Origin of the sequence: Burkholderia lata (assembly GCF_902499025.1) — a bacterium.
Taxonomy (GTDB): domain Bacteria; phylum Pseudomonadota; class Gammaproteobacteria; order Burkholderiales; family Burkholderiaceae; genus Burkholderia; species Burkholderia lata_C.
In genome coordinates this window covers 171,040-227,365 of sequence record NZ_CABVPW010000004.1, presented here as the reverse complement: position 1 = coordinate 227,365, position 56,326 = coordinate 171,040, and the positions used below count along the sequence as shown (strand labels likewise).

Sequence of the window (56,326 nt, the reverse complement as noted above, 5' to 3'; positions counted from 1 at the left end):
AGCGCGTCTGGTTGTCCTGCAGGCGGTCGCCGGGGCCTTTCACCTCGATCAGCTCGTAGCGGCGCTCGCCGGGCCAGAAGCGGACGAGATCGGGCAGCCCCGAGCGGTTGCTGCGGATATCCGCGAGCAGGCGCGCGAACCACAGCCGCAAGTGCTCGGGCGGCAGGCACGCGAGTGCCTCGTCGAGCAACGCGTCCGTCAGCACGCCCCAGAACACGAATGGCGACTGCAGCCCCGCCTTCGTCGCGAAATGCGTGAGGATCGTGTCGCGATAGGCGCCCGAATCGAGCTGCGCGAAGCATGCGGCGAACGCATCCGCACGACGCGCGACGAAATCGGGCGCGTGCAGGTCGGCCGGGCCGCGCTGGAACGGGTGGAAGAACGCACCGGGCACCGCGGCGAACACGGGTTCCCAGCACAGCAGCCCGAACAGCGAATTGATCAGCGTGTTCTCGACGTAATGGACCGGCGAATCCGGTTGCGCGAGATGGTCGCGCACCGCGAATTCGACGCTGACGAACGCGTCGGGGCGCGCGATCACGAGCGTTTCGCGCGGCACGTCCGCCGCCGCGGCCGCCCGTTCGACACGCTTCCCGAGCCGGCGCTGCAGGCGCGGCAGCATCCGCTCGACACGCTGGCGCTCTTCGTCGCTCTCGAAGCCGCCGCGTGCATCGAGCGCCAGCGCGAGCGCATCGTCGTCGCGCCCGCAGCGTTCGAGTACGCGGATGCGCCGATGGCGGCTGCCGGGCCATGCGCTGCGCGCATACGCGTCGAGCGCACCGTCCCAATCGGCGCGGCGTTCGCACGTCTGCCCGAGCGCGAACAGCAGCTTCGCGCGACGCGTCGCGAGCCATGGCTGCGCGCAGCCGGCCGCGTCGATGGCGCGCATCAGGTCGTCGAACGGCAGATCGTCGGGCCATGCGTCTAGCGCGTCGCGGCACATCTGCAGCGCGAGATACGCGTCGACGTCGCCGCGCTGCTGGAACGCGCGCGACGACGGCGCGATCGGCACGCTTTCGTACTGGAACACGCCGAGATCGGCGAGCACGAACTCGCTCCAGTCCTGGTGGAGATTGCCGAAGAACATCAGGCGCAGCCGGTCGCACAGCGCGCCGACCGTCACGCGCAGCACGCGGTCGCCGGCCTGCGCGCACCACGCGTCGAGCGGTTGCGCGACGTCGTGCGCGGGCCGCAGCCGTTCGAGCCAGTCGGGCTTGCGCTCGCCCGCATGCGCGGCGAGTGCCGGGAAGATACGCAGCAGATCGGCCTTGGTCGACAGCGCGAACAGTTCGTCGAGCGTCAGCGCGGGCGCCGGATCGATCCAGCCGAGTTCGACGAGCGGCGCGGCCGCGTCGAGCGCGCAGCCGATCTCGTCGTAGACGAGCTTGCTGGCGCGGAAGTCGGACCCGTTGCGCATCAGCATCCGCACAAGCAGCGCGCGTGACGCCTGCGGCAGCGTGGCGAACTGCCGGACGAACGCGTGCTCGTGCGCGTCGAACAGGTCGTCGTAACGCGCGCCGAGCCAGGTCAGCGCGCGTTCGAAATTGGTCAGGTAGTAAAACGCCGGGGGCGTCGGCGAAGCAGGCGTCACGGGGATTGATCACTGTACATTTGTACAGGTCGGAATCATATCAAATGTGACGGCAGATGCCGCACGCCACGTCGCCCTGCTGCTGCCCGCCGCGCTCAGAACTGGTAATTCACCGACATGTCGAACACGCCGTTGGTCGTCTGCTGCGTGATCGGGCTGCGCGCGGCGCGGCCGACGAGCTGCTCGATTGCGCCGTCGACCGTGACAAACCAGTGCTTGTTCAGGAACCAGGCCATCGTCACGCCCGCGCCGACCGACTTGAGCCCGGCGCCCGACGAATAGGCCGGCAGCCCCGAGCGCGCGGCGGCGCCCTGGCTCACGCCGAACCAGCTGTTCATGTAGCGCGAATCGGCGAACGACACGGTCGGCCCCGCGAACCAGAAGAAATGCTCGTTGCTGCCCGGCAGCGGCATGTACGCGGAGAAATCGCCGACCCAGCCGTTCGAGCCGCCGATGCTGCGCCGGATATCCGCGCGCAGCACGAGCGGAAACTCCTTCGAGATCACGTAATCGGCCGCCAGTTTCATCACCGGTGCCGCGTTGATGTTGTCGAGGCCGTTCAGGTGCTGGAGGTCGTCGGCCGAGCGGCGCCCGAGGTCATAGCCGACGGACAGGCTCACGCGCCAGTTCGGCCCGCGCAGCACGTTCGCGCCGAGCCCTTCGCCCGTCGACAGGAAGAACAGGTCGCGATAGCGGATATCGACAGTCGGGCCGCCCATCACGCGATAGCGATCGGAGCCCGCATAGCGCGGCTGCAGCGTCATCGCCGCGCCCATGCTGATATCCCAGGTGGAGACGTTCGGATCGTACAGTTTCTCGAGCGGCACGCCCGCCGAGTATTGCCACTCGCCGAGCGGCGAAGGCGTCTGGGCCGACGCGTCGCGGGCGCCGGCCGCGGCGAGCGCGGCGCAGGCCGATACACCGGAAACGAACCGGCGTGTGCCGGGTGACAGCAAAGGGCGAGCAACGGTCATCAAGGCGGTCCCCGTCGGAAAGCGCATCGCGCCTCTTCGGCTGCAGCGGCTGGCAGCCTGCGGCGCGAACGTAGCATGCGCTGAATTAACGAACATCCTACGCGACCCACGGGCAGACGCAAAGCGCCCGCTGCACGCGGGCACTTTGCCGTAGGCCGGGAACGGCGGTGAAGCGTGGAACGCCGGAGAAATCGCCGCCACAGACGTTCGCGTCGTCACGTATTCTTTTTCTGGATGCATTCACCACGAAGTCGTGTCGTCTACCCGCGACGGTGCCCCCGTCCGGGCATGACGGCACGGCACTTGCACCTGCATCAATGACCAAGGAGGTTCGACCATGACCGCTCACGCCACCGGCCGCGACGACACCGTGTCGACGGCTGTCGGATCGTTCCGGCTCGCCACATCGCGCCCGCCGTCCGACGACCGGACCGAGGAGCGCATCGACGAGGGGCTCGAAGAGTCGTTCCCGGCCAGCGACCCGCCCGCCGTTGGCGGCGCGACCCGTATCGACCCCGCCAAGCCGTCCGGCGAGCACGAACGACGCAAGCCGCACGCCCCGTCGCCGCCCCCCGATCACGACTGACGCCAGCCCCGGCTCGCGAAGTTCGGCGGCGCAGCGGCGCGACGCACGACACGATTGCGCCCGGCCGCCGCCGCCGGGTCGCGCGTCATGCGACCTTGAACCGCCCGACCGTCGTCGCCAGCGCGTTCGCCTGCGACTGCAGCGCGGTTGCGGCGGCGGTCGACTGTTCGACGAGCGCCGCGTTCTGCTGCACCATTTCGTCGAGCTGCGTCACCGCGCGATTCACTTCCTGGATGCCGCGCGTCTGCTCGTTCGCCGCGTGCGTGATCTCGGAGATGATCGTCGTCACGTTCGACACGTTGGAGACGATCTCGCGCATCGTGTCGCCGGCCTGACGCACCTGCCCGGACCCGGCCGACACGCTCGCAACCGTCGATTCGACCAGCACCTTCACTTCGCGCGCGGCCTGCGCGCTGCGTTGCGCGAGGCTGCGCACTTCCTGCGCGACGACCGCGAAGCCGCGGCCCTGCTCGCCCGCGCGCGCCGCTTCGACGGCCGCGTTCAGCGCGAGGATGTTGGTCTGGAACGCGATCCCGTCGATCACGCCGATGATGTCGCCGATCCGGCCCGATGCTTCCTCGATCTTCTCCATCGTCGCGACGACGTCCGACACGACCACGCCGCCATGCGACGCGATCCGCGACGCAGCCGCCGCGCGTTCGTCCGCCTGACCGGCGGCCGCCGCCGACTGGCCGACCGTCGCGGTGATCTCTTCCATCGATGCTGCCGTTTCCTCGAGGCTCGCCGCCGCCGATTCGGTACGCGACGACAGGTCCTGGTTGCCCGCCGCGATCTCGTTCGCGGCCGTGCGCACCGATTCGCTCGCATCGCGGATCTGGCGCATCACGTCGTTCAGCTTGTCGACGAAGCTGTTGAACGAGCGCGCGATGTCGGCCACTTCGTCACGGCCGTCGGCCGGCAGGCGCTGCGTCAGGTCGCCTGCACCCGAGCCGATCGCGGCCATGGCCTGACGCACTTGCGACAGGCGGCGGAACGCGGTCGCGGTGATCGCGCCGATGATCAGCGACGCGACACCGACGATCACGAGCAGCGTGATCAGCGACGCGGTCAGCAGCGAGCGCATCCCGGCCGTCGCCTCGCTCTTGTCGAGCAGCACCAGCGCGTACCAGTCCGTGCCCGGCACCGGGCGCGCGCGCACCAGTTTCGCGTCGCCGCCAACCGTCACCTCGACGGGCGAGGTGGCGGCCGCGATCGTCGCGCCGTTCGTCGCGCCGAGTTCGGGCGACACGTCGGCGACCGGCTTCAGCGTGAGCTTCGGGTCCGGGTGCGCGACCACATGGCCGTTGCTGTCGATCAACATCCCGAAGCTCGCGGGCGTCGGGCGGATCGACTTCACGTTCGCGATCACGGTGTCCATCGAGACGTCCGCGGCGACGACGCCCTTCAGCGCGCCATCGCGCAGGATCGGCACCGCGAACGTGACGACGAGGTTGCCCGTGCCGGCATCGACGTAAGGCGGCGTGACGACCGGCTTGCCAGCCTGCGCGGCCTGCTTGTACCACGGGCGGCCGGTCGGGTCGTAGTCGGGCGGAATGCCGGTCGGGTCGGAGAAGTGGAACACCTTGTCGGCGTAGCCCGCGTAGACGTTCGTGAAGCCGCCGGCCGTGGCCATCTGCTTGAACACCGGCAGCGGATCGGGCGCCAGCGCGGCATCCTGCAGCGACGCGATCATCCGGCTCCGGGTGGCGACCCAGTCGGCGATCCCGACCACGTGGCCGCTGGCGACGGAGGTCAGGTTGCGGTCGATCGCGTCGTCGTTGTACGAGTGCGCGATGAAGTAGTTGATGAGCGTGGTGGCGACGAGTGCGAATACGACGATGGCGACGCACGCGGCGAGGATGCGGGCGCGAATGGACGAGAACATGGCAACGACTCGGTAAGGGAGCGCGAACGCCCGGTGGACGAATTCACCGGGTAAACGGCAATCGCGACGCTTACTTGAGGCCGCTGTGACAATTCAGTGAAACGTATGACAAAACGCAAGGCCGGTTGTCAGGGAATCGTCAGGCTGGCCGTGCGCGTCGCCGGACGCGACAACGGTACCGGCGACCGTCGGCACGGAGATCGAAAGGGACATGGAACAGGCCGGTTCGCTGTCGACTCAAGCATGGATGTCGATCAGGATCCGGCCCTGGCCCGGCGACGGATTGCGTCACGTCCGCGGCATCGGCCGTGGCGCTCGTCCGTTACAGGCGATGACTTGGACGCGAATCGGCTGCCGCGGCCGGCGCATCGGCCCGCGAGTCGTCATCGAGATCGTCCTGCTGGCGCATCCGGTCGCGCAGATGCCGGATCGCGAACACGTGGATGTAATCGTGCACCCGCGCATCGGACGACAATACGCGCACTTCGTCGTCGAGCATCGCACGCAACTGATCCGAACCGATCGCGCGCTGTTTGGCGGCTTCCTTGAGTGAATCGAGCAAATTGTCCTTGGACATCGACGGACTCCTGACGGTCGAGGAACGAAAAGAAGAAGTTACCGGAAGCTTATAGACTGAACGGCAGCGCGGCGTGCGATGCGCCGGCGCGTGTTTGCGCGCGATCAACGACACGTTGCGTGCCGCCGTGCCGATCCGTCCCCGAACCGGCCGCGCAAGATTCGCGGCGCAAACTGCCCGCGAACGAGACTGGAAGCCCTGCCACGCCACCCCGAGGCGCGGCACCGGCTGACACGGGCAAACGATCGAACGCTGCCCGACGCCGATGCAGTGGCCAAGTTAGACCGGCCGAAATCATGCGTCAAGCGACCTCCTCCACGCGCTGCCCATTCGTCGGAACGAACCGGCCGGATCGTCGCCGGGACGGCCGATCGGCCGCCCTCCGTGTCAGCGGATTCCGATACGCGCCGCGCAATACCTGACAGCGACTTCAGCGCGCGCTGCTTGGCAGCGCCCGGGCGCGACACGATACTGGTGACATGGACGTAACGTTCATACGGGTCATCGCTCAGCCGGCCGTCGAGCCGGCATGCTGGGCCTGGCGCAGGAGACCAACCATGGCACATCGCAACTTACCGGGCCGGGACGGCCAGCGGCGCGCGTCGGGCAACACGCGCACCCTGCCCACCCAGGCCGTGCCGGCCGGCAACCGTCCGTCCGACAATATCGACACCTTGCTTGCGCTCGCACGCGAAGCCGGGTTGCTCGTCACGCTCGACGGGCAGATCGGCCGCGAAAAATACCAGAGCGTCGCGGGTTCGGTTCTCGCGCTGCAACGGTTCGCCGCGGCACTCTGCGCGCGGGCTGCACCCGACGCGCCGGCCGTTGCCGAGCCACGTCGCAAGGCGCGCCCCGGCTGGCCGCATGCGAACCGCCTGCGCAACCGCACGTGCAGCGCGTGCGCGCCGCTGCATGTCGGGCGCCAGCGCCCGCGGGTGCGGCGCGGCGCGGGCCGACGGCACGACTTGCGGTCGATGCTGCGCTTCACCTGAGCGTGCAGGCAGCCGTTGTACGGCACGGGGGCCGTGCAACAGCTGCCCATCTCGCAACGTCGGCAACGCCTGCCGCACGCCGTACCGGTACGGCCACGGCGCGCATGCCGCGACCATCACCGATCCGCATCGGCGCCACCGCGCGCCAACACGCATCATGACGCGCCGTTCGACACGGCCGCAATGACGACGATTCCGGCGGGGAAAGCAATCCAGACGGGGCCAACCAAAACACGAACGCGGAAAGCGGACGGGGTGACTTGCACCCCGCCCGTCCTCCAAGGCAACCGTGGCTGCCTACCCTCGTGCCAGAGAGTTCTCGGTCGGATGACGCGCCGTGCATCGCACGCCGCGGCTCCGGAAATCGATGTGACGGCTGTGAATGCACCGTCGATCGCAGCCTTCGATGCTCGCGTGGCTGCGCAACTGCGCGGGACATGCACGACAGACCGGCGCGTTGCCGGATGTTCCTTCAATGTCTCACGCGCGATGTGCGCCGTTTCTGATGCAGGTCAACCCAAGCCTGCTTCGACCGCGACACCGCGCGATTTATTCGGTACCGCGCACGAGCAGCACCGGCACCTGCGCGAGATGCGCGACGCGGCGCGCGACGCTGCCGATCAGCCAGGCAGCGATGCCGCGCCGGCCATGCGTGCCGACCACCAGCAGTTCGGCGCGCCAGTGCACGGCGTCGCGCATCAGCGCATGGGCCACGTCATCGCTGGTCGGGCGGGTTTCGACGACACTGCGCTTGCTCGGATTCCCGGTTGCATGGAACAGCGGGCCGATCTTCGCGAGCGCATCCTCGCCCTCCGCGCGATAGGCATCCTCGAGCGCGCGCACCGGCACGATATCCGTCAGACGAACCGCGCGATCGATCACGTAGGCCGCGTACAGCAACGTCGTCGGCGCCGCGAAGCCGAGCCCGACGCGCACCGCGTGCACTGACGGTTCGCTGCCGTCGACCGCGAACATCAGCCGCTGCAGGTCGCCGTCCGACGGCCGCACGTAGGCGGCCGGCACGATCAGCAGCGCGCAGCGCGCGCGTGTCGTCAGCGTGTCCGACATCGCGCCTTCGACGAGCCGCAGCAGCCCGTGATGCGGATTCGCGCCGACCACCAGCACGTCCGCGCGCCATGCCGACGTATCGCTCACCAGTGCATCGGCCACCGAGCCGCCCGTCACCGACGTATCGATGATGGCCTGCTCGACCTCGATGCCGCTGTCGGCGAACAGCGCCGCGATCCGTTCGTTGATGATTTGCGCTTCGCGCATCAGATCCTCGCGCGCGGACGTCAGCAGCGCGTCGATGCGCGGGATGTCGGGCAATACGAGGCGCGGGTTGTCGATGGCGCAGACGATGCGCAATCGCATGCCGGGACGCAGCAGCGTGCGCGCGTAGCGCGCGGCGGATAGCGATTCGGGCGTCGGATCGACGGCCAGCGCGATCCGCGCAAGCGTCGGGATGGGCTGGGCAGGCTGCATGGCGAAGGCCTCCGTGCGTGCGCGTCGTCGCGGAACGACGACGGGAGCTTCGCGCGGAAGCGGCGCACGGCGGCCGGATGGCCGCCGTGGTCGCAGGGATCGACGGGTTGCCACGCGAAGCGCGGACAATCGATTCGTTCAGCATAGGTCGTCCGGCCCGCGCGTGCATGATCGCGATCAAGGATCGCGCGGGCCCCTGCCCGTGCCGCTTACGACTTCGTCGGCACCGATGCCGCCGGGCGGTTCGCGTAGAACAGCGCATACGTGACGCCGAGCAGCACGATCCATACCGGGCCGATCACGAGCGCGACGCGCGTGTCGGGCGTGAACGCCATCAGCACGACGACCAGCACGAGAAAACCGAGCGCGACGAACGAACCGAGCGGATAGAACGGCACGCGGATCGGCAGGCGCGCGATCTTGTCGGCCGACAGCGTGCGGCGAAAGCGCATCTGCGCGATCAGGATCACGCACCACGTCCAGATCGCACCGAACGTCGACACCGACGTGAGCCACGTGAACACGTGCTGCGGCGCGAGATAGTTGAGCAGCACGCCGATCAGCAGCAGCGCGACCGACACGATCACGCCGTACACCGGCACGCCGTTGCGATTGACCTTGCCGAGCTTGCTCGGTGCCTGGCCCTGCTGCGCGAGGTTGTAGAGCATGCGCGCGGTGCTGAACAGGCCACTGTTGCACGACGACAGCGCCGCGGTCAGCACGACGAAGTTGATGATGCCGGCGGCGGCCGGGATGCCAAGCCGCGAGAACGTCATCACGAACGGGCTGCCCTGCGTGCCGATCTGGTCCCACGGATACAGCGACATGATCACGAACAGCGCGCCGATGTAGAAAATCAGCACGCGCCAGAACACCGAGTTCACGGCCTTCGTCAGCGACTTCTCCGGGTTGCGCGCTTCGCCTGCCGTGAGGCCGAGCATCTCGACGCCGAGATACGCGAACATCACGATCGGCAACGCGGCGATCACGCCGTTGATGCCGTTCGGCATGAAGCCGCCGTGCGCCCACAGGTTCGACAGGCCGATCGCGACACCGCCGTTGCCGATGCCGAACGCGATCATCAACCCGCCGCCGATGATCATCAGCACGATCGTGACGATCTTGATCAACGCGAACCAGAACTCGAATTCACCGTACAGCTTGACCGCGATGAAGTTCACCGAGCCCATCGCCATGAGCGCCGCGAGCGCCCAGATCCAGTTCGGCACGCCGGGGAACCACATGTGCATGTAGACGCCGACCGCCGTGATTTCCGCCATGCAGGTGACGATCCACACGAACCAGTAAGTCCAGCCGGTCAGGTAGCCGGCGAGCGGGCCGAGGTAGTCGCGTGCGTAGCGGCTGAACGCGCCGGCGACGGGATTGGCGATCGCCATCTCGCCGAGCGCGCGCATGATCAGGAAAATCGCGATGCCGCCCAGCAGGTAGGTCAGCAGGATGGCCGGGCCGGCGACGCGGATCGCGGTGGCCGAGCCGAGGAACAGGCCGACGCCGATCGTCGCGCCGAGCGCCATCAGGTTGATGTGCCGCTCTTCCAGCCCGCGGTGCAACTGGTCTTCTGGTTGTTTCAAGTCCGTCTCCTGGCAGCCGCGAACGGGCCGCCGTCATTGTCGATATCAATGCGCGACCGTTCATGCCGATCCCGGCATGCCGAAAACGAAATAATCTCCGCTGTCGTTTTCTAAATTAGAAACGACACGGATACTGCGTCAATCCGATGGGAATCGCCGCGGATTATCCGTATGTTCCGGAACAATCCGGAAAACGGATCGGGCCTTTCACGGAATATGCCCGTGCGGCCCGTGTGACGCGGCTGTGCGCGTAATGGACGGCAACGGGATCAATCGCTTTCGGCGCGAACGAACACGCGTCGAATGTGCACGATCAGGTGCACGCAATATGCAGGCGGGATTATATGGAGGATCAGCGGTTTCGCGCCAGTCGATTTTAGTAAAAATCGCGGGGCGTGAAACCGGTGGTGGAATTCGGATGCGCGCGACGCTTGCGCGCGGATTTATTTCGACAGCGTCGCCCGCACCGTATATTCGCCTTCGATCGCACCGTGCTCCGGGCGCACGAAATAACGCGATGCATCGAGATCGGCAGGCATCGGCTCGACCGGATAGCCGTGCTTCTCCCACGCATCGAGGCCGCCCTTCAGCGCGCGGATGTTGTGGATCATCTTCTTGCGCTGCATCTTCGCGATCAGGCGCTTCGCGGTGGCTTCGTTCGGGCACACGCAATAGACGACGATCGGTCGCTTCAGCATTTCCGGGTCAAGCAGGTCCGGCGAATCGAGATCGACCGGCACCGCGCCGGCGATCCGGTACGGTTCGCGCTCGCGGATCGCTTTCGGCCGCGCGTCGAAGATCAGCGGCGGTTCGTCCGACGTCATCATCTCGACGAGTTGCGGCGGCGAGATGCGCACCTGTGCGAGATAGCGGCGGAACTGCACGCGACGCACCCAGCGGTACAGCAGGAACGTGATGAAGATCGCGAGGAACGCATCGAGGATCGTGCCGCCGCTCGCGCGCACCCACAGCACGAACTGGACGATCTGGTCGTGAATTGCCGCGCCGCCGATCAGCCAGAACGCGGCCCACAGCGATGCGCCGGCCAGATCCCAGAACAGGAACACGCCGACGCCGATCGCGGTCGTGCCGAGCAGCGGCGCCGACACGAGGCCGAGGCCCGGCAGGAACTTGGACAGCACGAGCAGCGGCGCACCGTATCTTTCGAATACGTTACGTGCGAAACGCAGCGTCGTGTCGAGCGACAGCGAGAAGCGCACGAGGCCGTTCAGCAGGCGCCGGCCGCGCGTGCGGCCCATGAAGAACCACAGCGAATCGGCCAGCATCGTCGCGCCGATCGCCGCCGCGAACATGCTGACCCAGGACGCCTGCCCCATTGCCGCCATCGTGCCGCCGAGAATCAGCATCGGCACGGCCGGCACCGGCACGCCGAGCTGCGTGATCAACACGCTCGCGAACACGGCCCATGGGCCGAGCGACGATGGAATAGCGATGGGAAAGTGCCACACGGCGGCGCTCCTGGAAGGCATGCAGCCGCGCGACGGGGGCCGTCGGTACGGCTGGGCAACGGCCGCCGCGGCACGTCCGCAGCCGACTCGATGCATCACGGCATTCTAAACGGGTTTGGCCGCGATCGCGCGGAACGCACGCCGTCGGCACAGGCTTCACGCCAATGATTGCGCCGCCGTGACAGTCATATGTCCGTGCGCTGCGCGAGCGTCGTGACGTGCTCCGCGTAGTCTGGAAACGCGGCGGCCAGCGCGGCCGCGTCGGCCAGCTCGAATTCCGCGAACTCGAACCCCGGCGCCACCGTGCAGCCGACGAGCGCGACATGCTCCGCCAACGCGCAGCGCGCGCCGAACCAGCTCCCTGCCCGCACGACTGCCTGGAACACGGTGCCCGGATGCGTGAGCGGGTTGCCGAGCCGATGGATCGTCAGCCCGTCCCGCTCGTCGAGCACCCACACTTCGATCGGGTCGCCCGCGTAGAAATGCCAGACCTCGTCGGAACGGATCCGGTGCCACGACGAATACGCGCCGTCGCACAACAGGTAGTAGATCGCCGTCGACGCAGCGCGTGGCGCGCCGTCGGCCGGACGCACGACCGCATCGGTCGCGCGGTAGGTTTCGCGGAAATAGCCGCCTTCGGGATGCGGCTGCAGGTCGAACTGGCGAATCAGGTCGGTAGCGGAAATCGGCATGGCGGATGACGTCGGTAAGGTCAGGAACCGGGCACCCGGCGCACGGCCCCGCTTCGCTCATCGCGAACGCGACCGCATGCCGCCGGATGCTGATGCGTCGATCGCCGCGGCCATGCGCGCGGCGAACAAGGGGACACCGGTCGATGCTGCCAGAACTGCGTGTCGGGATGCAACCGCGGGCGCGCGATTGCTCCCCTGAAGGGGCATCGGGCGTGCCGCCCTCGCGCGGTCGATAGGAACCGGAAGCGAAAGGGTGCGACAGCCGCGCTCGCACGCCGAGCGTCGACCGGCGCGCCGCGTTTCCATGGCCTCAGGCCGTCATCCGGCCTATGCGCGTGACGGTCGCCGCCGGCGGCCGCCCGTGCGTCAATGCCGGCGCCGTGCCGCGTGCGTCACGCAGCAGCCGACGCGCCGGGCTCGCTGTGCCGCACCAGCAGCACGGGCCGGTCGGCCGCGCGCAGCAGCGATTCGGCAACGCTGCCGAGCAGCAGCCGGCGCAGGCCGTGCCGCCCGCTCGTGCCCATCACGATCAGGTCGGCGTCGGCTTCGGCCGCCGTGCGCATCAGCACCGTGGCGACGTCCTCGCCGTAGGCGTCGAGCGCGCGCACGGTGCCGTGCACATGCCCCTGCGCGAGCACCGCTTTCGCATCGTCGAGCACCGGCGTCACGGCATCGGTCGCGGCCGCATCGTCATCGCGCGCGGCCGCGAAGCCGGCATCGACGTCGACGAGCTGCGGCCGGTGCTCGACGACATACGCGCAGGTGACTTCGCCGCCGGACGCCGCCGCGATCCGGATCGCCTCGTTCAGCGCGAGACGCGCGCTCGGGCTACCGTCGAGCCCGACGAAAATCCGCTTGTACATGGTCCGTCCCTCCGACCGGGCACGCATCGCGCGTTGCGCGACGGCGGCCCGTTATCGCCCTCCAGCCCGGTGCCGGATGGCCTGCCGAACAGTCTGCCCCACGTGCCGACGCGCTCGTTGATGCGCGTCAAGCGCGGCCGGTGCGCCCGCTGCTTCGCGCCGATTGCCGCAATTTCTAGTGACCCCATTACAAAAAGCGTGTAAATCGCGCACAATTTCATCTTGAAAATAGACGTTGCGTGCAGCCGGTGCGAGTTTTGCCCGGTTTTGCTGCGCTGCTCCCGGTGCCACGGGGCGGCCCCCGACAACAGTAATGACTATCGAATGACCGCAAGTGGAACCCCGACGCGTGACGCCCGAGGGCCCACGCGCCTCCAGATCATGTTACGCCAGCCGCTCGCGGCCGGCGTCGTTGCGCTGTGCGCCGGCGCGGCGCTGTCGCTCGGCGTCGCGCTGCTCGTGCGCGAGCAATGGCAAGGCGCCGTCCATACGCGTTTCGAACGCCGCACGGCGCACGTGACCGCGATGCTCCGCCACGAGCTGCAATCCGGCGTGGCCGTGCTCGAAGGCGCGCGCGGCGCGTTCAGCCTCGTCCCGGGCATGACGCCCGAGCAATGGCGCCGGTACGCGGACACGCTCGATCTCGACAGCGGCCGCTCGCCGGTTCGCCAGATCGGCTATGCGCCGCTGCCGCCCGCGACGCGCACCGCCCTCGCCGGCGCGAAGCCGATGCCGGCCGGCACGCTCGCGACCGCCGCGCTCAGTGCGCCGGCGTCGAGTTCGCCCGTCGTGCGTTTCGGCGCGTCCGACGCGGCACCGCTCACGCGCGCGCTGCAGACCGGCGACATCGCGCTCGGCGTCCACCCGGCCGACGACGACACGTCCCGCGACGCCCGCACCTTCACGCTGTTCCTGCCGGTTGCGTCGGCAACCGGCATGCGCGAAGCCCGCGCCGACGGCGTGCTGTTCGCGGCATTGAGCCCGCGGCGCCTGATCGAGCGCGCGCTCGACGCGGAACGCGGGATCGACGTGTGGATCACCGCCGGCGGCGACCGGCGCGCAATCGTCAGCGTCGAAACGACGACCGACGAGGCGTCGGCATCGCCCGACCTGATGCGCCGCACCGACGAGCTGAATTTCGGCGGCACCGTGCTGACGCTCGCGTATTCGGCAGACGGCCGCCCGAGCGCCACCGGCGCGCAACGCGCGGCCGGCACGGTGCTCGCGGCGGGGCTGATCGCGTCGATCGCGTTCGCAGTGCTGATCCATGCGCTGCTGCGCGGCCGCTCCGCCGCCGATTCCGGCGCGAGCAGCCGCGGCATCCTCAACGAGGCGCGGATGATGGGCATCATCCGTTCGTCGATGGAAGCGATCATCACGATCGACGAAAAGCAGACGGTCGTGATCTTCAATCCGATGGCCGAGCAGGTGTTCGGCGTGTCCGCGATGGAGGCGATCGGTGCGCCGTTGTCGCGTTTCATCCCCGAGCGGTTCCGCGCCGCGCATGCGAAGCACGTCGACCAGTTCGGCGTGACGGGCGTCTCCGAGCGGCAGATGGGCCGCCAGCGGGTGCTGTTCGGGCTGCGCGCCAACGGCGAGGAATTCCCGATCGAGGCCTCGATCTCGCAGATCCGCGACGCGTCGGGCAAGCTCTATACGGTGATGCTGCGCGACATCACCGAGCGGCAGCGCGCGGAGAACGCGCTGAAGCTGTCGCGCGAGGAATTGCGCGAACTGTCGGCGAACCTGCAGAACGTGCGCGAAGAGGAAAAGACCCGCATCGCGCGTGAACTGCACGACGACCTCGGCCAGCAGCTCACCGCATTGAAGATGGATCTGTCGGTGGTCGAGCAGCAACTGCGCGTGCCCGGCCGCACGCAACCCGACGAAGACGTGCAGTCGCACCTGCAGGGCATGCGGCGGCTGATCGACGCGACGGTCGCGTCGGTGCGGCGCATCGCAGCCGACCTGCGGCCCGTGATGCTCGACGATCTCGGCCTCGTGCCCGCGATCGAATGGCTCGCGAACGATTTCACGAACCGCTACGGGATCGATGTCGAGCGGCACATCGAAACGGGCGGCCTCACGTTCACCAGCGCGGGCGCGACCACGTTGTTCCGGATCGTCCAGGAAGCGCTGACGAACGTCGCACGCCACGCGGATGCGACGCGCGTCGCGCTGCGGCTCGACGTCGAGGAAGGCTTCTGCGTATTGCGCGTCGCGGACAACGGCCGCGGCTCGGCGCCTGGCGGCCCGGCCCACGAAGACAAATCGTTCGGCCTGATCGGCATTCGCGAACGCGCTCACATGCTGGGCGGCACCGTCACGATCGACACCGCGCTCGCGCGCGGTTTTTCGATCACTGTCGCCTTCCCGCTCAGTACCGTCCAACAGGAAACGCTCATCACATGATCAAGGTGCTCATCGCCGACGACCATACGCTTGTACGCGACGGTCTGCGGCACATCCTCCAGAACGCCACCGGATTCGAGGTGGCCGGCGAAGCCTGCGACGGCCCGTCGACGATCGCGCTCGTGCGCGCCACGCCCGCGCAGGTGCTAGTGCTCGACCTGTCGATGCCGGGCCGCAACGGCGTCGAACTGATCAAGCAGATCAAGGACGAGAAACCCGCGCTGCGCGTCCTCGTGCTGACCATGCACGCGGAGCAGCAATACGCGGTGCGCGCGTTCCGCGCCGGCGCGTCGGGATATCTGACGAAGGAAAGCGCGAGCGCCGAGCTGGTCGGCGCGGTCACGAAGGTGGCATCGGGCGGCGTCTACGTGAGCCTCGCGATGGCCGAGCAGTTCGCGCAGAGCCTGAACGAGCCGGCCGAGACGCTGCCGCACCAGCGGCTGTCCGACCGCGAATTCGACGTGTTCCGGCGAATCGCCGCCGGCCAGACGCTGACCGAGATCGCGAACGCGCTGTGCGTGAGCGCGAAGACGGTCAGCACGTACAAGACGCGGATCCTGGAAAAGATGCAGATGCCGCACGAAGCGGCGCTGGTGCGTTACGCGATGCGGCACAAGCTGCTCGACGAAACGGACGACGTGTAACGGACGACGTGTAACGGACGACGTGTAACGGACGACGTCCGGCGGCGAATGGCGGGCCCTGCCGGTCGCACTGCGTGCGGCTGGCCAGGCTCGCACACGGGATCTTTACTTGGCCGGCACCGGGCACGCGAGATCGCCTTCCTCGCACGACAGATAGCCCTTCAGCGTTTCGGTGCGCGCTTTCGTCAGATCGTCGAGGCAGGTCGACACGACCATCGGATACGCGCTGCCGCCCTCGGCGTTCGCGCTGGAGAAGTTGCACTCGGCATCGCGGTACGCGATCCACGCGCGCTGTGCATTCACGAGTTTGTCGGCAAGCGGCCGCGCATCGCGCAGACGCGCGGTGACAGCCTGGTAGGTCCGGTTCAGTTCGCCGTCGGATTTCTTGTACGCGCGGTCGGCACATGCCGTCATCGCCGCCTGATCCGTCGCGTCCGCACAATTCGCCTGCGCATGGGCGACGTTCGCTGCCAGCGCGAGCGAGCACAGCAGACCGGTCAAGACACGCATGGTTGCTCCTTGTTGTTCGTTGAAGTCGTGGAACCCGGTGCCGGGCTTGCCGCGCGGTCGCGCATCGGCCGCCGTCGTGCGGCGACACCGATCGCGATGCTAGCGCACGCGCGCCGGCTTGTCAGCCGGCGTCGCAGCATGCAACGGTTTGCATATCGCCCCCGCACACCTACACTGGAAAATCGATACGCCGCTTCAGGCCCGCGCTATCGCATCCATCCCGTCTCCGCTTCCGCGCATTCCTCTGCGCATTTCGCGTTCGCATCGCCGAGCGGGGTGACGATTCGTCAGTCAGCTTCCTCCCCCCAGCCCAACGTGCAATCGCCGTCGCTCCCTGGAGGGAATCATGAGCTATCACCTTGAAGGCCGTCTGCTCGAGGTCTGCAACTGTCGCGTACTCTGTCCGTGCTGGATCGGCGAGGATCCGGATTTCGGCGTCTGCGACACGATCGTCGCGTGGCACGTCGATAAGGGCGCCGTCGACGGCGTCGACGTGAGCGGCAACACGATCGCCGCCGTGTGCCGCGTGCCGGGCAACATCCTGCAAGGCAACTGGACAGCTGCGATCTATCTCAGCGACACGGCGTCCGAGGCGCAGGAGCAGGCGCTGCTCAAGGTCTACACGGGCCAGGCAGGCGGCCCGATCGCCGATCTTGCGAAACTGATCGGCAAGGTCGTGTCGATCGAACGCGCCCCCATCACGTTCAACGTCGAAGGGGCACGCGGCACGCTGTCGATCGGCACCGACTACCACGCGGAACTCGAGCCGTACCTCGGCCCGAGCGGCGCGCAGACGACGCTCACCGACACCGTGTTCTCGACGGTGCCCGGCGCACCGGTGTTCGTCGGCAAGGCGCCCGTCTACCGGTCGAAGAATGCGGCGATCGGCATCGACGTCGATCTGAAGAATCACAACGCGCTGCAGAGCACGTTCCTGTTCGACGCGTGACGCGCGATCGCACGCCAACGGTCATGGCTGCGTCACTGCATCGGCGCGTGTTTCCGCTCGTGCTCGCGAGTCTCGTCGCGTTCGCGTGGCTCACCCTGTGGGCGTGGACGCGCAGTCCGTACGGGCGGTACCTCGACCACGGCGACAGCGCACTGCCCTCGCCGTTCAGCGCGCTTTGCCGCTCGCTGCCGGGCGGCACGCTGTGGCTGCCGGCCGCATTCGACGCGGCCGGCTGGACGCTGATGATCCTCGCGATGATGCTGCCGACGACGCTGTCGCTGTTCGATGCGTTCGCCCGCGTCGTCGCGAGCCGCCCCGACCAGACGCGCCTGCTGGCGCTCGTCGGCGTCGGCTACGTCGCCACGTGGAGCGGCTTCGGCCTCGTCGCGCACGGCCTGCACGGGCTGCTGCTGACCGGTGTCGCGCACGTGCCGGCGCTCGCGTGGCGCGGCTGGCTGATCGGCGCGGCCGTCTTCGCGCTCGCCGGCGCGTTCCAGTTCAGCGGGCTGAAGACGCACTGTCTCGACCGCTGCCGCACGCCCTTCAGTTTCGTGATCAGCCGCTGGCGTGGCCGCACGCCGATGCGTCACGCGTTTGCGCTCGGCGTCAGCCACGGGCTCTTCTGTGTCGGCTGCTGCTGGGCGCTGATGCTGCTGATGTTCGTCGTCGGCGCCGGCAGCCTCGGCTGGATGCTGTCGCTCGCCGCGTTGATGGCCCTCGAGAAGAATGCGTCGTGGGGGCAGGCGCTCACCGCGCCGCTCGGCGCCGCATTGTTCGGCGCGGCCGTGCTGATCGTCGCCAGCCACGTGTGAGGCCCGCGATGCGACCGCCTGCCTCCGCATTCGCGCTGCATGTCCGGCCGGGCGTGCGCGTCGTCGTGTTGACGTCGATCGCGATGCTCGCCTTCGCGTCCAATTCGCTGCTGTGCCGGCTCGCGCTGCAGGCGGGACGGATCGATGCGGCCAGCTTCGGCAGCCTGCGCCTCGTATCGGGCGCGCTGATGCTCGCGATCGTCGCGCGTGCGGGTGCACGACGGCCCGCCCCGCCCGCAGACTGGCCGGCTGCGGCGATGCTGTTCGTGTACGTCGTGTGCTTCTCGTTTGCGTATCTGACCGTCAGCGCGGCCACCGGCGCGCTGATCCTGTTCGGCGCGGTGCAACTGACGATGTTTGCGGCGGGCTGGCATGCCGGCGAACGGTTTGCCGCGACCGGCTGGGCCGGGTTCGGCGCGGCGCTCGGCGGGCTGGTCTACCTCGTGTCGCCCGGGCTCGCCGCGCCGACGCCGAGCGGCGCCGCGCTGATGACGGCCGCCGGCATTGCCTGGGGCATCTATTCGATCCGTGGCCGTCGGCCCGTCGATCCGGTCGCGGCGACCGCCGGGAATTTCCTGCGTGCCGCGCCGCTGGCACTCGCGCTGAGCGTCGCGCTCGCCGCCCGCTTGCACGTCACGCCGGCCGGCATCGCGCTCGCCGCGCTTTCCGGCGCGCTGACGTCGGGCCTCGGCTACGTGGTCTGGTATGCCGCGCTGCGGCACCTCACGGCGATGCGCGCCGCGGCGGTTCAGCTCTCCGTCCCGCCCATCGCCGCGTGCGGCGCCGTGCTGCTCCTGGCGGAACAGCCGACCTGGCGGCTCGCGGTCGCATCGGCGGCGATCCTCGGCGGGGTCGCGGTCGTGCTCGCGACGCGGGCGCGGCAGGCGGGCAGCAAGCGGTGATGCGCATCCGGCGCCGCACGCTCGCGCCTGCCCATCCACGCCGCCAAAATGCAAAACCCGCACACGGATACCGTGCACGGGTTTCAGGACAAACGGCAAACCGCGCGCCCTTGCGGGCGCAGCAAGGTTTAGTGGCCGAAGAACACCGACGAACGGTCGGTTGCGGCCGGCACGACCACGCGCTGACCCGACTGCGACGCCGCGGCAGCGTTCGCACCGTAGCCCGTTGCATCGGCTTGCGCACCGGTGTTTTGTGCGGCGGCGATCTTTGCCTGTGCGGCCTGGATGTTTTCCGGGTAGTTCATCCAGTCGTTCGGGTTGTAGCCGGCCTTTTCGAGCTGGACCAGCTCGGCGCGCACTTGCGCGCGCGTCAGCGGCTGCTGGTTCGATTGGGCGAACGAGACGACCGGTGCGGCCACCAGAGCGGCCAGTGCAACTGCCTTGATCAGCGATTTCATGATGCGTTACCTCCAGGATTGTTTTGTCAGGCGCTTCGGACTCGGGGTCGTTGCGCATGAGTAGAAGTCTAGGAGGCCACGCTATCAGGGTAAATACTTAAATCGCGAATTCACTGTTGACGGAAAGCATACAATCGCCACCGAATCCACTGAATCATCAGATGATTGTCGGCATTCACGCACTGAATACCTTGGCACGGTGCCCGGTGCACCCGGCCCCGCATCAGTGCCGCCGGTCGGCATTCGACGACGCCATCAGCCGGTCGAACAGCAATGCCTTGAGGCGGATCAGGTCGTCGGCGCCGGTCTCGCCGAACGCCGCGTGATGCAGCGTCAGCGCGGGTGCCGCCGGATCGGCATGGACGGCCCGCACCGTCGCGTCGAGCGCCAGCAGCTCGACCCGGCCACCCGCCGCGTACGGGAGCTGCACGCGCAACGGCTCGCCGGTTGCGGCGATCGGCCGGTCGACGGCAATCGACAGCCCGCTCACGCTGATATCGTGCACCATCCCGATGCCTTCCGCGCCCTCCGACCCGCCCGCGCAGCAGGCGGCGATCCGCACCGGCACGCGCGGCTCCACGCGCGTACGCAGCCGGTCGACGAAGCCCGGCGGTGACAGCACCAGGTATGGCGCGCCGCCCGACGTCTGCACCGACTCGACCGTCGCACCGAAACGCGACACCGCGGCACGGCCGATCGCCACGGCCTCGATGTCGTCGCCACGCGCGAAATCGAACGCGGCCGCCGGCTGCGGCTCGACGAACAGCGCACCCGACGCGGCGATGCCGATCAGCCGGCAACGCTGCAGCCCGCGGGTCGTGCCGACCCGGCGGCGGATACCGATCGAAGCGCCTGCCGACAACCCCATCCGCGTGGCGTGCGGCACCGCGTCGGGCGTGTGCGGCTCGGCCGCGGCCTCGGCGTCGTCGCGCCGGCGTACCGGGCGGAAATGGTCGAACAGGAAGGCATGCTGCGCGGCATCGCGCAACGTCGTGCCGGCCGGCAGCAGCGCGGCGCCGTCGGCATCGTAGAGATCGAAGCCGAGCGGGACGCCGGCGGCGAGATCGTCACGCGCAAGCGTGACGTAGTCGGTAGATAGCCTCATCGGGGAGGCGCGGAGCGACCGCGCGAGCTGTCATGACAACATGATTACGGCAGCATCGCGCGAAATCTGAACGGCTCCGTTACTGCGAAGTGCCGGTCGCGTCGGGCGCGGACGGCACCGGTGGCTGGGCCGGTGCGGCCGCAGCCGGTGAGGCGCCGGGGCCTGCGCTGCTTCCGCCCGCCGAACTTGCCCCCACCGGCGGCTGCACGAATGGCGGTTGCGATGCGCCCGCCGACAGCGCGGCGGCCGACGCGGCCACTTCGGACGCCGGCACCCATTCCTCGACGATACCGCCCGATGCCGCTTCGGGCGCCGAGGCGGCGGACGCTGCCGAAGCCGCGCCGGTGTCGGCCTCGGGCGCACGCTCCACCCGCTGCGTCCTGACCGGCGCGGGCGCCTTCTTCGCCTCGGGCGGGAACCACGTGTCGAACAGGTCGGTTACGCGCTCGCGCAGCGACGCGAACCAGCCCGGCGACGGCTCGGTATCGAACTTCGCCTTCGTATCGACGATCCGGGCGCGCTGCGCACGCTGGAAGAAATCGCCGACGATCGGCAGCGCACTGTGCGCGCCCTGCCCCCAGTAGTCGCTGCGCAGCGTCACGCGGCCATCGTCGAACCCGACCCACGCGCCGGCGACGAGGCCGGGCTGCATCAGGATGAACCAGCCGTCCGCGTTGTCCTGCGTCGTGCCCGTCTTGCCGGCCACGTCGCCGCGGATCCCGAAGCGCGTGCGGATGCTGCCGCCCGTGCCGCGCGTCACGACATCGCGCATCACGCTGAGCAGCGTCTTGTCGGTTTCGGCGTCGAGCGCGCGTTCGGGCGGTGCCGGCGCGTATTCGGCGAGCACGTCGCCCTGGCGGTTCTCGATGCGCGTCACCATCTGCGGCTCGACATACAGCCCGCCGTTCGCGATCGTCGCGTACGACGCGACCATCTCCTTCAGCGTGACCGGGCTCGTACCCAGCGCGAGCGACGGCACGCGTTCGAGCGGGCTTTCACGCACGCCCATGTCGCGCGCGAGCCTGGCCACGGCAGCCGGCCCGACCTTCTCCATCACCTGCGCGGTGATCCGGTTGCGCGACAGCGCGACCGCGTCGCGCAGCGTCATCGGCTTGCCGGTCGGCGGCACGTCGTCGTTCGGCCGCCAGATCTCGCCGCCCTTCAACGGGATCTCGACCGGCTGGTCGATGAACGTGTCGTCCGGCTTCATCCCGTTCGCGAACGCGACGCCATAGACGAACGGCTTGAACGTCGAACCCGGTTGGCGCCGCGCCTGCGCGACGTGGTCGAACGGCTCGTTGGTGAAGTCGCGGCTGCCGACCCACGCACGGATCTGCCCGTTGCGCGGATCGATCGCGAGGAAGCCGGCCTGCACGTCGGTCTTCGTCTTGCACAGCGCGCGCATGAAGCCGCGGTCGGCCGCGAGCAGCTTCATCGCGGCCGCGTCGTCCTTGCCGGCGTCCTGCGCGGCCTTGTACTCGGGCGACTCGCGCATGAAGGTGCGGAACACCTCGTTGTCGGTGCCGCAGCCGTCGCGGCCGCTCCACGCGTTGTTCGCGATGCCCTGCAGCTGGTTGCCCTGCAACGTGAGCGCCTGCGTCGCCATCTGCTGCAGCCGAGCGTCGATCGTCGTGCGCACGATCAGCCCGTCCGCGTAGATGTTGTAGTCGTTGCGGTCGGCCCACGCGATCAGCCATTTGCGCAGCTGCTGCGCGAAATGCGGCGCGGGCCCCGGCGGCTCCTTCTGGCGCTCGAAGTCGATCCGCAACGGCCGGCGCTGCAGCTGCGCGAATTGCGCCGGCGTCAGCTTGCCGTACTTCACCATCTGGCCGAGCACCGTATTGCGCCGCTGCAGCGCGCGCTCGGGATTCAGCACCGGGTTGTAGTAGCTGTTGCCCTTCAGCATCCCGACGAGCGTCGCGCTGTCGAGCACGTCGAGCTCGTCGGCCGACTTGTCGAAATAGGTGCGCGCGGCCATCTCGACGCCGTACGCGTTGTACAGGAACGGCACCGTGTTCAGGTAGGTCTCGAGGATCTGGTCCTTGCTGTAGACCGCCTCGATCTTCAGCGCGGTGATCGCCTCCTTCACCTTGCGCGTGAGCGTCGGCGCGCGGCCGATCTCGTCCGGATACAGGTTGCGCGCGAGCTGCTGCGTGATCGTCGAGCCACCCTGGCGGCTGCCCGAGAACGTATGGAGCGCGGCCGATGCCGTGCGCTTCCAGTCGAGGCCGTGGTGCTCGTAGAAACGGTGATCCTCGGTCGCGATCAGCGCGTCGACCATGTGCGGCGAGATCTGCTTGAGCGGCACCCACTCGCGGTTCGACGGCTTGAATTCGGCCAGCAGCTTGCCGTCGGCGGACAGCACCTGCGCGGGCTGGTCGACGCGCGCCTTGCGGATGTCGCCGATACCCGGCGTGAACGGGATGAGCACGACCACGTACGCCACGAACAGCACCGGCACGGCGGCGCCGGCGAGCAGCACGCCGCGGCGCGTCGGGTGACGGACGTGGTGCCACGCAGTGGCGGCGAGAGGCTTGACCCGCGCGGCGGCGGCAGCCGCGACGGGTTGGGCGCGCGCGACCCATCTGGCACAGAAGTCACGCACTGACGACACGTTTCGGCGATTCACGCGGGTGGAGCTCGGCTGAAAAGGGTGCATCGTACCAAACTCGCGCGGGCCGCCGGACTGCGATGGCGTCGCACCGGCACGCACGGGGCGGCTGCGCGGCGCTTTACACGCAAAAAAGGCGCGCGCCCCGCAACGGGAACGACGCGCCAAGCCTGGTACTACAAACGGGGGCCGCGCGACGCGCGGCCGATCGGCGCCGAAACTCAGCGCACGAGAAAGCCGTAGGTCAACGGATCGCGTTCGTCGACGATCCAGTTCGCGAATCCGCAGATATGCGCGCTGCCCTCCACTTCCGGGATCACGGCCGGGATGTCGCCCACCTTCGTTTCACGCAGCACGCGCCCCTTGAAGACCGTGCCGACGATCGACTCGTTGACGAGCGTGTCGCCGGCCGCGAGCAGCCCGCGCTGGTAGAGCTGCGCAACCCGGCCGCCGGTGCCGGAACCCGTCGGCGAACGGTCGACCTCGCGATCCGCGAACACGCAGCAGTTCGCCTGGGTCGAGCCCGGATGGCGCGGCGCGTTCGCGATGATCGTGCCGTAGATGTGGTTGATCTCCGGAATCTCCGGATGCACGACCGGGTACTTCGCGTTCGCGGCGGCCTTCACTTCCGCGCCGAAGCGAATCAGCTTTTCCACCGCCGCTTCGCGCACCGGCAGGTCGAACGGCGCGCCGTCGACGTAGAAATAGAACGCGCCGCCGTACGCGATGTCGCCGGTCACGGTGCCGAACGACGGGGTATCGACCGATACGTCACGCTGCCAGATGAACGACGGCACGTTGACGAAGCGCACCGGCCCCGCATGCTCGCCGTCCCACTTGACGAACGCCTCGATGAAGCCGCACGGCGCATCGATGCCCACCCGCGTTTCCGGCACCGTGCGCTGCACCCAGCCGAGCTCGACCGCCGCGGTCGACAGCGCGATCACGCCGTGCCCGCAATGGTCGCTGTAGCCTTCGTTGTGCAGGAAGATCACGCCGAAATCGGCGTTCGGCGACACGGGCTCGGTCAGGTAGCCGCCATACATGTCGGCGTGGCCGCGCGGTTCGAACATCAGCGCGCGGCGGATCTCGTCGGCGTTTTCCTTGAGCCACGCGCGGCGCTGGACGATCGTGTCGCCCGGCAAACGCGGCAGCCCGCTCGTGACGATGCGGAACGCTTCGCCCCCGGTATGGACTTCGACGGTGGAAAGGGATCGGGAAATTTTCATGGGGGAATCGAAAGCGTTGAAACGAAGAACGGCGGCCGCGCCGCCGTCCGATGGCAGGCTGGCCGGTTACTTCGCGTACGGTTCCGGCAGGCCGTTGCGGATCACGTAGACGGTGGTCGGTGCGCCCTTCAGGTCGCCGTTCGCGTCGAACGAATAGGTGCCCGCGACGCCCTTGTAGTCCGACTTCGCGAGCTGCGCGATCAGCTTCGCCTTGTCGGTGGTCGTGCCGGTCTTGACCATCGCATCGGCGAGCAGCTTCATCCCGTCGTAGTAGTTCACGCCGTAGACCTGCGGATCGGTGTGATAGGTGTCGTGGTACTTCTTCAGGAATTCGCGGCCGGCCGCGGTCTTCTCGAGCGCGACGCCGCCCTGCGCGCAATAGACGATCGACGCCGCGTCGCCCGCGACCTTGCCCATGTCGGCCGAGCAGATGCCGTCGCCGCCGAGCAGCTTCGCGCGCAGACCGCGCTGCTTCATCTGCTTGGCCATCGGCGCGCCCTGGGCCGCATAGCCGCCGAGGAAGATCACGTCGGGGTTGCTGGCCTTGATCTTGGTGAGAATGCCGAGGAAATCGGTGGCCGACGAACTCGTGTATTCCTGGTCGACGATCTTGATCCCGTTCGCCTTCGCGACGTTCATGAACTGCTCGGCCACGCCCTGCCCGTACGCGGTGCGATCGTCGATCACGGCGGCCGTCTTCGCGTTCAGCGTCTTCGCGGCGAAGGTGGCCATCGTGCCGCCGAGCTGTTCGTCGCTCGCACCGATCCGGAAGATGTTCTTGAAGCCCTGTTTGGTCAGCGCCGGGTTCGACGCGACCGGCAGCATCGGCACGCCGGCAGTCGAGTACACGCGCGATGCGGGAATCGCGACGCCCGAGTTGTACGGCCCGAGCACCGCGACCACGCCCTTGTCGACGAGGTTCTGCGCAACCTGTACACCGGCCTTCGGGTCGGCCTGGTCGTCGTCGGAAACCAGTTTGAACGTGACGGTCTTGCCGGCGACCTTGATGCCGGCCTTGTTTAGTTCATCGACGGCCAGGCGCGCGCCGTTTTCATTGTCCTTTCCGTTCGCGGCCTGCGGGCCGGTCAGCGGCGCCGAATGGCCGATCATGACGACTTCCTGCGCATGCGCGGAAGTCAGCGCGCCGGCGGCGATGGCCACCGAGAGCGCGGTAACGAGGTGTCGCATGATGTCTCCTGATTGGTTTTGTGTGAAACCAATGTAGGACACGCGTGGTCACCATGCAAGCAATTAAAAAATAAAATCTTCGATTCTGGTCATTTTTCAGACCAGAACGATTCCGGCACCGTCACTTCGGCGCGATGTCGCGCCGCACGCGGAGGATGTGCTGCTCGACATAGAACGCCGCCGCATCGGCGTCGCCGGACACGATCGCCTCGTAGATCAGCCGGTGCTCGGACACGTAGAGCCGGATCCGGCCCGCATCGTAGATGCCGTCGTCCTTTAGCCGCTTCCACAGCGGCTGGTCCATCGTCTTCGCGACTTCGTCCGCGATCTTCACGATCAGTGCGTCGCCGGTCATCAGCGCGAGTTGGCGGTGGAACAGCCGGTCGCTCTCGTTCCACAGCGCGCGCTGATGCGGATCGTCGACGTCGGTAATGGTTTCCATCTGAGCCAGATAGCGTTCGGCGCCGGGGTCGGCTCGGCCGTGCGCGGCCGCGAGGCGCGCGATCGCGGGCTCCAGGATCAGCCGCACGTCGAGCGTCGAGGTCGGGCTGAAATCGGGTTCGGACGCCCGGTGCATGTCGCCGCGCTGCGCGAGCACGTCGAGCGGCGATGCGACGACGTAGGTGCCCGAATTGCGCTTCGTGAACACGAGCCCTTCGTTCTGCAACGCGCCGAGCGCCTCGCGCACCGCCGGCCGGCCGACCTGGAACAGCCCCGCGAGCTCGCGCTCGGACGGCAGCCGCGACTCGGCGGCATAGCGCCCCGCGCGGATCTCGTCGCGGATCTTCTCGGCCACCTGCTCGTAGATCTGCAGCGGCCGGAAACCGCCTTCGAGTGTGTCGGGACGCGCGGACATCATCGTATGGCTCCTGCCCGGTTGCGGGCGTGAATCTGGAATGGGTTCGCACTATACCGGAGCGCGCCGGCATCGAGGCCATGACGGCCCTTCTGGACAGATATTAGAACCAAAAGCGTCGAGGCGCTTTATTTTCTGGGTTGCGGGTGGGCCAGCAAGTGGTATAGATTGGATCCACACTGCCCTGTGTCACGGTATCCGGCAGCCCTGTGGCGGGCGCGGCATGCGCCCGTCGTCCACGCTCACCGACGCATACGACGTACACGATGACCGCTTTTTCCCCGATTCCCGTTTTCGATGCGGCCGACACGGCCGCGCTGCTCGACTACCCGGCGCTGCTCGCCACGCTCAGGCAGGCCGTCGCCGACTATGCGGCGGGCGAGATCGTCAGCCCCGAGCGCCTGGTCGTGCCGCTGCAGGCCGGCGGCGTGATGCTGTCGATGCCGTCGAGCGCGCGCGACCTCGCGACCCACAAGCTCGTGAACGTGTGTCCCGGCAACGGCGCACGCGGGCTGCCGACGATCCTCGGCCAGGTCACCGCGTACGACGCGACCACCGGCGAGATGCGCTTCGCGCTCGACGGCCCGACCGTCACCGGACGCCGCACGGCGGCCATCACCGCGCTCGGCATCCAGGCGCTGCACGGCGCCGCGCCGCGCGACATCCTGCTGATCGGCACCGGCAAGCAGGCGGCCAATCACGCGGAAGCGCTCGCGGCGATCTTTCCGGAAGCGCGCCTCCACGTGCGCGGCACGAGCGCCGACAGCGCGGCTGCATTCTGTGCGGCACACCGCCCGCACGCGCCGCATCTCGTGCCGCTCGACGGCGATGCGATTCCCGAGGCGATCGACGTCGTCGTCACGCTGACGACGAGCCGTACCCCCGTCTATCGCGAAGCCGCGCGCGCAGGCCGGCTCGTGGTCGGGGTCGGCGCGTTCACCGCGGACGCGGCCGAGATCGACGCGAATACGGTGCACGGCAGCCGGCTGGTCGTCGACGATCCGGCCGGCGCGCGCCACGAAGCCGGCGACCTGATCGTCGCAAAGGTCGACTGGCAGCACGTCGCGTCGCTCGCCGACGTGCTGGGCGGCGCCTTCGACCGCACGGGCCCGCTGCTGTTCAAGAGCGTCGGCTGTGCGGCGTGGGATCTCGCCGCGTGCCGCACGGCGCGCGATGCGCTGGCCGCGCGCCGGGCCGGCTGACCCGGCAGCGCCCTCCTTCAGCCGTGCTCGCGGCATCGCCGCCTCGGGGCCGCTGCGGCCGTTTCCCGTACGCGTTGTAGGAATCGCCCTACAACGCGTCGCAGCGGCCTACATCAACTTCCAATTCGGCCGATTTCATTTTCGGCGGCGCAACACGATACTGCCGGCATGAATGCCAGCCAGTTGCCCGCCGCGCTCCGGGTGTTTCTCGTCGATCACGCCGTCGCCGTCCGGCAGCGGATCGCGCTGCTCGTCGGCGCGATCCGCGGCGTTGCCGTCGTCGGCGAGGCGGAGGACGGCCAGGACGCGTGGACGCATATCCGCAGCAGCCAGGCGGACGTGGTGATCGTCGACCTGCGGCTGGCCGACGGCAGCGGTCTCGACCTGATCGGGATGCTGTCGAAGGCCGCGCCGCGCATCGTCACGATCGTGCTGACGAATCACTCGGCGCCGGCATTCAGAGAGGCATGCGCGTCGGCCGGAGCCGACTATTTCTTCGACAAGACCGTCGAATTCGACGCCGCATGCCGAGTCATCGAATCCCTGGTGCACGCTCGCGCGCACCGCCCCTGACGAGCCGGAGTGACTCATGTCCACAGCCACCGCCTGCGCCGCCGACGTATCCATCACGCCTCGGCCGACGATTCCGCTTCGCGCGGTCACGCGCGCCGACGCCGCAGCCAAACATCCCGCCGCACGCTGCTCGGTGTGTGCGATGCGCTCGATGTGCCTGCCGCCGCACCTGACTGCCGCCGAATACGGCCGCCTCGACTCGATCATCTGCACGACGCGGCAGGTACGTCAGGGCGAAGCGTTGTTCCGCATCGACGATCCGTTCCAGAGCATCTATGCGGTACGCGCGGGTTCGTTCAAGACGGTGATGATGCATCGCGACGGCCGCGAGCACGTGACGGGCTTCCAGATTGCCGGTGAAACGCTCGGGATGGACGGCATCGGCGGCGGCCAGCACTGCTGCGACGCGATCGCGCTCGAAGACAGTGTGGTGTGCATCATCCCGTTCGGCGCGCTCGAAGCGGCGTGCCGCGAGATCAAGCCGATGCAGCACTTCCTCTACCAGATGCTGAGCAGCGAGATCGTCCGCGAATCGAGCCAGATGCTGTTGCTCGGCACGATGTCGGCCGAGCAGCGCGTCGCGCATTTCCTGCTGAACCTGTCGTCGCGCTTCGAGGCGCGCGGCTATTCGGCGACGGAATTCAACCTGCGGATGACGCGCGAGGAAATCGGCTGCTATCTCGGGATGAAGCTCGAAACCGTGAGCCGGATGTTCTCGCGGTTCCATCGCGACGCGCTGGTCGAAACGCGCGGCAAGCGCGTGCGCATCATCGACTCGCAAGCGCTCGCACGGGTCTGACGGAACAAGACCGACACTACGTGTGGCGGCCCGCGCGGCCCCGGCCCCGCGCGCGATGCATCATTGCACCGCGCCGCCGGTGGCGGTGGCGCGCAGCCCCACTCTTGCGCCGCCCGCCTGGCGCGCGATCAGCGCCTGTTCGGCCTGCATGAACGCGCGGCGCAGCGCGTCGTCCACGTCGTCGCCGACGCACGGCGGCAGCGCCCAGAGCGCCGCGTCGCGCATCACGAGTTCGAGCCGGACGTCGTACCGGTGTGCGCCATCGGCAGCAGCACGCGATTCGATCGCGAGATGGCAGCCGCCGATCAGCGCGCGAAACCGTTCGAGCCGCACCAGCTGCGCGCCGGCTTCGGCTTCGACCGCGGCGGAACCCGCGAATCCGTGGCAGGCGATCTGCATGCCCACGCCCATGTCGTGTCTCCTGACGGGGCCGCCCGCTCGTCGACCGCCTTGCATGTGCCGCCCGCATCGAAAGGCGGCGGCACGCGTTACCCGTAGCATGGCGCGCATTCTCCGAGCGCTGCCTGGCCGATAGTCTGCCCGCGCCTTCGTCGGCGCGGGACCGTTCATACGTTGAAGGTCTGCGACGTCTTCATTTCGATCCACGTCATGCCCGCCCGCAGCCCTTCGATCATCGCCTCGCGCTCGGTCGGATACGCATGGCTGTGCTCGAACGTGTGATGAAAACGCGCGGCACCGGAGCCATGCTCGACCGACACGCGGCAGCGGAATTCGCCCGACTCGCACGGGCGCGTCTCGACTTCGACGGACCAGTCGCGTTCGTGAATGTTGCCCTGCAGTGTCATGCACCCTCCTGCGGTATCCGTCTCAGAGCCGGAAGTGGCCGCTGTGCAGCAGCACCGGCCGGCCGCCGATTTCCTCGAGCATGCGTCGCGCCATCGCCTCGATCGCCGACCGGTGCGCGTCGAATGCGGCCAGCAGGTCGCGTTCGAGCAGCGACGGCGCGCCGAAATGATCTTCCAGCGCCTCGGCCGTGATCGCGCACTGCACGCAACGCCCGTCGACCAGTGCCGAAAACGCCACGACCAGGTCGCGTGCGCAATATTCGGGTGGTTCCGGCGGGAAGGCAATCTGCATCTGTTCGCCTGTCATCGTCGTAATGGCTCCATGACAAGAGCATAGTGGCGCGCGCGCCCGCACGCTTGACCCACGTCAACCGGTTCGCTGCGGCGCACGATAATGGCGCGGCTGCGTGCCGGCGCGGCTGCGCGATGCTGCTCGAGCCCGCTTGAGCCCATTTCAGTCCGCTTTCAGCCCGCGTCCGGTTCGATCGCCGCGCCGCGCTCCGCGAGCAGCTCGCGCAGCACGCTGCGGTGGCAATGGCGTTCGTCGTCGCAATAGCAGCCGATCGAGAACGCGGTGGTCGCCGACAGCGCCGCGAGCAGATCCAGCACCTTCGGCGCATCGCCATGTGCCATCTCCGCGCGGAAGTGTCGCCGGAACGCGTTCCATTCGGCATCGGTTTCGGCGGCCTGCGCCTGTGCGACGAGTTCGGGGCTCGGCGACAGCGTCGGCAGCCATACATCATAGTAGTTGCGCGACGCGAATTCCGCCTTCGGCACACCGCGCGGCGGCCGCCGCACCGTTCCGATCCGCAGGCCCTCGCCGGCCGCGCGCGGCGTGCCGAGCTGGATGATCCGGATGCCCATGTCGCTCCTTTCGAGTTGCGCTGGATGCCGTGATCGTACCCCCGCGCCTGCCCCCGCGTCAGCCGGGTGGCGCACATTCCGGCTGCACAATAAAAAACCGGCTGCCCCCTTGCGGGAGACAGCCGGTTCGGCGAGCCGCGTTGCGCGCCGGAGCGCGCCGCGCTCAGACGCCGCTCTTCAGCACCTTGCCGATGGCATCTGCGACGATCGCGACGTTCGAGTCGTTCAGGCCCGCCACGCACATCCGGCCCGAACGCAGGACGTACACGCCGTGCACTTCGCGCAGCGCGTCGACCTGCGATTCGGTCAGGCCCGTGTACGTGAACATCCCGCGCTGCTTCACGTAGCGCGTGAGTGCCTCGCCGCTGACGTGATCGCGCAGGCCGTCATGGATCGACTGGCGCATCCGTGCGATGCGGCGGCACATCGCTGCCAGTTCCTCTTCCCACTGCTTGCGCAGCGCAGGCGTGCCGAGCACCGCTGCCACGACCTTTGCACCGTAAGTTTGCGGGTTGCTGTAGTTCGAGCGCACGGCGCCGGCCAGCTGGCCGAGCACGCGGTCGGCCGCGGCGGCGTCCTCGCAGACGACGCTCAGGCCGCCCACGCGCTCGCCGTACAGCGAGAAGTTCTTCGAGAACGAGTTCGCGACCAGCGCCGGCACGCCGCGGCGGGCCAGCTCGCGCACCGCGAAGGCGTCCGCGTCGAGGCCCGCGCCGAAGCCCTGGTACGCCATGTCGACGAACGGCAGCAGCCCGCGCGCCTCGATCACGTCGATCAGCTTCTCCCACTGGCCTTCGTCGAGATCGACGCCGGTCGGGTTATGGCAGCACGCGTGCAGCAGCACGATGCTGCGCGCCGGCAGCGCGTCGATCGCCGCGAGCATCGCGTCGAACTTCAGGCCGCCCGTCGCCTCGTCGTAGTACGGGTACGTGTTCACCGTGAAGCCGGCGCGCTCGAAGATGAAGCGATGGTTTTCCCAGCTCGGATCGCTGAGCCACACCTGCGAATCCGGGAAATAGCGCTTCAGGAAATCGGCGCCCACCTTCAGTGCGCCGGAGCCGCCGAGCGTCTGCAGCGTCGCGATGCGGCCGGCCGCGCGGGCCGGGTGATCGGCGCCGAACACGAGCGCCTGCACGGCGTCGCGATACGCGGCCAGGCCGACCATCGGCAGGTACGGCTTCGCGCCGCTGTCGCGCTGCAGCGCGGTTTCGGCTTCGCGCACGGCACCCATCACCGGAATCCGGCCTTCGGCATCGAAGTAGATGCCGATGCTCAGGTTGACCTTCTGGTCGCGCGGATCTTTCTGGAAGTTCTCGTTGAGCGTCAGGATCGGGTCGCCCGGGTACGCGTCGATGTGTTCGAACATGGCTATGTCGGTCTCGTTTGGAAGAATGATCGGTCGTGGCCTGTATCAGCGTGCGGATGCGCCGTCGTGCACCGCATAGCCTGCATTCTTCTGACGGAAGCGATACCCGACTGCGAGCACCGCAAGCCATACCGGGATCAGGTACACCGACAGGCGGAGATCCGGCGTCAGGTACATCACGACGAGAATGCCGGCCATGAATGCCAGGCACAGGTAATTCGTGAAAGGATAGCCCAGACTGCGGAAGGAAGTCTCCTCCCCGGCTGCACGCTTCGCCTGGCGGAACTTCAGGTGGATCAGCGTGATCATCGCCCAGTTGATGATCAGCGCCGACACGACGAGGCCCATCAGCACCTCGAACGCCTTGCCCGGCATGAAGTAGTTGACCAGCACGCACACGCCGGTCGCGAGCGCCGACGCGCCGAGCGCGGCGAGCGGAATGCCGCGCTTGTTCACCGAACACAGCACCTTCGGCGCGTTGCCCTGCTTCGCGAGGCCGAACAGCATCCGGCTGTTGCTGTACACGCCGCTGTTGTAGACCGACAGCGCGGCCGTCAGCACGACCACGTTCAGCACGTTGGCCACCATGTTGCTGCTCAGCGCGTGGAAGATCAGCACGAACGGGCTGCCGCCGGTGACGACCTTTTCCCACGGATACAGCGACAGCAGCACGGCGAGCGCGCCGATGTAGAAAATCAGGATCCGGTAGATCACCTGGTTGGTCGCGCGCGGAATGCTGCGCTTCGGATCGTCGGCCTCGGCCGCGGTGATGCCGATCAGCTCCAGCCCGCCGAACGAGAACATGATCGCGGCCATCGACATCACGAGCCCCGACACGCCGTTCGGGAAGAAGCCGCCGTGCTGCCACAGGTTCCGGACACTCGCCTCCGGCCCCGCATGGCCGCTCGCGAGCAGCCAGCCGCCGAAGCCGATCATCCCGACGATCGCGGCGACCTTGATGATCGAGAACCAGAATTCCGTCTCGCCGTACGACTTCACGCTTGCCAGGTTGAGCAGGTTGATCGCGACGAAGAACACCAGCGCCGACACCCAGGTCGGCACGCCGGGCCACCAGTACTGCACGTAGATCCCGACGGCCGACAGCTCGGCCATGCTGACGAGGATGTACAGCACCCAGTAGTTCCAGCCCGACAGGAAGCCGGTGAAGTGGCCGACGTACTTGTTGGCGAAGTAGCTGAACGAGCCGGCGACGGGCTCGTCGACGACCATTTCGCCAAGCTGGCGCATGATGAAGAACGCAATGATGCCGGCCACCCCGTAGCCGAGCAGCACGGACGGGCCCGCCATCTTGATCGTCTGCGCGATGCCGAGGAACAGCCCCGTGCCGAGCGCGCCGCCGAGCGCAATCAGCTGGATGTGCCGGTTCTTCAGCCCGCGCTTCAGGCCGTCGCTCTCGTTTCCAGAAACCATGTCTTCTCCACTCTGTCCGCCTCCGCCTGAAGCGGTGCGGCGCGCCTCGGTGTGCCGGGCGCTGTTTTGCTGTGCCGGGGCCGTTCGTGGAGCCGCCGGGTTGGGGACTGCAATCTTCGCGTGGCGGCGCCCGATTCGTGTCGGCGTGCCCGCCAGACCGGCCGCCGACTGTCGCCGCGCCCGCCTTGCTGCGTTCGCACACGAAAATCCGGCGTCAGTTTAGCGTCGCGACGGCGAAATCGGGTTTCGTAACCCGTTCATGCAAACCCTACATTATGAGATAAGATTGCATCCAGGAGACCGATGAGGAAATAAAAATGCATGAACCAGTTCTGGATCGCCTCGATCGCCACTTGCTCTCGATCCTGCAGGAGAACGGCCGCGCGTCGAACCTCGATCTGGCGAAGGCCGTCGGCCTGTCGCCCGCGCAGACACTGCGCCGCCATCGGCGGCTGGAGGAGATCGGTGCGATCCGTCGCTATGAAACCCGGCTGTGCCCGGACACGCTCGGTTTCGGCGTCACCGCATTCGTGCACGTGACGATGGAGCGCGGGCATATCCGCGACCTGACGAAGTTCCAGAAACTGGTGTCCGATCTCGCGCAGATCCAGGAGTGTTTCTCCGTGACGGGCGACATCGACTATGTGTTGAAAGTCGTCGCGCACGACCTGAAGGGCTTGTCGCGGTTCCTGCTCGAGACGCTGATGCGCATTCCCGGCGTGAGCGGCGTGCATTCGAGCGTGTGCCTCGACGAGATCAAGTGCACGAGTGCGATGCCGGTTGAAGGCTGAAGGTTGACGCTGCGGGCCGCACGCTCGGCCCGCCTGCTTACCTCACCGCTTCAAACGCACTGATCAGCAACGCCCCCGCCGCGATCACCGCACACCCCAATGCCCGGCGCGGCGTCAGCCGTTCGCCGAGATACACGCGTGCGATCAACGCCGCGAACACCACGCTCGTTTCCCGCAGCGCCGACACCGGCCCCATCGGCGCGCGATCCATCGCCCAGATCACGATGCCGTACGCGAGCGCCGCGAACACGCCGCCGCACGCTGCCTTCGCCGTTTCGCCGACATCCTGCGTCAGCCGCAACGGCCCCGCCCGCAGCCGGTAGTACGCGGCCATCATCGCGCCCGTCAGCACGAACATCCACGCGGTATAGCCGATCGTGTTGCCGCTTTCCCGCACGCCGATCCCATCGACCACGCTGTACGCCGCGATCGACACACCGGTCGCGAACGCGGTCGGCAGCACCTGCGTCATCCGGTGCGTGGCGCCGCGCCCGCGCTCCAGCCCGATCGCGAGGATGCCGGCGCAGATCAGCACGAGCCCCGCCTGCGCGCCCAGGTTCAGCCGCTCGCCCGCGAACGCTGCCGCGCCGAGCGTGACGAGCAGCGGCGAGGTGCCGCGCGCGACCGGATACGCGACGCTCAGGTCGCCCTGCTCGTACGCGCGGACCAGCAACAGCGTGTAGACGACGTGCAGCACGGCCGATGCGACGACGCACGCCCAACTCGCCGCCGAGATCGGCGCCGCGGCCGGCAGGAACAGCAGCGCGAACAGCCCGATCGCGATCTGCAGCACCGTGGCCGACCGCAGCCGGTCGCCGCTGCTGCGGACAAGCGCATTCCATGATGCGTGCAGGAACGCCGCACACAGCACGGCAAACAAAACGGGGATCGGCACGCTGAATACTCCCTGACGGTCGGCCACGCGAAATCGTCGCCACAGGGCGTTCATCGTATGAATACGTCATCCGGTTGTCAAAAAACCGGCGCCGCACCGCACCCTGCGCAAACCGGCCGGCGCCGCCCTTTCGCCCGCCCAGCATGGCATCCGGGGCAGCGCGCCCACGCGCCCCGATATGTGACGCGAAGGTGGCATGCGGTCTGCCCCTTTCCGTTTTCTTTCGCCCGGCATTCCGCCGTAATGAAATCGATACCGCAGCGCAATCGTTGCGAAACCACTCCGTCCCCATATCTTCATACGCGACTGTTTCAATGCGCGTGCTCTCTCACGAGCTCCGCGCCGAACCCACACGGCGACGGGGCCGCTCTCCACCATCGAAGACCTTACCTGGAGTTTCCCGATGTTCCGTCAAGCCTTGCTCGTCACCGCCTGCGCTGCCGCAGCGCTGGCGCTGTTCGCCTGCGGCGGCAGCGATCCGACGTCGACGCCCGCCGTGTCGTCGCAGGACGCACTGCAGACCGCCACGCCGATCAAGCACGTCGTCGTGATTTACGGTGAAAACATCTCGTTCGACCACTACTTCGGCACCTACCCGAACGCGACGAACCCGTCGGGCGAACCGGCGTTCTCCGCGAAGTCCGGCACGCCGACGCCCAACGGCCTGACGGGCACGCTGCTCACCGCGAACCCGAACTTCACGAACACGGCCAACGGCACCGACGCGGCGAACCCGTTCCGCCTCGACCGCACGCAGGCGGCGACCGCCGACCAGAACCACGCGTACACGGCCGAGCAGCAGGCCGAGGACAACGGCCTCGCCGACCTGTTCCCGAAATACACCGGCAAGGGCTCGTCCGGCGGCGCCGGCGCGTTCGGTACGAAGGGCCAGGTGATGGGCTACTTCGACGGCAACACCGTGACCGCGCTGTGGAACTACGCGCAGCGCTTCGCGATGAGCGACAACATGTACACGACGTCGTACGGCCCGTCGACGCCGGGCGCGCTGAACGTCGTGTCGGGCCAGACCAACGGGATGCAGATCGTCAAGTCGTCCGCGCAGCCGTCGACGCTCGCGAAGAGCTCGTACTACATCAATGACGGCCAGGGCGGCTTCACGATGATCAACGACGTCGACCCGGGCTTCGATCTGTGCTCGAGCACGACCGACCAGGCGATGATGACGGGCAAGAACATCGGCGACCTGCTGAACGGCGCGAAGATCACGTGGGGCGGCTTCATGGGCGGCTTCAACCTGTCGACGACGAACGGCAACGGCACCACGGGCTGCAGCCGCAGCACGGTCGCCACCGCCGTGAACGCCGCGACGTCCGACTACATCCCGCACCACAACTGGTTCCAGTACTACGCGTCGACCTCGAACCCGCAGCACGCGCGCCCGAGCTCGGTGGCAGCGATCGGTTCGAGCCTCGAGTCCGACGGCAAGACCGCCGAACCCGCGAACCACCAGTACGACACGGACGACTTCTTCGCCGCCGTGAAATCCGGCAACTTCCCGTCGGTCAGCTACCTGAAGGCTCCGGCCGCCCAGGACGCGCACGCCGGCTACTCGGATCCGCTCGACGAGCAGGCGTTCGTGACGAAGGTCGTCAACTTCCTGCAACAGCAGCCGGACTGGCAGAACACGGCCGTGATCGTCACCTATGACGACTCGGACGGCTGGTACGACCACGTGTACACGGCGCCGACGCGTGCATCGTCGGACCCGGTCGACCAGGTCAACGGCAGCGGCAAGTGCGGCACGGGCGGCACCACCGGCGTGAACGGCACGACCGTGAACGGCCGCTGCGGCCCGGGCGTGCGCATTCCGCTGATCGTGATCTCGCCGTACGCGAAGCAGAACTACGTCGACCACACGATGCTCGACCAGTCGTCCGTCGTGCGCTTCATCGAGGACAACTGGCTCGGCGGCCAGCGCATCGGCGGCGGTTCGTTCGATGCGACGGCAGGCGACCTGCGCGCCCTGTTCGACTTCACGTCGAAGCCGAACACGACGCCGCTGTATCTCGACCCGACGCTCGGCACCGCATTGAGCGCGGCACCGGCGATCTGACCGGTACTTCGTGACCGCATGGCCGGCGCATCACGCGCCGGCCGTTTCCGTTTAACGCGCCGCTTCGTGCGGCGCCCGATTTCCGACCGACAGCATGACAGCTCGCCCTGCGTTCCCGTCTCCCGACACCACCGGCAACCGCGCACCGCGCACGCCGTCCCGCCTCCTGCGCCGTGCGGCGTTCGTGATCGGCGCCGCCGTGCTCGGCTATGGCGCGTTCGCGATCGCGTTCCCCGCGCAGGTGCCCGCGGCGATCGGCACCGTCGTGGCCGACTGGACCGGCGCGAACCCGCATCCGGTCGTGCTGCAGCGGCCCGCCGCGCAGCCGCTGTCGGCAGTCGCGCAGCTCGGCCGCGCGCTGTTCGCCGATCCGTCGCTGTCCGCGTCGGGCAAGCAGTCGTGTGCGTCGTGCCACAGCCCGGACCATGCGTACGGCCCGCCGAACGCGCTCGACGTGCAGCCGGGCGGCCTCGCGATGACGCAGCAGGGCTATCGCCCGCCGCCGTCGCTGATGTACCTGTACCGCCAGCCGAACTTCAGCATCGGCCCCGATGCCGGTGAAAACGACGCCGCGCCGACCGTCGCGCAGCAGGCCGCGTCGGCGGCCGGGGTCGTCAAGGCGCAGAAGGTGGCCGGCACGTCGGCCGCGCCGCAGCTCGTGCCGCAGGGCGGGATGTTCTGGGACGGCCGCGCCGATACGCTGCAGCAGCAGGCGTTCGGCCCGCTGCTGAATCCGGTCGAGATGGCGAACGCAAGCATCGACGACGTCGCGCGCAAGCTCGCGCAGTCGTCGCACCGCGCGCAGCTCGAGCAACTGTTCGGCACGCGCGTGTTCGACAGCCCGCAGCTCGCGGTGTCGGAGGCGATGTTCGCGATCGCGCGCTACCAGGTCGAGGATCCGTCGTTCCACCCGTACAACAGCAAGTACGACCGCTGGCTCGAAGGCCGTGCGCGCCTCACGCAGGCCGAACTGCGCGGGCTGCGCCTGTTCAACGATCCGGACAAGGCGAATTGCGCGGGCTGCCACCTGTCGAAACCCGGCAAGGACGGGCTGCCGCCGATGTTTACCGATTACCAGTACGAGGCGCTCGGCGCGCCGCGCAACAAGGACCTGGCGCAGAACCGCAACCCGGCGTTCTACGATCTCGGCGTGTGCGGGCCGTTCCGCGATGACCTGAAGGACCAGACCCAGTACTGCGCGATGTTCCTGACGCCGACGCTGCGCAACTCGGCGACCCGCCACGTGTTCTTCCACAACGGCGTGTTCCATACCCTCGACCAGGTGATGGCGTTCTACAACGAGCGCAGCATCTCGCCGCAGAAGTTCTATTCGCGTGGCGCGGACGGCAAGGTCGACGAGTACGACGACATCCCGCCGAAATATCGCGCGAACGTCGACGTGACCGATGCGCCGTTCGATCGCAAGGCGGGCGACAAGCCCGCGATGACGGCGCAGGACATCAAGGATATCGAAGCGTTCCTGGGTACGCTGAACGACGAGCCGGTGCAACACTGAGTGCAGGATGACCGCCGCGCTGCGTCGGGTCAGCAGCGCGCGCGGATGCAAAGGAAGGCCGGGGCCATCGACAGCTCCGCATGAAGCCGCTCCGATGCGGCCTTCATCTCGGGCAGCGGCTTCGGCTCGACGAACCGGTCGAGCCGCCAGCCGCTGTCGGCCACGGCGTTCAGGATGTCGGCGAGCGGCCGCCGCCACGCTTCGACATACGGTTTCGGTTCACCGAAACCCGACCAGTGAAAGCCGAAGCGGGAGGTATCGAAATAGGTGCCCTCGCCGCGCGTGCGTTCATCCATCCAGTCGCGCATCGGATGCGCCATCGAAAACACGAGCGTGGCGCCCGGCCGCGCGACGCGCCGGAATTCGCGCAGCGTCGGCGCAAGATCGCGCACGTAGTCGAACGCGAGCGAACAGACGACCTTGTCGAACGCTGCGTCGGGCAACCAGGCGAGCGGCCCCTCCAGATCGCCCTCCACGATGTCGACCGGGAGGCCCGCGCAGCGCGCTCTCGCCAGCGCGACCATCTCCGGCGTGACGTCGAACGCATGCACCGTCGCGCCCCGGCGTGCGAGGTGTGCGCTGCAGATGCCGGGCCCGCAGCCGGCGTCGAGCACCGCCAGGCCGTCGACATCGCCCAGCAGCGCCATCGTTGCCGGACGCTCGTAGAGCGCGTTGTGCGCCTTGGTCGGCGCGATGTCGGCGTACCGTTGCGCGAAGCTCGCGTACGCGTGGCGGCCGGGTGGTTCGGTCGGATCGGTCATGCGGACTCCGTCGGCGGAAACTGAGGGAACCGATTCTGCCCGATCCACCGGCGGATGGCGATCTGCGTCCGGGCGGCCGCTACCAGGCCATGCCGCCCGCCTCGCGCCCGGCCCCGTCAGAACAGATACATCCCCGCGACGAACACGACACCCGAGAACAGCAGCGTCGTCACGCAATACCCCATGATGTCGCGCACGCCGAGCCCGGCGATCGCCAGCGCGGGCAGCGCCCAGAACGGCTGCGCCATGTTGGTCCACGCTTCGCCGTACGCGATCGCCATCGCGGCCTTGCCGAGATCTGCGCCGAGCGCTTGTGCCGCCGGCATCACGAACGGGCCTTGCACGACCCAGTGGCCGCCGCCGGAGGGCACCGCGAAATTGATCACGGCCGAGCTCAGGAACGCTAGCAGCGGGAACGTGTGCACGTTCGCGATATCGACGAACCACTTCGTGATCACGCCCGCGAGCCCCGAGTGATCCATCAGCGCCTGGATGCCCGCGTAGAACGGGAACTGGATCATGATCCCCGATGCGCCGCGCGCCGCACCGGCCACCGCGCGGGCATAGGCCATCGGCGTACGGTGCAGCAGGATGCCGGCCGCGAGGAACGCGAGGTTCACGGTGTCGATGTCGAGCGCGAAGCCCTTCTGCACGAACTTCAGCACGAGGAACGCCGCGCACAGCGCCGCGACGAGGACCGACAGCGCGCGGCTTTCCTCCATCCGCTCCGCGAACGTCGCGTCGGGCCCGAGCTGGCGCTCGACGCTCGGCGGTTCGGCCAGCAGCGCCGGATCGACGCTGACGACGTCGCCGGGCTTCGGCATCATCATGCGCGCGAGGAACGGCAGCATCACGATCAGGCCGATCGTGATGAACGCGTTGTAGCCGGTGAAGATCGTCTGCGACACGGGAATCAGCCCGATGGTCTTCTCCATCGGATTGCCCTTTGTGGCCGCGACGAGCGGGACCGAACCCGACAATCCGCCATGCCAGCTCAGGAAGCCCATGTACGCGGACGCGACGAGCAACCGGTAGTCGCTGCCGGCGACACGACGCGCCACTTCGCGCGCGAGCATCGCGCCGAGCACGAGGCCGAAGCCCCAGTTGATCGCGCACGCGAGTGCGCCGACGAACGCGACGAGCATCACGCCCTGCCCCGGCGTGCGTGCGGTGCTCGCGAGCGCGACGAGCATGCGCTTCACCGGCGGCGAGCTCGCGAGTGCGTGACCGGTGACGAGAATCATCACCATCTGCATCGAGAACGCGAGCAGGTTCCAGAAACCCGAACCCCACATCGTCGTGAGCTGCGCGGGCGTATTCGGCGTGAGGCCGAATGCGAGCGCGAACGTGACGATCGTCAGCAGGATCGCGAAAATCAACGGGTCGGGCAACACGCGGTGGACCACCTGCGTGAAAAAGCGGGAAATACGCTGAATCAACTTGAGCTCCTCGTTTCCTGATAGGGACGTCCGCGCGTGTCGTTGTTGGTGGAGGCGCGGAAACGCGCGGATTCTTGCACAGAACCGGCGGACGCGCTCGGGAGTGCGGCTGCGATTGCGTGCGGGCGCGATCGTGGAAACGGGGGAGGAAAACGGCGATCGGCGGTGCGATCGGCACCGCCGGTGAAAAGGACGAAGGCGTGTGCGTCAGCGAATAGCCGTCGCTGGTGTGGCCACGGTTGCAACCGCACTCACCCGCCGCTCGGCCAGCCGCTGCGCGAACCGGTACGCGACGAGCGAGCCGGCCACTGCAAGCAGCATCGGCACGAGGCTGTCGTGATCCGCTCGGGTGAATTCGAGCAGCAGCACGACCGCCGTGATCGGCATCTGCATCGACGCGGCGAGAAACGCGGTCGCGCCAATGAGCGCACAACCGCCGATCGACGCTCCCGGCCACACGAGGCTCCATAGCCCGCCGAGCACGACACCGAGCAGCGCGCCGTTCGCGAGGCCCGGCGTCAGCAGGCCACCTTCCGCGCCCGCTCGCAGGCTGCCGGCCTCGATCAGCACCTTCAGCACGAGCAGTGCAGCGGCGAGACCGATCGTCAACGTGCCGTCGAAGCCCAGCGACGCCGGACCCTTGCCGTTGCCGAGCAATTGCGGAAACCGCATCGCGAGCACGCCGATCACCGCGAAGTTGACCAGCGCGAGCACGGGCAGCCGCCCGTCTTTCGGCGCGTTCGCCCGGGCACGCGTCGTGAGCCGCACGAAGCCGTATGCGGCAAAACCGAACAGCGGCCCGCAGACGATCGACCACGCCACCAGCGGCGTGCTCAGCACGAACGGCGGCACCGTATATTGGTGTTCGTTGCCGAGGCCGATCCACGCAACGGCCGCCGCGATCGCCGACGTCGCGACCGCCACGACCAGCGCACGCAGTTCGAACGTGCCGAGCAGCACTTCGAGCACGAAGACCGCCCCGCCGAGCGGCACGTTATAGACGGCCGCGAGGCCCGCGCCCGCACCGCACGCGACCATCAGCCGGCAGTCATCCGGCGTGAGCCCCGCCGCATGCGCAAGCCGCCCGGCAAGCAGCGAACCGATCTCGCGCGGAGCGACTTCGCGGCCGAGCGGCGAGCCGAGCGCGACGGTGACGATCTGCAGCAGCGCGTGAATCGTCGTGCTGACGACCGGCATCCGCGGGTCCGCCGCGCGCACTGCACGGCGGATGCTGACAAGCGGCCGGCCATACCGGTACAGCGCCCACCAGCCGCCGCCCGCGACGATCCCGCAAATGACCAGCACCCCGAGCCGGCGCAGCGGATCGGCACCGGTCACACCGGTGAGGAAGCTCTCGGTACCGATCGCGTGCGCGACGCTGTAGCCGTACGCGACGTGCTGGATCGCGTGCAGCAGCAGCGCGAGCAGCATGCCGCCGAGGCCCGCGCCGACGCCGGTCAGGATCGTGACGACGGCCACGCGCGCGAACGGGCTGGCGGCCGGCAAAGGGGATGCGGGGGCGGACGGGAGATCGAGGCGCATGGGGTCGGCGATTGGAATCGAAATGACGGCGCGCAACACGCGCGCCGCCGTCAGGACCGCATCGTAGGCCGGCACCCATCATGAGACAAACGTATTTTTCTAATCAACTCATGTATTTCATGAATACATGACGCCAGACGGGCCGCGATCGCCCGCCGTGCACCTCAATCCGGATACGTGACGCGCTCCGGCTCGCGCCGCAGGATCACCTTCCCGTGGCGGATCGACAGCGTGGCCTTGGCTTGCCGCCGCACCGCTTCGTAGTCGCCGTCCGCGTCGAGCACGACGAGATTCGCCGGACGCCCGACCGCGATGCCGTAGCCGTCGCCGAGATGCATCGTCGTCGCGCTGTGGTCGGTCACAAAGTCGAGGCAGCGCTGCAGGTCCTGGTAGCCCATCATGTGGCAGATATGGAGGCCCGCATCGAGCACGCGCAGGATGTTGCCGTTGCCGAGCGGATACCACGGATCCTTGATCGAATCCTGCCCGAAGCACACGTTGATGCCCGCGCGGTCGAGTTCCGCCACGCGTGTGACGCCGCGCCGCTTCGGAAACGTGTCGAAGCGCCCCTGCAGGTGGATGCTCTCGGTCGGGCACGAGATGAAGTTCAGGCCCGCGCGCTTCAGCAGGCGGAACAGCTTCGAACAGTACGCGTTGTCGTACGAGCCCATCGCGGTCGTGTGGCTCGCCGTCACGCGCGCGCCCATCCCGCGCACACGCGTCTCTTCCGCGAGCACTTCGAGGAAGCGCGAATGCGGATCGTCGGTCTCGTCGCAATGCACGTCGACGAGGCACCCGGTGCGCTCCGCGAGATCCATCAGGAAGCGGATCGAGCTGACGCCCTGCTCGCGCGTGTTCTCGAAATGCGGAATCCCGCCGACGACGTCCGCACCCAGGTCGATCGCCTGCTCCATCAGCGCGCGGCCGCCGTCGAACGATTCGATACCCTCCTGCGGAAACGCGACGATCTGCAGGTCGATCAGCCCGCGCGCCTCGTCCTTCACTTCCAGCATCGCCTTCAGCGCGGCGAGCGTCGGATCCGTGACGTCGACGTGCGTGCGCACGTGCTGGATCCCGTGATCGCGCAGCATCCCGATCGCCGCGTGCGCGCGTGTCTTCGTGTCCTCGTGCGTGATCGTCGCCTTGCGTTCGGCCCAGCGCTCGATGCCCTCGAACAGCGTGCCGCTCATGTTCCAGGCCGGCTCGCCGGCCGTCAGCACCGCGTCGAGGTGGATATGCGGCTCGACGAGCGGCGGGATCGCCAGGCGGCCGCCCGCGTCGATGTCCGCTGCGCCCGTGGGCGCGACCGGTGCCGACTGTGCGTCGACCCGCGCGATCGTGCCGCCGTCGATGCCGATCGTGAACAGGCCGTCGCGCCCCCTCAGGCGTACGTTGAACAGATTCATGTGGAGTCTCCCCGTGGCATCCATGAAAACGGCCGCGCGCTTCGCGTCGGCGGCCGTGCGATCCAGTTGACGGGTATCGGTGAAAAGTGTCGAGGCGCGCGTGTCCTCGCACGCGTGTGACGCCCGTCATGGACGCAAACGCCCCATTCTCCACGCGCCGATCGCACCGATCAACTGCCACGCCGCGTCCCGCTCATGTTGCAGCGACGCGACAACCGGTCCGCGCCGAACGGATGCAACGCACGCGCGACCACGCAAAGACCGCCAGCGTCACACGCGGGCGGCGCGTCGTGTCAGTTTTGTGAAGGACTCTTGCCGGATCCGGAAAGGTGCGCTCGCGGCCCCCGCCGGCCTTGCACGCGCGATGCGCTCCTATACTTGCGCCGAACTTTTGTTCCCAGTCCCACACGCAGGAGCCCTGACTTGAAAAAAAACCTCATCGCCGGCGCATGCACCGCCGCACTGTTCGCCCCCCTCGCTCACGCACAGAGCTCGGTCACGCTGTACGGCCTGATCGACGCCGGCATCGTGTACACCAACAACGCCAACGGTGCATCGCTGTGGCGCCTGAACAGCGGCACCGTCAACGGCAGCCGCATCGGGTTTCGCGGTACCGAGGATCTCGGCGGCGGCCTGAAGGCGCTGTTCGTGCTCGAGAACGGCTTCAACGTGAACAACGGCGGGCTCGGGCAGGACGGCAAGCTGTTCGGCCGCCACGCGTACGTCGGCCTGAGCCAGAACGGCTATGGCACGCTGACGCTCGGCCGCCAGTACGACACGATGGTCGATTTCGTCGCGCCGCTGTCGGCCACGGCCGGCGACTTCGGCGACACGAGCTTCGCGCATCCATTCGACAACGACAACCTGAACCACTCGCTGCGCATCAACAACGCGGTCAAGTACACGAGCGAGACCTATGCGGGCTTCAAGGTCGGTGCGATGGTCGCGTTCTCGAACGCATCCAATTTCGGCGCGAACCGCGCGTACAGCGTCGCGGCAAGCTACACGAACGGCCCGCTTAAGCTGGCCGGCGCGTACCTGCAGATGAACGGCACGAAGGGTTCGACGAGCGCGAGCCCCGGCGCGACCGATGCGGCCGAAGCGAAGAGCCTGAACCAGGGCGGCTGGTCGATCGGCTCGGACCGCATGCGTTCGTACGGCGGCGGCATCAGCTACGGGTTCGGCCCGGCCACCGTCGGCTTCGTCTATACGCGTTCGCAGTATGACAACACGGGCTCGTTCGGCTCGACCGGCCAGATCGCATTCAACAACTACGACGTGAACGTGCGCTATGCGGTAACGCCGGCCGTCAGCCTCGGCGCGGCCTACGTGTACACGGACGCCAGCGTGTCGAACCCCGACAGCAAGCACAGCACCGATCCGAAGTGGCACCAGGTCGACCTGCAGGCCGTCTACAAGCTGTCGCGCCGCACGGACGTCTACGCGGAAGCGATGTACCAGCACGCAGCGGGCCGCGGCTACCAGGCGTTCATCAACGGCTCGGGCGGCGCATCGAGCACGGCGAACCAGATCGTCGGCACGATCGGCATGCGCACGCGCTTCTGACCGGCGCGATGCATCGTCGCCCGCCGGCCACGAACCTGCGTTCGCACGCGGGTTCGCGGGCCGCGGGCGGCTCGCACCAATGTTGTTCCATCTGGAAGGCAGCCTGCCTGGAATCGGGGTTTTTACGCGCGCGGGTGCTGCGTAGACTGCCAGCAAAGGTCGGGGTCACGCATCGCGCGTCGAACCGGCCGCCTACCCCGTCCCCAGGAGAACCTCGTGAAATCGCTCGTCGTTACCGCCGCCGCTGCCGTCCTGCTTGCTGCACCGGCCCTGTCTTTCGCCCAGTCGGCACAGTCGCCCGTCACGCGCGCGCAAGTGCTGCAGGAATTGATCGATCTCGAGTCGGTCGGCTACAACCCGGCGCGCGGCGAAGTCAACAACTATCCGGACGACATCATGGCGGCGCAGGAACGACTCCACGAAAAACGTCTCGCGGAACAGAAGGCTGCACACGCCGCCTATGGCCCGGCCGGCGCACCCGCAACGGAATCGGGCGCGGCTGCGAAGCCCGCGCTGTAACCGCATGACGAAGCGCCACGCCCGCGTGAACGATGTCTTGCGGGCGCGGCGCGGGTTGCGTTCGCGTGGTTTGCGTGAAGAGAAGAAGCAGGCAGTGCGCCGATGCACGCTCGCCGCTCAGGCCGCCTGCGGTTCGCGATCGATCGCGTTCAGCATCTCGACGTCGCGCGCGATCATCGCCGGCACCTGGGCTCGCAGCATCTCGACCCAGGTCCGCACCTTCGCATCGACGAAGCGGCGCGACGGATACAGCGCGTACACGTTCATCTTCTGCAGGATATGCGCGGGCAGCACGCGGACGAGCGTGCCGTCGCGCAGTGCGTCGATCGCCGAGTACAGCGGCAGCATGCCGATCCCGATCCCGTCGCGGATCGCGAGGGCCAGCGATTCGGCCGTATTGGTCTGCACCGGCCCCGCGACGTGGATCTGCTCGACGCCTTCCGGCCCTTCGAGCACCCATTCGTGCGTCGGGAACGCCGGCGTGCACAGCGTCAGGCACGCGTGCGCAGAGAGATCCTGCGGGCGTACCGGCGCGCCGTGGCGTTTCACATAGTCGGGTGACGCGCACAGGATGCTGAAGGTCGAGCCGAGCAGGTGCGACACGAGTTCCGAATCGGGCAGCGACGACGCGGTCACGACGGCCATGTCGCTCGTGCCGTCGAACAGGTCGGGCATGCGCTGCGACAGCGACAATTCGATCGACACGTCCGGGAACTGCGCGTGATAGCGCGTGAGCGTGGGCAATACATAGTGATGGCCGACGCTCGCGAAGCTGTGCATGCGCAGTACGCCGGCCGGCCGTTCGTGCGCGCAGCTCGCCTCTTCTTCCGCGCGGTCGACGTCGGCGAGGATCTGGCGGCAGCGCCGCAGATAGCTTTCGCCGGCCGACGTGAGCGCGAGACGGCGCGTCGAACGATTCATCAGACGGGTGCGCAGGCGCGCCTCGAGCTCCGACACCGCGCGCGACATCGCGCCGGTCGTCGAATTCAGCGATTGCGCGGCGGCGGTGAAACTGCCCGTCTCGACGACGCGCGAAAACACCCGCATGTTTTGTAGGGTATCCATTCCTGTGAGCAACCTGTAGCGGAGCCGCTATTTTCCTCCACTGGATGCGACAGATTGTTACTCCGGCTGCAACTATCGTTTCCCCGCAGCTGCGTTAATGCGCGGGCGCCGCACTCCTACAATCGGCGCCTCAACAGTCGAACGGACCCGTTCGGACGTGCCAGGCACCTCGCCCGGCCCCGTGCCGGCCCCCTCTTTTCATGAAGCCACAACCTGCGATCGAGCGTCCTTCCATCGAACCGCCACGATGGAGGACCTGGCTCGATCCACTCGGCGACGCGGCGCGCGACTGGGCCGCGAGCGACGGGCTGATCTGGCTGCACCTCGCGAAAACCGTGTTCGCGGCGCTCCTCGCGATGGGCATCGCGATGCGCCTGGAGATGTCGCAGCCGCGCACGGCGATGACGACCGTATTCGTGCTGATGCAGCCGCTGTCGGGGATGGTGTTCGCGAAGAGTTTCTACCGCGTGCTCGGCACGGCCGCCGGCCTCGTTGCCGCGCTCGCGCTCGGCGGGCTGTTCGCGCAGCAGCCCGAGCTGTACATGGCCGGCATCACGCTGTGGATCGGCACCTGCATCGCGCTCGCGGTGCGCAACCGCCACTTCCGCTGGTACGGCTTCGTGCTCGCCGGCTATACGGCCGCGCTGATCGGCCTGCCGTCCGTGATGACCCCGCAGACGCTGTTCCAGTCCGCGCTCACCCGTGCCGCGGAAGTCGCGCTCGGCATTGCGTGCTCGGGCGCGGTCAGCGCGCTGATCCTGCCGCTCAGCTCCGCGAAGGCGCTGATGCGTTCGCTGGGCACCCGCCACGCGACGTTCGCGGCGTTCACGGCCGGCGCGCTCGCAGGCGACGTCGCACGCGGCGATTTCGAGCGGCGCTTCGCCGATTTCGTCGACGACATCGTCGGCTTCGAGGCCAACCGCGCGTTCGCGTCGTTCGAGGATCCGCACATTCGTGCGCGCAGCCGCCGCCTCGCGCGGCTGAACAGCGAGTTCATGAACGCGTGTACGCGGCTGCATGCGCTGCACCAGCTCGTCAAGCGGCTGCGCGCCAACGGCTCGGACGCGGTGCTCGATGCGCTGGCGCCGCACGTCGACGCGCTCGCGCAGCGCTTTGCCGCGCTGCGCGACGAGCGGCAGCGCGGCATCGCGCCGGCCACCGGCGCACTGCTCGAACTGCGCCGCTTCCACAGCGCGTTGCCGAAAGCCGCGCGCGCGTCGCGGCGAGACATCGAAGCGCATGCGGCCGGCGGCCTGCTCGACTTCGATACCGCGATCGAGCTGCTGTACCGCTTCATCGGCGAATATCTCGGCTACGCCGATACCTATGCATCGCTCGACCAGGACGATCACGCGTTCGAGCGCTCGGTCACGCATTACGCGGTCAAGACCAACTCGTTCTTCGTCGGTTTCGCGTTCCTGCGCACGATCGTCGCCGTCGGTGCGATGAGCGCGTTCTGGCTCGCGTCCGAATGGCCGAGCGGCCCGCTCGCCGTGATCGCCACCGCGATCGCGTGCGCGCTCAGCTCGACGTCGCCGCGCGCACCGAAGTTCGTTGCGCAGATGAGCGTCGGCGCGGCATTCGCGACCGCGGTCGGCTACGTGTTCCTGTGCTACGTGTATCCGAACATCGACGGTTTCCCGCTGCTGTGCGCCGCGCTCGCGCCGGTGCTCGGCCTCGGTGCGTTTCTCGCGATGCGGCCGGGATTGTCCGGCTACGGGATCGGCTTCGCGGTGTTTTTCTGCCTGCTCGCGGGGCCCGACAACGTGATCGCATATACGCCCGAGGTGCTGATCAACAACGGCCTGGCGATCGTCATCGCGATGCTCGCGTGCTCGCTCGTGTTCGCGGTCGTGTTCCCCACCCACATGCCGTGGCTCACGGGCCGGATCGCGCACGACCTGCGCCGCCAGGTCACGCTGGCGTGCGAAGGGTCGACGGAGCGCCTTGCGCAGCGCTTCCAGTCGAGCACGCACGACCTGATGGCGCAACTGCGTACGCTGCTCGTGCGACGCACGCGACAGCATCGCGACGCGATGCGCTGGATGCTGTCGACGCTCGAGGTCGGCCACGCGGTGATCGACCTGCGCGACGAACTGAATGCGTTCTGCGCATCGAAACCGCCGCAAACGCTGCGCTGGACCGGCTCGATCGACGCGGTGCTGCACGAGCTGCCGCGCTTCTTCGACGATCCGACGCCCGGCCACCACGCGCGCACGCTGAAATCGGTGAATCTCGCGATCCGCGCGGCGCAGCACACGCTGCAGGCGTGGTATGCGGTGCCCAGCGAGCGGCACCGCATGCAGCGCATCGTCGGCTGCCTGCACTTCATGCGCAGCGCGCTGCTGGACAAGGATGCGCCGTTCAACCGGCACCGCCATTGACGATCGGTGCGCGTACAACGTGATCCTTGTTCCGGATGGAAATAAGCTCTACAGCCGCGGTGATTAATCTTTAAGCAGTGCGAGCCTATAGTTTCCTCACTGCCAGCGAGACTGGCAATCACCCAGGAGAAACCCAAATGAAGCCGCTGCACCTCGCCCTCGTTGCCCTGTCGCTCACCGCTGCTGTCGCTCACGCACAGCCGGCACCGGCAGACGTCGCACAGCAACAGGCGAACCGCGCTGAAGCCGTCGCAACCGCCGGCCGCGTCGATCGTTCGCAATCGAAGCAGGAAGATCCGAACGCGTGTGTCGGCCCCGTCAGCTTCTGCAACATCTACTTCGGCAGCTGAGCATGACGCCGCGTCGTCACGGCCAGGCCCGCACCGCCCGCGTCGCATGCGCGGGCGAGCGGCGGCCCGGCCGATCGCCGCATCGCCGCTCCCCCGCACGCCGCTTCGATTGAAGCGGCGCATGCCGTTTCAGGCGCCGCGCCCCGGCCGCCAGCCCACTTCGCGCAACGCATCCAGCAAGCGCGCCTGCCCCAGCCCTTCGACCCGCGCCCCGCGCGACTCGACGTCGCCACCTGCGACGAGCGCATTCACGATCGCTTCCTCCACCGCTTCCGCCGCTGCGACGAACAGCGCAGAAATATGGTCGTTGTTGACCATCTTCACGCCGGTGGTCGGCGCGCCCTTGCTGCCGTAGTTCGCCGCCGGCAGGCCGTCGTTGCCCGTTGCGAATGCCAGGAAGATGTCGCCGCTCGAATCCTCGGTGCCGCCGCCGACGCGCGCCAGCCCGACGCTCGCGCGCTGCGCAAGACGCGTGCACTGGTGCGGCAGCAACGGCGCGTCGGTCGCGATCGTCACGACGATCGAACCCATCCCGGCCTCGCCTTGCGCATCCGGCGCACGGAACGGCGAAGGCACGTGCCGCAGCACTTCGCCGACCGGATAACCGGCCACGCGCAGCATCTCGCGCACGCCGTAGTTCGCCTGCACGAGTGCGCCGACGGTCCAGCCGCCCGCCTCGGCCGCGAGCACGCGCGACGCGGTGCCGATGCCGCCCTTGAACTCGTGGCAGATCATCCCCGTGCCGCCGCCCACACCGCCTTCGGCAACCGGCCCCGACTGCGCGGCGGCCAGCGCGCGCTGCACGTGCGCGGCGCTGACGTGCTGGCCCCAGATGTCGTTCAGCAGCCCGTCGTAGGTTTCCATCACGACCGGCATGCACCAGTACACGCGGCCGGCCGCCGCTTCACGCTCGTTCGCGACGAGTGCATCGCGCACCGCGCCGACGCTGTGCGTGTTCGTATAGGCGATCGGCGTGGTCAGCAGGCCGGCCTCGCGGATCCATTCGAGCCCCGTCGCGTCGCCGTTGCCGTTCAGCACGTGCACGCCCGCGAAGCACGGCGAATCGTGCACGGCGCCTGCGCGCGGCTCGATGACGGTGACGCCGGTGCGGATCGATGCGTCGCCGTTCTCGACGTTCAGCGTGCAATGTCCGACCCGTACGCCCGGAACGTCCGTGATCGCGTTGAAGCGGCCCGGTGTGCCGAGTCCGATGCGGATGCCGAGATCCCTCGTGCGCATGATGCAATTCCTCCAGTCTTTCAATGGTTCGGTGTTTCGGTGTTTCGGTATGGCAAGACTTCGATCCGGCGCTCAGAGCGTGCGGAAGGCTTCGCTGTGGCGCGCCCAGACCGCATACATCACGAGCGCGGCGGCCAGCAACCCCGCGATGATGATCAGGTCGGTCGGTTTCGTGGCCGTTGCGAGCGTGGTGTAGAGCGTATACGCAGCGCCGACTACCGCGACGAGCGGCGTCACGGGCCACAACGGCATCCGGTAGTGGTGTTCGACGTCACGGCGCACGAACCGGCTCGCGAGCGCGGCCAGCCCGACGACCAGGTAGATCAGCAGCAGCAGGTCGACCGTGAACGCGGTCAGTTCGTCGAGGCTCGACACGAACACGAGCCCCGCCGACGGCACCGCGAGCGCGATGGTGGCGAGCCACGGCGATTCGAAGCGCGGATGGATCGTCGAGAAGGCGCGGTTGCAGGTGCGCGACCAGAGCGCATGGCGGCCGCTGCTGTACAGCAGCCGGCCCATCGTGATCACGATCGCGATGATCGCATTGAACACCGACAGGAAGATCCCGCCGCTGACCACGCGCGACACGGCCGGGTTGCTCAGCGAACGCACGACATAGCCGATCGGGTCGGCGCTCTTCGTCAGCTCCGTCAGCGACGGCGCGCCGAGCACGATCGCGGTGAGCGGAATCAGCTCGACGACGAGGATCACGAGCAGCGAATAAATCACCGCCTTCGCGACGTTGCGATTGCCGCCGCGCAGGTCTTCCGCGAGATACGCGGCCGAGCCGAAGCCGTTGTAGCAGAAGATCGCGGTGCCGATCGCCGGGACGATCGCGGCCAGCGTCGCCGGCACGAGTGCGTTGCCGCTCGCGACGACCGGCGCGATCAGCGCGTCGGCGCCACGATGCGGCGAACCGAAGCCGAGGCCCGCGATCAGCATCAGCACGCCGATCTCGACGACCAGGAACGCGCCCGTGATCCACGCGTTCGTCTTGATGTTCAGCATGCCGAGCAGGTAGCTGAGCAGCACGATCGTCAGCGCGACCGACTGGTTGCTGAAGTGCGTGCCGAGCGCGTTGTTCAGGTATGGCGCGGCGCCGCTCGCGAGCACGGCCGGGATGAACACGCTGACGGACAGCACCGTGATGAAGGTCAGGTAGCCGGGCAGCGTGCCGAACACGCGCTTGGCCATCACGTACTCGCCGCCCGCGCTGCGGTGCGCGGCGCTGAGCTCCGCGTAGCAGAGCGCGAACGCCAGCGCGAGCACGCCGCCGAGCAGGAACGACAGCACGGCGCCGCTGCCGGCCTGCTGGATCGCGAACGGCGCGATCACGAAGATCGAGCTTGCGGGCGTCACGCCCGATACGGTGATCATCACCGCATCGCGCACGCTGAGCGTCTGCGACAGCGCGCGCGGCGCGTCTTCCGTTGCAGGCGCCGCTTGCAGCGTGCCCGTCGATTCCGACATCATCGCCATTTCGTTCTCCTGTGCTTGGGCCAATCCTTTGCCACTTTTTTTTGAACGCCCATACTCGGGCCCGATTGATTGCGTGGCAGTCTAGGAAGCCAATTTCAGGACCGCTATTCCCCCTTCGTGTTACGCCCTTCCGGTGGTGGTATGGATCGTCTCTTTTCCGAAATCGCGATGCACCAGGCGCTCGGCCGCGCAATCGATCATCTCGGCCAGCCGCGCTTCTGGCGATTCCTGGTGCTGCTGCTCAATGAAATGGTGCCGTTCGACAACGCGCTCGCGACCGCGATCGGCCACGACGGCGTGCCGCTCGTGCTCGACGAATACGACACGGGCGGCACCGATGCCGCCTCGCCCGTGCCGCTCTACCTGAACGGCGTGTATCTGCTCGACCCGTTCCTGCAGGCCGCGCACGACGGGCTCGCCGACGGCTGTTACCGGCTCGAGGAGGTCGCGCCCGACCTGTTCCGGCAGAGCGAATATTTCCTGAGCTACTTCCGCGACGCGGTCGGCGACGACGAGATCCAGATCCTCGTGCGGCCGAACGCCGACATGCTGCTGTCGCTGTCGCTCGGCGCGGGCACGCGGTTCGACGTCGAGCCGCTCGGCAAGCTGACGGCCGCGATGCCATGGGTGCTCGCGGCGATCCGGCAGCACTGGCGGCTGGTGGGCGACGCGGCGCGTGCGACGCCCGACACCGATCTCGGCGCGCGGGTCGAGCAGGCGCTCGCGCGCTTCGGCGCGGGCGTGCTGACCGATCGCGAGATGTCGATCGCAAGAATGGTGCTGCGCGGCAATTCGTCGAAGGCGATTGCCGAACGGCTCGCGATATCCCCCGAAACGGTGAAGGTGCACCGGCGGCACCTGTACGCGAAGCTCGGGATTTCGTCGCAACCCGAGCTGTTTTCGCGCTTCATCCAGGCGCTGGGGGAAGACGCGGCCGGATGACCGCATCGATGCTGACGGATGGCAACCGGCGCGGAATCGGGCACACTCCGTGAAGCGCCGCATACCGTGGTCATCCGGTGAAACCGATGCGGATGCGCGATCGACAACAAGATTGCCCGACAACAGGAATCCCGACTCATGTCACTCATTCCGATCGTTGGAATTGGCTGGCTGTTTCTGTGCGCGATCAGCGCCGCATCGCTCGTGATCGTGCCGCCCGTGGTGCTGGTCGCCTGCCTGATGGGGAAGAACATCTGGTCGATCCTGACCCGCGGCCGGCTGCAATTCGCGTTCCTGGCCTACCTGGGTTCCGCGCCGGTGCCGGCGGTCTTCACGTTCCTGCTGGAAGCCGGCGCCACGGCCGGGAATCACGGTGGCGTGATGCCCGACAGCCAGTATCAATGGAACGAGCGGTTCTTTTTCGTGTTCGTCGCGGCGGCGGCACTGAGCGGCCTGCTGTTGCTGTTGCGGCCGAAAGACACGCAAGCGCCGAACGCCGAACCCTCGCAGCCTGCAAGATAGCCGGTGCGCGAATGCCGCGCCCGGCCGCCTGCCCGGTTCTCGAGCAGCGGCAGGCACGGTCGTGCGCAGCTTCCCGCTACTTCCACTTCGCGCCGATCTGCGCGAGCCCGGCGTTCTTGAGATCGTCCGGCAACATCACCACGCGGAACTCGCAGTCCGCATTCAACATCAGGAACCACGGCTCCGCGAGCGCCGGGATCTGCGACGGATCATTCACGTCGACGATCACGACCGCCCCGCGCCCGCCGCTCTGCTCCGTGAAATACACGGCCTCCGGCTTGACCGCTTCGAGTATTCGCCCGATCACGTCGCCGACGCTGCCGTCGCGCACCAGCGTGTTGAACGGCTCGTGAGGGATTCGTATGTTGAGAAGCATGCGCATGACCTTCCTCCTTGGGCTCCGCCCGGCCTGGGCCCTTCAAGCATAGGTGCTGCGCGATGCCGCGCCAGTGGCGCCACGCGCCGTGGCCGGCACGCATTCACATTCCGACGATTCGATGACGCCGCATCGCGCGAACGCCAATCGTTCACGACACGCGAATCCCCCGGGAATGTCGTCGCGGCCGATGCGCCGTCGAATCAGCGCCCCGCTCGCGCGGCCGCACCGCACCACACGCATCACACGGCACCGCCGTCCGCAGCGGGCGCGATCGCGAGACGCAGCGGACGCTCCGGCCGCAGCGTCACGTTCAGCACCGGCCGCGGCGGCGTCATGCCGGGCGGCGCCGACAATGCGTAGCGCTGCAGGATCATCGCCGCGACGACCGTCATTTCCGTCATCGCCAGATGCTGCCCGAGACACACGCGCGGGCCCGTGCCGAACGGCATGTAGGAGCCGCGCGGCGCGGCCGGCGCGTCGTCCGCAAAACGCTCGGGACGAAACGCGTCAGGCTCCGCAAACCATCGCGCATCGCGCTGCATGAGTTGCAGCGGCAGCATGAACAGCGTCCGCGCGGGAAACTGCCACGGCCCCAGCACGATCGGCCGCGACGCCCGGCGGCTGATCAGGATCGGCGCGGACGGATACAGGCGCAGCGTTTCCTCGAGCGTGTGCGTCAGGTAGCGCAACGACGAGCGCGTTTCGGCGGACGGCGCGCGACCGCCCAGCACGCGCGCCACTTCGTCGCGCGCCGCGGCCTGCGCCGCCGGATTCGCCGCCATGCACCAGGCCCACCAGGTCAGCGCCCCGGCCGTCGTCTCATGGCCCGCGAGGAACGCCGTCATGCATTCGTCGTGCACGGCCTGCAGCGGCCATCGCCGTGCGTCGTCCCGATGCAGCTTCAACAGGCGCGACAGCAGATCGTCCGGCCACGCGTGCGTCGGCAAGTCGAGACGCGCCTGCAGTTGCCGGTCGATCAGCCCGTTCAGCACGGCCATCGCCCGCGCCTTGCCACGCTTCCACGGCATCCAGTCCGGCGTGCTTGCCGGCCAGTAGAAATCGGCGTTGGCCGCCGCGCTCACCGCGCGCACGGCTTCCTCGGCCGCACGCGCATCGTCGCCGATCGCATCGGAGAACATCGTGCGCATGATCACGTCCATCGCCAGCGACGTCAGTGCGCTTTCGATCGGCCAGTCCGGATCGTGCGCGGGCCATTGCGCGAGCGCATGTCCGGCCGTCGCCGCGATCGACGGTACGAACGCCTGCACCGGCTTCGGCATGAAATTCGGCTGCAACGCCTGCCGCTTGTCGCGCCACGCGTCGCCTTCGGCGATCAGCACGCTATGGCCGTGAACCTCCGCAAACACCCGGACGGCTCGCTCCCAGCGCCCGAGCGCATCGTGATGTGTGACCAGGAGTTCGCGCACGAGCGCGGGATCGGTCACGACCACCGCATGCTCGGGCCACATGCGCAAGTGCATGACATCACCATATGCGCGCCGCCAACCGGCCAGCGTGCCGAGCAGGTCGCGCGACATCGCGCGCAACAGCCCCCAACCCGTCAGGCCGGCACGCGGCCCCGGCGGCCATACGCCGGGCGGGTGAAGCACGGGCGCCGAAGCCGCGGCGTCCGCATGGAATGGACATTGGGAAGTGGATCGCGTGTTCATGGGCCGGATTATCCGAATCGGCATGCGGGCGGTCTTGAACGCAAACGACATCGACACGCATCTGGCCGGCCCCTATACTCCGGCGTCATGTTCTCCGACCCGACATCGATCTCGCCGTCGTGCCCCGATCCGCTGGCACGCGCCCCGCGCGCGCCGAGCGACGGGCGGTCATCGCATGGGCGGCTGTACCCCGCGCCGGCTGCCCTGCAGGGCGCGGTGGTCGCGATCGTGTTGCACGACACGCGCGGGTTCGCGTTGAGCGACGCGCAGCGGCTCTCGCATTTTCCGGCCACGCCGCTCGTGTGCGTGTCGTGGTATCGGGATCTCGACGTGGGCTTCGTCGAACCCACGGCCGACGGGCCTC

At 68.0% G+C, this 56,326-nt stretch carries 52 protein-coding genes (2 of these 52 running past the window's edge); 20 read left to right on the top strand and 32 right to left on the bottom strand.

The window, feature by feature from the left end; all coding sequences use genetic code 11:
- Both BDI24065_RS05835 and BDI24065_RS05830 read right to left on the bottom strand, forming a co-directional pair.
- Positions 1-1,591: the 5' portion of a VRR-NUC domain-containing protein gene (locus BDI24065_RS05835; RefSeq protein ID WP_175030411.1), read on the bottom strand. Its footprint begins 104 nt before the window's first position; 1,591 of the gene's 1,695 nt are visible here — the first part of the coding sequence; the start codon lies at positions 1,589-1,591; its stop codon lies beyond the left edge, outside the window.
- A 95-nt stretch (positions 1,592-1,686) separates the two neighbouring features.
- Positions 1,687-2,565, bottom strand: coding sequence for a MipA/OmpV family protein (locus BDI24065_RS05830; RefSeq protein ID WP_175030410.1), 879 nt, complete (start codon positions 2,563-2,565; stop codon positions 1,687-1,689).
- Positions 2,566-2,902: 337 nt separating this feature from the next.
- Here BDI24065_RS05830 and BDI24065_RS05825 point away from each other — a divergent pair, with 337 nt between their 5' ends.
- Positions 2,903-3,151: a hypothetical protein gene (locus BDI24065_RS05825; RefSeq protein WP_175030409.1), complete on the top strand. Its 249-nt coding sequence runs from the start codon at positions 2,903-2,905 to the stop codon at positions 3,149-3,151.
- 85 nt (positions 3,152-3,236) lie between these two features.
- Here BDI24065_RS05825 and BDI24065_RS05820 read toward each other — a convergent pair whose 3' ends face one another.
- Positions 3,237-5,036 (bottom strand): methyl-accepting chemotaxis protein, encoded by a 1,800-nt coding sequence (locus tag BDI24065_RS05820; protein ID WP_175030408.1) that lies wholly within the window; start codon positions 5,034-5,036, stop codon positions 3,237-3,239.
- 322 nt (positions 5,037-5,358) lie between these two features.
- Positions 5,359-5,613, bottom strand: coding sequence for a DUF3562 domain-containing protein (locus tag BDI24065_RS05815; RefSeq protein WP_175030407.1), 255 nt, complete (start codon positions 5,611-5,613; stop codon positions 5,359-5,361).
- A 557-nt stretch (positions 5,614-6,170) separates the two neighbouring features.
- On the opposite strand from BDI24065_RS05815, the gene BDI24065_RS05810 reads away from it, so the two are divergent.
- Positions 6,171-6,605 (top strand): hypothetical protein, encoded by a 435-nt coding sequence (locus BDI24065_RS05810; protein WP_175030406.1) that lies wholly within the window; start codon positions 6,171-6,173, stop codon positions 6,603-6,605.
- A gap of 549 nt (positions 6,606-7,154) precedes the next feature.
- On the opposite strand, the gene BDI24065_RS05805 is transcribed toward BDI24065_RS05810, so the two are convergent.
- The 5 genes from BDI24065_RS05805 to BDI24065_RS05785 form a co-directional block, all read right to left on the bottom strand.
- Positions 7,155-8,090 (bottom strand): universal stress protein, encoded by a 936-nt coding sequence (locus tag BDI24065_RS05805; protein WP_175030405.1) that lies wholly within the window; start codon positions 8,088-8,090, stop codon positions 7,155-7,157.
- A 209-nt stretch (positions 8,091-8,299) separates the two neighbouring features.
- Entirely contained in the window at positions 8,300-9,682 is a 1,383-nt protein-coding gene (locus BDI24065_RS05800; protein WP_175030404.1) for an amino acid permease, read from the bottom strand.
- A gap of 443 nt (positions 9,683-10,125) precedes the next feature.
- The gene (locus tag BDI24065_RS05795; RefSeq protein WP_175030403.1) at positions 10,126-11,151 is read right to left on the bottom strand and encodes a DedA family protein/thiosulfate sulfurtransferase GlpE; all 1,026 of its coding nucleotides are present in this window, start codon (positions 11,149-11,151) and stop codon (positions 10,126-10,128) included.
- 185 nt (positions 11,152-11,336) lie between these two features.
- On the bottom strand, positions 11,337-11,843 hold the full coding sequence (locus BDI24065_RS05790; RefSeq protein ID WP_175030402.1) for a cupin domain-containing protein: 507 nt from the start codon (positions 11,841-11,843) through the stop codon (positions 11,337-11,339).
- 392 nt (positions 11,844-12,235) lie between these two features.
- The gene (locus BDI24065_RS05785; RefSeq protein ID WP_175030401.1) at positions 12,236-12,706 is read right to left on the bottom strand and encodes a universal stress protein; all 471 of its coding nucleotides are present in this window, start codon (positions 12,704-12,706) and stop codon (positions 12,236-12,238) included.
- A gap of 324 nt (positions 12,707-13,030) precedes the next feature.
- Between BDI24065_RS05785 and BDI24065_RS05780 the strand changes: the two genes are divergently transcribed.
- Together BDI24065_RS05780 and BDI24065_RS05775 are read left to right on the top strand one after the other, a co-directional pair.
- Positions 13,031-15,118 (top strand): PAS domain S-box protein, encoded by a 2,088-nt coding sequence (locus tag BDI24065_RS05780; protein WP_175030400.1) that lies wholly within the window; start codon positions 13,031-13,033, stop codon positions 15,116-15,118.
- Entirely contained in the window at positions 15,115-15,762 is a 648-nt protein-coding gene (locus BDI24065_RS05775) for a response regulator (protein WP_006483707.1), read from the top strand. The genes BDI24065_RS05780 and BDI24065_RS05775 overlap by 4 nt, the downstream gene beginning before the upstream one ends.
- Before the next feature lie 105 nt (positions 15,763-15,867).
- Here BDI24065_RS05775 and BDI24065_RS05770 read toward each other — a convergent pair whose 3' ends face one another.
- The gene (locus tag BDI24065_RS05770; RefSeq protein WP_174948616.1) at positions 15,868-16,272 is read right to left on the bottom strand and encodes a lysozyme inhibitor LprI family protein; all 405 of its coding nucleotides are present in this window, start codon (positions 16,270-16,272) and stop codon (positions 15,868-15,870) included.
- Between the two features lie 346 nt (positions 16,273-16,618).
- Here BDI24065_RS05770 and BDI24065_RS05765 point away from each other — a divergent pair, with 346 nt between their 5' ends.
- From BDI24065_RS05765 to BDI24065_RS05755, 3 genes are read left to right on the top strand one after another with little or no spacing between them, the layout of a single operon-like run.
- Entirely contained in the window at positions 16,619-17,221 is a 603-nt protein-coding gene (locus BDI24065_RS05765) for a DUF1326 domain-containing protein (protein ID WP_174958406.1), read from the top strand.
- A gap of 23 nt (positions 17,222-17,244) precedes the next feature.
- On the top strand, positions 17,245-18,033 hold the full coding sequence (locus BDI24065_RS05760) for a DUF2182 domain-containing protein (protein ID WP_175030399.1): 789 nt from the start codon (positions 17,245-17,247) through the stop codon (positions 18,031-18,033).
- Positions 18,034-18,041: 8 nt separating this feature from the next.
- The gene (locus tag BDI24065_RS05755; RefSeq protein ID WP_175030398.1) at positions 18,042-18,935 is read left to right on the top strand and encodes a DMT family transporter; all 894 of its coding nucleotides are present in this window, start codon (positions 18,042-18,044) and stop codon (positions 18,933-18,935) included.
- A 128-nt stretch (positions 18,936-19,063) separates the two neighbouring features.
- Here the strand turns inward: BDI24065_RS05755 and BDI24065_RS05750 are convergent, their stop codons facing one another.
- The 6 genes from BDI24065_RS05750 to BDI24065_RS05725 all read right to left on the bottom strand — a co-directional run bounded on the left by BDI24065_RS05750 (position 19,064) and on the right by BDI24065_RS05725 (position 26,385).
- Positions 19,064-19,393 carry a DUF4148 domain-containing protein gene (locus BDI24065_RS05750; protein WP_175030397.1) on the bottom strand — a complete coding sequence of 110 codons (330 nt, stop codon included), beginning with the start codon at positions 19,391-19,393 and terminating at the stop codon, positions 19,064-19,066.
- A gap of 223 nt (positions 19,394-19,616) precedes the next feature.
- Positions 19,617-20,498, bottom strand: coding sequence for a PilZ domain-containing protein (locus tag BDI24065_RS05745; RefSeq protein WP_175030396.1), 882 nt, complete (start codon positions 20,496-20,498; stop codon positions 19,617-19,619).
- Positions 20,499-20,577: 79 nt separating this feature from the next.
- Positions 20,578-23,157 carry a penicillin-binding protein 1A gene (locus BDI24065_RS05740; protein WP_175030395.1) on the bottom strand — a complete coding sequence of 860 codons (2,580 nt, stop codon included), beginning with the start codon at positions 23,155-23,157 and terminating at the stop codon, positions 20,578-20,580.
- A gap of 173 nt (positions 23,158-23,330) precedes the next feature.
- Positions 23,331-24,338, bottom strand: a complete 1,008-nt coding sequence (lhpH, locus tag BDI24065_RS05735) for a trans-3-hydroxy-L-proline dehydratase (protein ID WP_175030394.1) — start codon at positions 24,336-24,338, stop codon at positions 23,331-23,333.
- 66 nt (positions 24,339-24,404) lie between these two features.
- Positions 24,405-25,526, bottom strand: a complete 1,122-nt coding sequence (locus BDI24065_RS05730) for a branched-chain amino acid ABC transporter substrate-binding protein (protein WP_175030393.1) — start codon at positions 25,524-25,526, stop codon at positions 24,405-24,407.
- A 121-nt stretch (positions 25,527-25,647) separates the two neighbouring features.
- Positions 25,648-26,385 carry a FadR/GntR family transcriptional regulator gene (locus tag BDI24065_RS05725; RefSeq protein WP_069251534.1) on the bottom strand — a complete coding sequence of 246 codons (738 nt, stop codon included), beginning with the start codon at positions 26,383-26,385 and terminating at the stop codon, positions 25,648-25,650.
- 263 nt (positions 26,386-26,648) lie between these two features.
- Between BDI24065_RS05725 and lhpI the strand changes: the two genes are divergently transcribed.
- From lhpI to BDI24065_RS05710, 3 genes are all read left to right on the top strand, one after another.
- Complete coding sequence (gene lhpI / locus BDI24065_RS05720; protein ID WP_175030392.1) at positions 26,649-27,584, top strand: bifunctional Delta(1)-pyrroline-2-carboxylate/Delta(1)-piperideine-2-carboxylate reductase; 936 nt, start codon at positions 26,649-26,651, stop codon at positions 27,582-27,584.
- Positions 27,585-27,752: 168 nt separating this feature from the next.
- On the top strand, positions 27,753-28,157 hold the full coding sequence (locus tag BDI24065_RS05715; protein ID WP_085037653.1) for a response regulator transcription factor: 405 nt from the start codon (positions 27,753-27,755) through the stop codon (positions 28,155-28,157).
- 16 nt (positions 28,158-28,173) lie between these two features.
- Positions 28,174-28,956: a helix-turn-helix domain-containing protein gene (locus BDI24065_RS05710; RefSeq protein ID WP_175030391.1), complete on the top strand. Its 783-nt coding sequence runs from the start codon at positions 28,174-28,176 to the stop codon at positions 28,954-28,956.
- A 60-nt stretch (positions 28,957-29,016) separates the two neighbouring features.
- On the opposite strand, the gene BDI24065_RS05705 is transcribed toward BDI24065_RS05710, so the two are convergent.
- From BDI24065_RS05705 to BDI24065_RS05680, 6 genes are all read right to left on the bottom strand, one after another.
- The gene (locus tag BDI24065_RS05705) at positions 29,017-29,367 is read right to left on the bottom strand and encodes a metal ABC transporter ATPase (RefSeq protein WP_175030390.1); all 351 of its coding nucleotides are present in this window, start codon (positions 29,365-29,367) and stop codon (positions 29,017-29,019) included.
- A 155-nt stretch (positions 29,368-29,522) separates the two neighbouring features.
- Entirely contained in the window at positions 29,523-29,762 is a 240-nt protein-coding gene (locus BDI24065_RS05700; RefSeq protein ID WP_089497012.1) for a UDP-glucose 4-epimerase, read from the bottom strand.
- A gap of 22 nt (positions 29,763-29,784) precedes the next feature.
- On the bottom strand, positions 29,785-30,069 hold the full coding sequence (locus tag BDI24065_RS05695; RefSeq protein ID WP_175030389.1) for a DUF1488 domain-containing protein: 285 nt from the start codon (positions 30,067-30,069) through the stop codon (positions 29,785-29,787).
- Between the two features lie 158 nt (positions 30,070-30,227).
- On the bottom strand, positions 30,228-30,626 hold the full coding sequence (locus tag BDI24065_RS05690) for a DUF488 domain-containing protein (protein ID WP_011355271.1): 399 nt from the start codon (positions 30,624-30,626) through the stop codon (positions 30,228-30,230).
- A gap of 163 nt (positions 30,627-30,789) precedes the next feature.
- Complete coding sequence (locus tag BDI24065_RS05685) at positions 30,790-31,992, bottom strand: amino acid aminotransferase (protein WP_174985219.1); 1,203 nt, start codon at positions 31,990-31,992, stop codon at positions 30,790-30,792.
- A gap of 45 nt (positions 31,993-32,037) precedes the next feature.
- Complete coding sequence (locus tag BDI24065_RS05680; protein WP_175030388.1) at positions 32,038-33,423, bottom strand: amino acid permease; 1,386 nt, start codon at positions 33,421-33,423, stop codon at positions 32,038-32,040.
- 317 nt (positions 33,424-33,740) lie between these two features.
- Between BDI24065_RS05680 and BDI24065_RS05675 the strand changes: the two genes are divergently transcribed.
- Entirely contained in the window at positions 33,741-34,214 is a 474-nt protein-coding gene (locus BDI24065_RS05675) for an Lrp/AsnC family transcriptional regulator (protein ID WP_175030387.1), read from the top strand.
- 37 nt (positions 34,215-34,251) lie between these two features.
- Here BDI24065_RS05675 and BDI24065_RS05670 read toward each other — a convergent pair whose 3' ends face one another.
- Positions 34,252-35,163 carry a DMT family transporter gene (locus BDI24065_RS05670; RefSeq protein WP_175030386.1) on the bottom strand — a complete coding sequence of 304 codons (912 nt, stop codon included), beginning with the start codon at positions 35,161-35,163 and terminating at the stop codon, positions 34,252-34,254.
- A gap of 349 nt (positions 35,164-35,512) precedes the next feature.
- Here BDI24065_RS05670 and BDI24065_RS05665 point away from each other — a divergent pair, with 349 nt between their 5' ends.
- A complete protein-coding gene (locus BDI24065_RS05665; RefSeq protein WP_175030385.1) occupies positions 35,513-37,183 on the top strand; it encodes a phospholipase C in 1,671 nt (556 codons plus the stop codon).
- A 94-nt stretch (positions 37,184-37,277) separates the two neighbouring features.
- Positions 37,278-38,699 (top strand): cytochrome-c peroxidase, encoded by a 1,422-nt coding sequence (locus BDI24065_RS05660; protein ID WP_175030384.1) that lies wholly within the window; start codon positions 37,278-37,280, stop codon positions 38,697-38,699.
- Between the two features lie 29 nt (positions 38,700-38,728).
- On the opposite strand, the gene BDI24065_RS05655 is transcribed toward BDI24065_RS05660, so the two are convergent.
- The 4 genes from BDI24065_RS05655 to codA all read right to left on the bottom strand — a co-directional run bounded on the left by BDI24065_RS05655 (position 38,729) and on the right by codA (position 43,847).
- Positions 38,729-39,460, bottom strand: a complete 732-nt coding sequence (locus tag BDI24065_RS05655; protein ID WP_175030383.1) for a class I SAM-dependent methyltransferase — start codon at positions 39,458-39,460, stop codon at positions 38,729-38,731.
- 116 nt (positions 39,461-39,576) lie between these two features.
- Entirely contained in the window at positions 39,577-40,899 is a 1,323-nt protein-coding gene (locus BDI24065_RS05650) for a TIGR00366 family protein (protein ID WP_043183641.1), read from the bottom strand.
- A 207-nt stretch (positions 40,900-41,106) separates the two neighbouring features.
- A complete protein-coding gene (locus BDI24065_RS05645; RefSeq protein ID WP_175030382.1) occupies positions 41,107-42,441 on the bottom strand; it encodes a chloride channel protein in 1,335 nt (444 codons plus the stop codon).
- Positions 42,442-42,605: 164 nt separating this feature from the next.
- A complete protein-coding gene (gene codA, locus BDI24065_RS05640; protein WP_175030381.1) occupies positions 42,606-43,847 on the bottom strand; it encodes a cytosine deaminase in 1,242 nt (413 codons plus the stop codon).
- A 423-nt stretch (positions 43,848-44,270) separates the two neighbouring features.
- On the opposite strand from codA, the gene BDI24065_RS05635 reads away from it, so the two are divergent.
- Positions 44,271-45,413: a porin gene (locus BDI24065_RS05635; protein ID WP_175030380.1), complete on the top strand. Its 1,143-nt coding sequence runs from the start codon at positions 44,271-44,273 to the stop codon at positions 45,411-45,413.
- Positions 45,414-45,629: 216 nt separating this feature from the next.
- Positions 45,630-45,932: a DUF4148 domain-containing protein gene (locus BDI24065_RS05630; RefSeq protein WP_175030379.1), complete on the top strand. Its 303-nt coding sequence runs from the start codon at positions 45,630-45,632 to the stop codon at positions 45,930-45,932.
- 117 nt (positions 45,933-46,049) lie between these two features.
- On the opposite strand, the gene BDI24065_RS05625 is transcribed toward BDI24065_RS05630, so the two are convergent.
- Positions 46,050-46,997: a LysR family transcriptional regulator gene (locus tag BDI24065_RS05625; protein ID WP_175030378.1), complete on the bottom strand. Its 948-nt coding sequence runs from the start codon at positions 46,995-46,997 to the stop codon at positions 46,050-46,052.
- A gap of 200 nt (positions 46,998-47,197) precedes the next feature.
- Here BDI24065_RS05625 and BDI24065_RS05620 point away from each other — a divergent pair, with 200 nt between their 5' ends.
- A complete protein-coding gene (locus tag BDI24065_RS05620) occupies positions 47,198-49,381 on the top strand; it encodes an FUSC family protein (protein WP_175030377.1) in 2,184 nt (727 codons plus the stop codon).
- A gap of 137 nt (positions 49,382-49,518) precedes the next feature.
- Positions 49,519-49,731 (top strand): hypothetical protein, encoded by a 213-nt coding sequence (locus tag BDI24065_RS05615; protein ID WP_041493313.1) that lies wholly within the window; start codon positions 49,519-49,521, stop codon positions 49,729-49,731.
- A 129-nt stretch (positions 49,732-49,860) separates the two neighbouring features.
- On the opposite strand, the gene BDI24065_RS05610 is transcribed toward BDI24065_RS05615, so the two are convergent.
- Positions 49,861-50,970 (bottom strand): DmpA family aminopeptidase, encoded by a 1,110-nt coding sequence (locus tag BDI24065_RS05610; protein ID WP_175030376.1) that lies wholly within the window; start codon positions 50,968-50,970, stop codon positions 49,861-49,863.
- 72 nt (positions 50,971-51,042) lie between these two features.
- Positions 51,043-52,449 carry an APC family permease gene (locus BDI24065_RS05605; protein WP_175030375.1) on the bottom strand — a complete coding sequence of 469 codons (1,407 nt, stop codon included), beginning with the start codon at positions 52,447-52,449 and terminating at the stop codon, positions 51,043-51,045.
- 141 nt (positions 52,450-52,590) lie between these two features.
- Here BDI24065_RS05605 and BDI24065_RS05600 point away from each other — a divergent pair, with 141 nt between their 5' ends.
- The gene (locus BDI24065_RS05600) at positions 52,591-53,391 is read left to right on the top strand and encodes a helix-turn-helix transcriptional regulator (RefSeq protein WP_175030374.1); all 801 of its coding nucleotides are present in this window, start codon (positions 52,591-52,593) and stop codon (positions 53,389-53,391) included.
- Positions 53,392-53,529: 138 nt separating this feature from the next.
- Entirely contained in the window at positions 53,530-53,913 is a 384-nt protein-coding gene (locus BDI24065_RS05595; protein WP_175030373.1) for a hypothetical protein, read from the top strand.
- A 76-nt stretch (positions 53,914-53,989) separates the two neighbouring features.
- On the opposite strand, the gene BDI24065_RS05590 is transcribed toward BDI24065_RS05595, so the two are convergent.
- Positions 53,990-54,295 (bottom strand): panthothenate synthetase, encoded by a 306-nt coding sequence (locus tag BDI24065_RS05590; RefSeq protein ID WP_175030372.1) that lies wholly within the window; start codon positions 54,293-54,295, stop codon positions 53,990-53,992.
- Positions 54,296-54,531: 236 nt separating this feature from the next.
- Positions 54,532-55,962: a cytochrome P450 gene (locus BDI24065_RS05585; RefSeq protein ID WP_175030371.1), complete on the bottom strand. Its 1,431-nt coding sequence runs from the start codon at positions 55,960-55,962 to the stop codon at positions 54,532-54,534.
- A gap of 87 nt (positions 55,963-56,049) precedes the next feature.
- Between BDI24065_RS05585 and BDI24065_RS05580 the strand changes: the two genes are divergently transcribed.
- Positions 56,050-56,326, top strand: partial view of a helix-turn-helix transcriptional regulator gene (locus BDI24065_RS05580; protein ID WP_175030370.1) — the 5' end (the start) only. It continues 659 nt past the right edge of the window; 277 of the gene's 936 nt are visible here — the first part of the coding sequence; it begins with the start codon at positions 56,050-56,052; its stop codon lies beyond the right edge, outside the window.

Coding starts and splice junctions, on each gene's coding strand:
- BDI24065_RS05820 (WP_175030408.1), bottom strand. CDS start 5,036: ATGTTCTCGTCCATTCGCGCCCGCATCCTCGCCGCGTGCGTCGCCATC.
- BDI24065_RS05725 (WP_069251534.1), bottom strand. CDS start 26,385: ATGATGTCCGCGCGTCCCGACACACTCGAAGGCGGTTTCCGGCCGCTG.
- BDI24065_RS05770 (WP_174948616.1), bottom strand. CDS start 16,272: ATGCGTGTCTTGACCGGTCTGCTGTGCTCGCTCGCGCTGGCAGCGAAC.
- BDI24065_RS05655 (WP_175030383.1), bottom strand. CDS start 39,460: ATGACCGATCCGACCGAACCACCCGGCCGCCACGCGTACGCGAGCTTC.
- BDI24065_RS05620 (WP_175030377.1), top strand. CDS start 47,198: ATGAAGCCACAACCTGCGATCGAGCGTCCTTCCATCGAACCGCCACGA.
- BDI24065_RS05750 (WP_175030397.1), bottom strand. CDS start 19,393: ATGAAATCGCTGATCAAGGCAGTTGCACTGGCCGCTCTGGTGGCCGCA.
- BDI24065_RS05805 (WP_175030405.1), bottom strand. CDS start 8,090: ATGCAGCCTGCCCAGCCCATCCCGACGCTTGCGCGGATCGCGCTGGCC.
- BDI24065_RS05715 (WP_085037653.1), top strand. CDS start 27,753: ATGAATGCCAGCCAGTTGCCCGCCGCGCTCCGGGTGTTTCTCGTCGAT.
- BDI24065_RS05615 (WP_041493313.1), top strand. CDS start 49,519: ATGAAGCCGCTGCACCTCGCCCTCGTTGCCCTGTCGCTCACCGCTGCT.
- BDI24065_RS05775 (WP_006483707.1), top strand. CDS start 15,115: ATGATCAAGGTGCTCATCGCCGACGACCATACGCTTGTACGCGACGGT.
- lhpI (WP_175030392.1), top strand. CDS start 26,649: ATGACCGCTTTTTCCCCGATTCCCGTTTTCGATGCGGCCGACACGGCC.
- lhpH (WP_175030394.1), bottom strand. CDS start 24,338: ATGAAAATTTCCCGATCCCTTTCCACCGTCGAAGTCCATACCGGGGGC.
- BDI24065_RS05740 (WP_175030395.1), bottom strand. CDS start 23,157: ATGCACCCTTTTCAGCCGAGCTCCACCCGCGTGAATCGCCGAAACGTG.
- BDI24065_RS05660 (WP_175030384.1), top strand. CDS start 37,278: ATGACAGCTCGCCCTGCGTTCCCGTCTCCCGACACCACCGGCAACCGC.
- codA (WP_175030381.1), bottom strand. CDS start 43,847: ATGAATCTGTTCAACGTACGCCTGAGGGGGCGCGACGGCCTGTTCACG.
- BDI24065_RS05670 (WP_175030386.1), bottom strand. CDS start 35,163: ATGAACGCCCTGTGGCGACGATTTCGCGTGGCCGACCGTCAGGGAGTA.
- BDI24065_RS05685 (WP_174985219.1), bottom strand. CDS start 31,992: ATGTTCGAACACATCGACGCGTACCCGGGCGACCCGATCCTGACGCTC.
- BDI24065_RS05595 (WP_175030373.1), top strand. CDS start 53,530: ATGTCACTCATTCCGATCGTTGGAATTGGCTGGCTGTTTCTGTGCGCG.
- BDI24065_RS05590 (WP_175030372.1), bottom strand. CDS start 54,295: ATGCGCATGCTTCTCAACATACGAATCCCTCACGAGCCGTTCAACACG.
- BDI24065_RS05785 (WP_175030401.1), bottom strand. CDS start 12,706: ATGTACAAGCGGATTTTCGTCGGGCTCGACGGTAGCCCGAGCGCGCGT.
- BDI24065_RS05810 (WP_175030406.1), top strand. CDS start 6,171: ATGGCACATCGCAACTTACCGGGCCGGGACGGCCAGCGGCGCGCGTCG.
- BDI24065_RS05585 (WP_175030371.1), bottom strand. CDS start 55,962: ATGAACACGCGATCCACTTCCCAATGTCCATTCCATGCGGACGCCGCG.
- BDI24065_RS05730 (WP_175030393.1), bottom strand. CDS start 25,526: ATGCGACACCTCGTTACCGCGCTCTCGGTGGCCATCGCCGCCGGCGCG.
- BDI24065_RS05755 (WP_175030398.1), top strand. CDS start 18,042: ATGCGACCGCCTGCCTCCGCATTCGCGCTGCATGTCCGGCCGGGCGTG.
- BDI24065_RS05705 (WP_175030390.1), bottom strand. CDS start 29,367: ATGGGCGTGGGCATGCAGATCGCCTGCCACGGATTCGCGGGTTCCGCC.
- BDI24065_RS05700 (WP_089497012.1), bottom strand. CDS start 29,762: ATGACACTGCAGGGCAACATTCACGAACGCGACTGGTCCGTCGAAGTC.
- BDI24065_RS05625 (WP_175030378.1), bottom strand. CDS start 46,997: ATGGATACCCTACAAAACATGCGGGTGTTTTCGCGCGTCGTCGAGACG.
- BDI24065_RS05745 (WP_175030396.1), bottom strand. CDS start 20,498: ATGAGGCTATCTACCGACTACGTCACGCTTGCGCGTGACGATCTCGCC.
- BDI24065_RS05605 (WP_175030375.1), bottom strand. CDS start 52,449: ATGGCGATGATGTCGGAATCGACGGGCACGCTGCAAGCGGCGCCTGCA.
- BDI24065_RS05600 (WP_175030374.1), top strand. CDS start 52,591: ATGGATCGTCTCTTTTCCGAAATCGCGATGCACCAGGCGCTCGGCCGC.
- BDI24065_RS05830 (WP_175030410.1), bottom strand. CDS start 2,565: ATGACCGTTGCTCGCCCTTTGCTGTCACCCGGCACACGCCGGTTCGTT.
- BDI24065_RS05680 (WP_175030388.1), bottom strand. CDS start 33,423: ATGGTTTCTGGAAACGAGAGCGACGGCCTGAAGCGCGGGCTGAAGAAC.
- BDI24065_RS05675 (WP_175030387.1), top strand. CDS start 33,741: ATGCATGAACCAGTTCTGGATCGCCTCGATCGCCACTTGCTCTCGATC.
- BDI24065_RS05695 (WP_175030389.1), bottom strand. CDS start 30,069: ATGACAGGCGAACAGATGCAGATTGCCTTCCCGCCGGAACCACCCGAA.
- BDI24065_RS05760 (WP_175030399.1), top strand. CDS start 17,245: ATGGCTGCGTCACTGCATCGGCGCGTGTTTCCGCTCGTGCTCGCGAGT.
- BDI24065_RS05825 (WP_175030409.1), top strand. CDS start 2,903: ATGACCGCTCACGCCACCGGCCGCGACGACACCGTGTCGACGGCTGTC.
- BDI24065_RS05815 (WP_175030407.1), bottom strand. CDS start 5,613: ATGTCCAAGGACAATTTGCTCGATTCACTCAAGGAAGCCGCCAAACAG.
- BDI24065_RS05710 (WP_175030391.1), top strand. CDS start 28,174: ATGTCCACAGCCACCGCCTGCGCCGCCGACGTATCCATCACGCCTCGG.
- BDI24065_RS05690 (WP_011355271.1), bottom strand. CDS start 30,626: ATGGGCATCCGGATCATCCAGCTCGGCACGCCGCGCGCGGCCGGCGAG.
- BDI24065_RS05790 (WP_175030402.1), bottom strand. CDS start 11,843: ATGCCGATTTCCGCTACCGACCTGATTCGCCAGTTCGACCTGCAGCCG.
- BDI24065_RS05610 (WP_175030376.1), bottom strand. CDS start 50,970: ATGCGCACGAGGGATCTCGGCATCCGCATCGGACTCGGCACACCGGGC.
- BDI24065_RS05780 (WP_175030400.1), top strand. CDS start 13,031: ATGACCGCAAGTGGAACCCCGACGCGTGACGCCCGAGGGCCCACGCGC.
- BDI24065_RS05645 (WP_175030382.1), bottom strand. CDS start 42,441: ATGCGCCTCGATCTCCCGTCCGCCCCCGCATCCCCTTTGCCGGCCGCC.
- BDI24065_RS05765 (WP_174958406.1), top strand. CDS start 16,619: ATGAGCTATCACCTTGAAGGCCGTCTGCTCGAGGTCTGCAACTGTCGC.
- BDI24065_RS05665 (WP_175030385.1), top strand. CDS start 35,513: ATGTTCCGTCAAGCCTTGCTCGTCACCGCCTGCGCTGCCGCAGCGCTG.